Below are 56,018 nucleotides of genomic sequence, written 5' to 3'. Positions count from 1 at the left end.
GGGAAGGCGAGGTGCCCCCGGAAGGAGACGGCGTGCCGGCACATCTCCCGTAACCGGCGGTCCAGCGCCTCCTCGTCGTCGGCGCCGCCCCGGGCCAGCGCGGCCACGTGACCGGCCGTACCGCGGAACAGGTCGCACTGCAGCGCGACGCGCGTCCGGCAGGCGCGCAGCAGTCCCGGCAGGCTCGCGCGGAGCCTGTCGTCCTCGCGGTGGGCGAGGAACTCGTCGATGACCAGGGCGATGCCCGCGCTGCCGACGTCGAGGTAGGGCATCGTGCGCACCCCCGCCTCCTGGGCCACGAGCCAGCCGTCGGCGGTCGTCACGCACCGGTCGAGGTCGAGCCCCACGGCCAGCGCGGCGTGGTCGAGGTGGCCGGGGTCGCCGGTCCGCTCGAACAGCCGGACGAGGAACAGGGCCACCCCGCACCAGCCCCGCATCAGGCCGGGTTCCACGGGGCGGGTGGGGGCCGGCAGCCCCGGGCCGCGGGCCGTACCGGGATCGCCGCGCCGTACGGCGTCCGCCAGCCGGTCGGCGACGGCCAGCGCGGCGGTCAGGTGGCCGCTCTCGCCCGCCGTGCCGTCCCGCTCCCGCGACAGGTGGGTCAGCATCGCCCCGATGCCCGCGAACCCGGAGAACATCGAGATGTTCGCGCGATCCGGGACCGGATGCCGGTCGAGCAGCTCGGCCGCCTCGTCCGGGTGTCCCAGGTGGTCGAGGGCGTGGACGAGGCCGGCCGTGCCGTCGTAGAAACCCGGGCGGCGCGGGGGGGTGCGTCGTATCGCGTCGATCAGCCAGCGCTCGTGCTCCGGGTGGCGGCCGTGGCCGGTCACCTCCAGGGCCCACAGCACCCCGGCCGCGCCGTAGGCGAAACCGAGACCGCCGGACAGGAACTGGTGCACGTCGCCGGGGAACAGGCGGTCCTCCCGCTCGGGGGTCGCGGAGGCGAGGATCCCCTTCGCCAGGTCCTCGCGCACCGCCGACCAGTCCATGACCGGCTCGTCCAGACCGGCGAGCCCCCCGTCCGGCCGCCACGTCCCGGGGGAGGCCGGAGCGACCGGGGAAGCCGGGCCGCCCGAAGAGGCCGGGGCGTCGGGGGAGAGCGGGGGTAGGGCCCCGGCGGGGGGAGACAGGTGGGACAGGATCGTCCCCGCCCAGTCCTCGGGCACCGGGAACTCGTCGCACATCAACCGCACGAACTCGCGGACCTTGTCCGGCTGAAGCGCGGTGATCTTGCTGTACGGCACGAACATGGCCAGGCGCACCGCCGCCAGGGCGTGCAGGTCGCGGTCGGTCCCGCTCTTGTGGCGGCTGCCGAACCCCGTCGCGGTGAGTCCCGGCCGCCACTCGGCGTCCGTCGCGTCGAACGCCAGTTCGAAATCGACCAGGGCCACCGACTCGTCCGGCCTGACGATGACGTTCCCCAGGTGCAGGTCGCCGAACACCACGCCGCGCGCGTGCACGGCGGCGATCAGCTCCTCGATCCGCTCGGCGATGCGCACCGCCCTGCGGGTGTAGGACGCGATCTCCTCCTCGGTCGGCTCCGCCCTGACGACCCCGGGATGGTGGATCCCGCACCACACGTTCAGCGGCTGGCCGTCCATGTACTCCTCGACGAGGAAGCGGTGCCCGGCCACGTCGAGCTCGTCGTAGAGCTCGGGGATGCCCGGGATGCCCTGCAGGGCGGTGAGCGCCCAGCTCTCGCGCGCCATCCTGGTGACCGCGTCATGGTGGTTGGCGTCCACCGCCGTGTGCGGGCGCGCCTCCTTGAGCACGACCTCCCTGCCGTCGGTGCGCCGGGTGGCCAGGTAGACGCCCCCGGCGTTGGAGAAGTGCAGGGCCCGCCGTACCAGGTAGGGGTGCTCGGCGCCCGCGCCGTCACGGCGGGAGTCCAGGTGCGGCCGGAGGAACTCGGGCAGGTCCACCCACTTGGGCGGGTCGAAGACCGGCCTGCGCCGGTCGGGCAGGAGCGTGCCGTCCGGATGCCGGATCGCCAGCGTGGTCTCGCCGTGCTCGTCGACGCACAGCATCTCGGTGAAGCCGCCGTAGCGGACGAACAGCGGGCCCGCGCCCCAGCGCAGGTCGCTGAGGATGTACGGGCCCGGCTCGCCCTCCAGCTCGGCCGAGAGCGCGGTCAGCACCTCCCGCAGCTCGTCCTCGTCGCGCGGGTAGACGGTGACCAGCTTCCCGCTGGAGCCGCGGGGGGAGTACTTGGCGTTGAAGACGAGCAGCATGTTGCGGTCGCGCAGGTGCTTGAACGGGATGCCGCGCTCGACGCAGTGGTCCCAGACGGCCGAGCAGAGCCGGTCGGCGTTGTCCAGCGTCGCCGACAGGTGGACCTTCCACCCCTGTTCGGCGCCGACCTGGCCGGCCGGCCGCAGCGAGACCCAGATGCCGCGTTCCCCGCGCACCCAGCCCTCGGGGACGGCCGCGCCCGACACGGTGAACCCGGCGTCGCCGATGAAGCCCACCCCGCCGGCCCAGCGCGTGGGCTCCTCGAAGAAGAGCGGGTCGGCCAGGGTGTAGATCTGCATCATGTCGTGCATGTGTGGTGCTCCCTATCATGTGCCCGCTGCCGTGCCGCCCCGGCGTGCCCGCCGGTCCCGGCCGCGTCGCCGGAGCCGGTGAATCCCGCGCGGCCCCGGCGGGGCCGCGCGGCTCAGACCGCCTCGGCCGCCGGTGACCCCTCGCCGGACAGGGAGACGCGCAGTTCCTCCAGCATTGCGATCAGTGTCGAGAGCGGGGGCGCCCCCGCGGCGTCGCGCCGCCCGGTGGTCAGGCTCGGCACCGCCTGCACGGGGGAGACCACGACGTTGCGCCGCTCGGCCAGGGTCGCCAGGTGCCGTTGCAGGATCGGGTTGTCCAGCGCGCCCGGCGGCAGCGAGGGGGCGACCGCGATGGGCGCCGAGGTGCACTGCAGGGTCAGCAGCGCGGGGGTGTCGGCCAGCCCGAGGGCCAGCCGGGAGATGAAGTTCACGCACGCCGGGTAGACGACGACGCTGTCGCTCCACTCGGTCAGCCGCACGTGCAGCGCGTCCGGTCTCGCCTCCTCGGGCCACCGGTCGGGGACGACCTCGCGGCGGACGAGCACGCTCAGCGCCTCGCCGCTGACGAAGCGCTCCGCGCTCGTGGTGAGGACGACCTGCACCTCGAGGTCCCGGTACGCCGTGGTCAGCCAGTTGAGCCAGAACGGCAGGTACATCACGGCGATGGCGCCGGTGCCGACCACGAGGAGCCGCTCGCCGCCGAACTCGGGGGGCCTGCGGCCGGCCGGGGTGTCGCTCACCGCGCGTACTCCTTGGGCCTCGTGACGAGCTTCCTGAGGTGACGGACGAACGCGCGCAGGCCCTTCGGGCGGACGGCGCCGGGCCCCGCGACCAGCCGGTTGAGGACGTCGGCCCCCTGTTTCTCCCACATCCGCCGGTAGATGGCGTAGAAGTGCACGTCCCACAGGCATCCCTGGAAGAACATGTGCTGCGGGAGGGTCGCCTCCTTGGGAATGAGGCCGCCCACCCAGCCGAGCCGGTCGATGCTGGCGTCCGTGGTGACGAAATATACTTTCCTGACGTTCTCCCAGGTGGCGAACGCGTAATTGACGAGAAGCATCATCGCCTCGCCGCCGAGACCGTACCGCGCCTTGTCCGTGTCGGTGAATATGCCGACCTGGATGTGCCCGGCGGGGTCCATCTCGTGCAGGGTCCCGAATCCCACCGTCTCCCCGGTGTGCCGCAGCCTGATGGCGAAGAGCGCGGAGATGTTCTGCTTCTTTATCTGCTCCAGGAACACCTTGAGCGGGGGCATGCTGTGCAGTCCCAGGCCGAGGAGGAGCTCGTACAGGGCGACGCCGTCCGACAGGTCCGCGATCGCGAGCGTCGTCCGCTGAGTCTCGACATGGGGAATGAGCACGATTCTGTCACCTTGAATTCTCTCGGCGGCGATGGGCCCGGGACGCAATGATCCCGTCCGGTCGAACCGTCGGATCTCGCTGACGGTTGGACATTAGGTTTGGGGTTCCTGGATAGTCAACGTCGTTATCCATGCTCGGGGAAAAGCGATACACGGCCGGAAACAGGTCCTCTTTCGGGTCCGCTGCCGGGCGCTGTCTCGCCGGCGGGACGGTGCAGCCAGCCGAGCTCCTGGGCGCGCAGCGCGAGCTGGAACCTGCTGGTCGCGCCCGCGGCCTGCATCAGCCCGTTCACCTCGCGCCGGACGGTGCGTTCGGCGATGCCGAGCCGGGCCGCCACGGCGTTGTCGGTCAGCCCCTCCGCGAGGAGGTCGAGCACGGCCCGGCAGCGCCCCTGGGGCCTGCCGCCCGGGGAGGTGCCCTCGGTGGGCGGCGAGGTGTACGCGCTGCTCCACAGGTGGTCGAACACGGACAGCAGGGTGGAGACATGGCCGGGCCGCGTCACCAGTACGATCGGGCCGGCCTCCTCGCCCGGCGGGGTCCGCAGGCTCAGCAACGCCGTCCGCCGGTCGGTGACGAGCATCGAGAGCGGCAGCGAGGGCAGCGTCCGGACACGGGGGCGATCCGCGGGGGAGTCGGGCTCCGCGCCGGCGGTCCCGGCGCGGACGACGGAGAGCGAGCGGCTCTCGTCGGCGCCGAGCTCACCCACCCGCTCGGACAGGAACCGGCCCAGCGTGTCCCCGGAGAGAACCGCGAGGACCTCCCGGCACCGGCTCTCCGCCATCCGGTGAAAAATGTCGTGCAGTTCCTGGAGCGTGATTACCCGATCCCCGCTGGCATTCGGCTCGGCGTGGTGCATGAAAATATAATGTCACGGCTAAAGCCTGGGGCCCCGGACGTTTTCACCTTATGGAAACACGGACCGGATGGCCGTTTTAGGACAGGCCGTTGCGCATTCCGGGGTTCCATAACTATGTTTCGTCGCGGAGCGGCCGGGATTGACGCCTCGATGGCTCTTTCGTTCGTCATCGCTTTTCGGTGGAGGTGTCACGGTGCGGTTTCCGTGAAAGCCGTGGAATACCAGCGGTGCACCTTCCGGAGCCGGCGAGGACGACGGCGTGCCGAAGGGGAAGACCCGGCCGGTCCGGGGCCGCCACATGGCCGGTCTGACTTTCGAGCCCTCGAAGGAGGTGTCTTATGGATCTGTCCAACATTCTCGAGCTGCAGGAGATCGACGTAGCGCCCGAGTACTCCGAGCTGCCCCACAGCACGCTCAGCAACAGCACCTGCTGATTCCTCCGCGTTCGCGGGGGGCGGCCTCGCGCCTCCCCCCGCGTTCGCGGTCCCCCGCGTGCGCCGGGCGACCGGGCCGTCCCGTCCGGACCCGTGCCGGGAGCCTTTTCCACGCAGGCGGGCGTGCCGTGCGGCGGCGAACGCCGCAGAATATTCGCGGCCGTGCCGCAAAGCCTTCCGTGGTCCTTCTCCGTATCTTGTGCGGTGAGAACGGGACGTGTTGAATCAGGCCGTATGAGCGACAGCATTCTGGTGTGCGAAGGACTCCGTAAACGTTATGGCCAGATAGTCGCGGTCGACGGCATCGGTTTTTTCCATCGCCGAGGGCGAGGTTTACGGCCTCATCGGGCCGAATGGCGCCGGAAAGAGCACGACGATTTCCATGATTGTCGGCGTCGTCGAGCGCGACGAGGGCACCGTCGTCATCGACGGCCGGCCGCACGACGCGCGGAACACGAAGACCAAGGCGCTGATCGGCTACGTACCCCAGGAACTCGCGCTCTACCAGGACCTCACGGCACGTCAGAACCTGTGGTTCTTCGCGCAGCTGCACGGCCTGCGGGGCCGCCAGGGCAAGAGCAAGGTGAGCGAGGTGCTGGAGACGATCGGGCTGGCCGACCGCGCCGACGAGGCGGTCTCCGGCTACTCCGGGGGCATGGCCCGCCGCCTGAACATCGGCATCGGGCTGCTGAACCGTCCACGCCTGCTGATCCTGGACGAACCCACCGCGGGAGTCGACCCGCAGAGCCGCAACTCCATCCTGGAGAGCGTGCAGCGCCTGGCCGCCGAGGGGGTGGCCGTGCTCTACACCACGCACTACATGGAGGAGGCCGAACGCCTCTGCGACAGGGTCGGCATCGTCGACCTGGGTCAGATGAAGGCCGAGGGCACCCGCCGCGAACTGGTGGACATGGTCGGCGAGAACGACCAGGTGCTGCTGCAGGTGGACGGTGACCTGGACCGCGTGCGGCGGGCGCTCGCCGACGCGCCGCAGGTGCGCCAGGTGTCCGGCGAGGGCTCCCGGGTCGACCTGCTCGTGGAGGGGGCCAGGGCGGTGCTGCCGCGACTGTTCGAGGTCGTGGCGGGCGCGGGCGCGGCGGTCCGCTCGGCGGAGGTGCGCGAACCCGACCTGGAGGCCGTCTTCCTGCACCTCACCGGCAAGGCGCTCCGGGACTGACAGGGACTGACAGCGACTGACAGGGACCGGCGGGAACTGAGGGAACGGAGGCCCACGGTGCGCGGAATGATCACCATACTCGTGAAGGACCTGCGACAGCGGGCCAAGGACAGCACGCTGATCGTCTTCGCGATCGTGCTGCCGCTCGGCATGGCCTTCATCCTCAACGCCGTCCTGGGCGGCGCGGGCGAGGACTTCAAGGCCCGGTACGCCGTGGTCGACGCCGACCGCGGGGCCGGGAACGCGGGCTTCGTCGGCCAGGTCCTGGAGCCCATGCGCCGGTCGGGCGTCGTGACCCTGCGGCCGGCGTCCACCGTCGAGGAGGCCCGCGCGCTGACCCAGCGGGGCGAGGTGGAGGCGACCTTCGTCGTCCCCGCGAACTTCTCCGCCGACGCGCGCTCCGGGCGGCCCACCACCCTGGAGATCATCGGCAACGTCGGCGCCCCGGTCGCGGTCCAGGTCGCCCGGGAGGTCGCGCAGTCCTACGCCGCCGGGCTGCGCTCGGTCCAGCTGGCCGTCGCCGTGGCGGCCCCCCCGGGGACGGCGCCCGGTGACGAACGGGCCGCCGCGCTGGCCGGACGGGCCGGCGCGTCCCCCATGCCGGTCTCGCTGCGCGAGGACGCCTCCGCGCTGCGGCGCCAGCTGGACGTCACCACCTACTACTCGGCCGGCATGGCCATGTTCTTTCTGTTCTTCGCCGTGGTCTTCAGCATCACCAGCATCTTCGACGAGCGCAGGGCCGGCACGCTGACCCGCATGCTGGCCGCGCCGATCTCCCGGCCCGCGATCGTGATGGGCAAGCTGCTCAGCGGCGTCCTGGTGGGCATCGTGAGCATGGCGATCCTCGTCGTGGTCACCACGCTGGTCATCGGCGCCCGCTGGGGCGACCCGCTCGGCGTGGCCGCGCTGGTGGTCTCGGGCGTGCTCGCCGCCACCGGGCTGATGACCGCGCTGGCCACCTTCGCCCGTACCGCCGAGCAGGCGTCGAACTGGCAGTCGGTGGTGGCGATGCTGCTGGGCATCTTCGGCGGGGTGTTCTTCCCCAGCGCGCAGCTGGGCGGGTTCACCGTGCTCGGCTACCTCACCCCGCACAAGTGGTTCATGCAGGGCCTGGGCGACCTGGCCGGCGGGGGATCGCTGCAGGCCGTGGCGGTCCCGGTCGCCGCCCTGCTCGGCTTCGCCGCCCTGGGAGGCGCCCTGGCCCTGTTCCGCGTCGGAAGGATGGTGCACGCGTGAAGGCCCTCGCGATAGCAATGGTCAACCTCCGCCGGGTCTTCAGCGACCGCACCAACATCTTCTTCGTGATCGTCGCGCCGTTCCTGATGGTCTTCGTGCTCGGGCAGCTGTTCGGCGGCAGCCAGCAGCTGACGCTGGGCGTGGTGAGCGGTTCCGGGCCGCTGTCGGAGCAGCTGGTCCAGGCCCTGGGCTCGGGCAAGCGCATCGCGGTCGAGCGGGTCGCCGACGAGTCCGCGCTGCGGACCGCGGTGGAGCGCGGCAGGCTGCGGACCGGCGTGATCGTCCCGGCCGACTACGACGCCAGGGTGCGCGGCGGAGGGCAGGTCGAGCTGCGTTACCTGACCCGCCAGGAGGACCCGGGCGCGGCCGAGATCGGCACCTGGATCCGCTCCGTCGTCCCCCAGCAGGCCGCGCTGCTGCGCGCCGCCCGCTTCGGGCAGCAGGAGGGGAGCGGGACCTTCGAGGAGAACCTCGCGAAAGCCGCCCGGGTGGACGTCGGGACCGTCCAGGTGCGCGTCACCACCACGGGCCGCAGCCTGTTCCCCGAGGGGTTCAACCCGTTCGGCGCCTCGGCCCCGCCCCTGCTGCTGCTGTTCACCTTCCTGACCTCGATGACCGCGGCGATCGGGCTCGTCGAGACCCGGCTGCTCGGGGTGGCGCGCCGGATGTACGCGGCCCCGGTCACGGCACGCGCCATCGTCGCGGGCGAGGCCCTCGGCCGGCTGGTCATCGCGCTCGTCCAGGCGCTGCTGATCATGATCGGCTCGGCCCTGATCTTCGGGGTCGACTGGGGGAACCTGTTCGCGGCCGGTGCCCTGATCCTGGTGTTCTCCCTGGTCGGGAGCGGCGCCGCGATGCTGCTGGGGTCGGCGTTCAAGACCCCCGGGGCGGCGATCTCCGTCGCGATGGTCCTCGGCCTGGGGCTCGGCGCCCTCGGCGGCTCCATGGTCGCCCTGGAGTCCTTCAGCCCCACCATGCAGACCATCGCGCACGTGACGCCGCACGCCTGGGCCTACGAGGCCTTCGCCGAACTGGTCAGGAACGGCGGCACCATCGTCGACGTCCTGCCCCAGTTCGGCATCCTGAGCTGCTACGCCGCCGTCCTGTTCGCCCTCGGCGTCTGGCGCCTGCGTCGTGTCCTCACCCGGTAAAGCCAGACCTTTGGAGATGACATGCGTTTCCTGCCAGAGCGGGAGAACATCACGGCCGCGGTTCTCGGCCTGGGATACGTCGGGTCGTGCGTGGCCGCGGTCCTGGCCGACCGGGGCGTGAACGTGATCGGGGTCGACACCGACCCCGTGCTCGTCGAGGAGCTGAACGCCGGCCACTGCCGGTTCAGCGAGGCCGGCCTGCCCGAGCTGGTGGCCCGCCACGCGGGCGACCGGCTGCGCGTCACCACGAGCTACGAGAGCGTCTCCGAGGCGGACGTGGTCATCGTCGCGGTCGGCACGCCCACCGGCGAGCGCGGCGTCATGAAGGAGAGCCAGCTCCGCGGCGCCTGCGAGGAGCTCGGCAGGCACATCCGTCCCGGCCAGCTGCTGGTCTTCAAGAGCACCGTCCCGCCGGGGGTGACCCGCTCCCTGGCGCTGCCGCTGCTGGAGCGCGGCGGCCTGGTCTGCGGCGAGGACTTCGGGCTCGCCTTCTGCCCCGAACGCCTCTCCGAGGGCACCGCCCTGCGCGAGCTGCGCAGCTTCCCCATCATCGTCGGCGGCTGGTGCGCCGACTCCTCGGCCGCGGCGGTGGAGTTCTGGCGCCGGGCGATCGGCGTCGAGGTGATCCCGGTGGCCTCCCTGGAGGCGGCCGAGATGGTCAAGCTCGCCGACAACTGGTGGATCGACCACAACATCGCCCTGGCCAACGAGCTGGCCCGGGTCTGCGCGGCGCTGGACGTCGACGTCCTCGACATCATCTCCGCGGCCAACTCCATCCCCAAGGGCAACGGCAACGTCAACATCCTGCTGCCGAGCGTGGGCGTGGGCGGCTCCTGCCTGACCAAGGACCCCTGGATGGTCTGGCGCTCCGCCCGCGAGCACGGCATCGACCTGCTGACGATCCCCGCGGCCCGCGAGGTCAACGACTCCATGCCGCACTACACCCGCGACCTCATCGTGGAGGAGCTGGCCAGGACGGGCCGCTCCCCGGTGGGCGCGAAGGTGACGGTCCTCGGGCTGGCCTTCAAGAACAACACCGGCGACCTGCGCGAGACACCGGTCAGGCCGGTCGTGGAGGAGCTGCTCAAGGCCGGCGTGGAGGTCACCCTGTACGACCCGCTGGTCGACGCCGACGAGGCCGAGAAGCTCTTCGGGCTGCCGCAGGCCGCCTCGCTGGAGGAGGCGGTGCGCGGCGCCGACTGCCTGGCCGTCCTCGCCTGGCACCGGGAGTTCCACGACATCGACTTCGCCGCGCTCCGCGAGCACGTCGCCCCGAGGTGCGCGGTCGTCGACGGCCGCGCCTACTACCCGCGCGAGACCATAGACCTGTTGCGCGAGTCCGGGTACGCCTACCGCGGGATCGGGAGGTAGGGGACATGGGAAGCAACGCCGCGAAGGTCGTCGTCACCGGCGGCCTCGGCTTCCTCGGCAGCCACCTCGTCGAGGCCCTGGTCCGGCGCGGGGACGAGGTCACGGTCTTCGACGGCGGGCCGCCCCCGCCCGGCCTGGACGGCGGGGCGGGGCCGCGGTACGTCGGCGGCGACATCAGGGACCCCGAGGCGCTCGCCGATGTGATCACCGGCGACGTCGACACCGTCTACCACCTGGCGGCCGTCGTCGGCGTCGACCGCTACATCGACCGTCCCCTCGACGTCATCGACATCAACCTCATGGGCACGAGGAACGTGCTGGAGCTCACCGAGCGGGCCGGCGCCCGGCTGGTGCTGGCCAGCACCAGCGAGGTGTTCGGCAAGAACCCGGCCGTGCCGTGGGCCGAGGACGACGACCGCGTCCTCGGCAGCACCGCCACCGACCGGTGGAGCTACTCCTCCAGCAAGGCGCTGGCCGAGCACCTGACGTTCGCCTACATGCGCCAGCGCGGGCTCGACGCCACCATCGTGCGCTACTTCAACGTCTACGGGCCCCGCCAGCGGCCGGGCTTCGTGGTCAGCCGCAGCATCCACCGCGCCCTGCGCGGCCTGCCGCCGGTCCTGTACGACGACGGCGGGCAGACGCGCTGCTTCACCTTCGTCGACGACGCGATCGCCGCCACCGTCGAGGCCGGCACCGCCGACGTGGCGCTGGGGGAGTGCTTCAACATCGGCAGCTCGGTCGAGACGACCGTCCGCGAGCTCATCGAGCTCGTGGTGGAGCTGACCGACGGGGACAAGGCGGTCGCGGTGGACCCGCGCGACGGCTTCGGCTCCGCCTACCAGGACCTGTCGCGCCGCGTCCCCGACACCTCCAAGGCGCTCGCCGTGCTCGGCTGGCGCACCACCACCGACCTGCGGGACGGCCTGTCCAGGACGATCGAGTGGGCACGGGCCAACCCCTGGTGGCTGGAACAGCCCGACAGCGGCTCGGCCGCCTGACGGCCCGGCGGGACCGGACGGCCGTCCGGTCCCGTCAGGCGAAGGCCTCGCGCGTCGCGGCCACGACCGCGTCCACCGCGTCGTCGTCCAGGTGGGGGCCCATCGGCAGGCTCAGCACCTCGTCGGCGAGCCGTTCGGCCAGCGGCAGCGATCCTGGCGCGTACCCGTGGCCGGCGTAGGCCGGGGAGCGGTGCACCGCGACCGGGTAGTGGACCAGCGTGCCGATCCCCGCGGCGGCCAGCCGTTCCTGCAGCTCCCGCCGGCGCGCGGTGCGCACCACGAACAGGTGCCAGACCGGCTCGGCCCACGGCGCGGGCACGGGCAGGACCAGGTCGCCCACGCCCTTGAGCCCGTCCAGGTAGCGCGCGGCCACGGCCCTGCGGCGCTCGTTCCACTCGTCCAGCCGCGTGAGCTTGACCCGCAGCACGGCGGCCTGCAGCTCGTCCAGCCGGGAGTTGGCCGCCACGACCTCGTGCACGTACTTCTCGCGGGAGCCGACGTTGCGCAGCAGCCGCAGCCGCTCGGCCAGCTCGGCGTCGTCCGTCACCACGGCGCCGCCGTCGCCGAGGGCGCCGAGGTTCTTGCCGGGGTAGAAGCTGAACGCGGACGTGGAGCGCGACCCGATCCGGCGGCCGTGCTCGGCGGCGCCGTGGGCCTGGGCGGCGTCCTGCAGGATCCGCAGGCCGTGCCGGGCGGCGACGTCCTCGACGGCCCGCAGGTCGGCGGGGTGGCCGTACAGGTGCACCGGCATGATCACCTTGGTGCGGGGCGTGACGGCCGCCTCGATCCGCGCGGGGTCGAGGGTGCAGGTCCGCTCGTCCGGCTCCACCGGCACCGGCCGCGCGCCGCTCCTGGAGACCGCCACCCAGCTCGCGAAGAACGTGTGCGAGGGGACGATCACCTCGTCCCCTTCTCCGACGCCCATCGCGCGCAGGGACAGCTCCAGCGCGTCGCAGCCGCTGCCCACCGCCACGCAGTGCGCGTTGCCGCACCAGGCCGCGAACTCCGCCTCGAACGCCTCCAGCTCGGGCCCCATCAGGTACCAGCCCGAGCTCAGCACCCGCTGCAGGGCCGCGTCGATCTCGCCGCGCAGCTCCCCGTACGGGGCTCGCAGGTCCAGGAAGGGGACGCTCACGCCCCGCTCCGCGCGTCCCGCAGGAACTCGTCGTAGTCGCGGTAGTAGTCGGACTCGTCGTAGGTCTCGGAGACCAGCCACAGGCCGACCGTCCCGGGCGCGAAGTCGACCATGTCCCGCCAGACCATCGGGGTCATGTACAGCCCCCGCCGGGGGTGGTCGAGCACGAAGGTGCGCCTGCTGAAACCGTCGTCCACGTCGACCTTGAAGCTTCCGTGCACCGCTATGATCAGCTGCCGCAGGCGGCGGTGGCCGTGCCCGCCGCGGCGGGTCTCCGGCGGCATGCCGAACATGTAGTAGGCCCGCTTCACGTCGAAGTCGATCTCCTTGCCGGACTCGACCACGCACAGGCTGCCCCGGGGGTCGACGATCTCCGGGAGCTCGACGATGCGGCACGGTTCGACCCTGCCGACCATGACGTCCCCGCCGCCGTTCGCAGAAGAACTCATCGGGCTGCCACCCTCCCTCGGACGAGGGGTCGCTCCGCCCCGTTCCGTCTCGCCAGCGGGACAAACGCTATTTTCAGAAAACCCGGCGGTCAAGCGATTCCCGGCGCCCCGGATCCGTACCGGAAGAACGAATGCAATGGACTAACGGGATTTATATAATTACTCTCCGGCGAAGGCCGTGCGATCCAAAGACCGGAGGGTCGGAACATGACCAGCCTCCCCCAGATATCACATTCTCTGCGCCGGGAGAATAATGAGTTCAGAACCCGCCTGACGAAATCGGCCATGGCCAGGGACAGTGCCGTCCTTCCGCTCGCCGAGTTCAGGGAGTGGTTCGCCGAGCGCCACCGCACCGAGCGCGCCGAGGTCACCCGGATCCCCTTCGCGGACCTGGACGGCTGGAGCTTCGCGCCGGGCAGCGGCAACCTGGTCCACCGCAGCGGGCGGTTCTTCTCCGTGGAGGGGCTGCGGGTCAGCACCCGTTCCGACCCGGCGGCGAGCTGGTCGCAGCCGATCATCAACCAGTCCGAGATCGGCATCCTCGGCATCCTCGCCAAGGAGATCGACGGCGTCGTCCACTTCCTCATGCAGGCCAAGATGGAGCCGGGCAACGTCAACTCCGTGCAGCTGTCGCCCACCGTGCAGGCCACGCACAGCAACTACGTCGGCGTGCACCGCGGCGCGGGCGTGCCCTACCTGGAGTACTTCACCCGGCCCCGGCCCGGCGGCGTGCTCGTCGACGTGCTGCAGTCCGAGCACGGGTCGTGGTTCTGGTGCAAGCGCAACCGCAACATGGTCGTCGAGGTGACCGAGGACGTCGAGGTCCGCGACGGCTTCTGCTGGCTCACCATCGGCCAGCTCCAGGAGCTGCTGCGCGTCGACAACCTCGTCAACATGGACTCCCGCACCGTGCTGGCGTGCGTCCCGTTCGACGGCACGGTCCTGGGCGGCGACGAGCGCGACGACTTCTGCGGGGCGCTGCGCCGCTCGGTGGTAGGCGGCGGGGCCGCCCTGCACACCACCTCCGGCCTGCTGAGCTGGTTCACCGCGGCCAGGAGCACCAAGCTGGTCGACCGCTGGTGCATCAACCTGGAGCAGGTCACCCACTGGAAGCGCTCCCGCGACGAGATCGCCCACGAGGAGGGCAAGTACTTCACGGTCGCCGCGGTCGCGGTGAGCGGGGCCGGCCGGGAGGTCGGCTCGTGGAGCCAGCCCCTGTTCGTGCCGGTCGGCCAGGGCGTGGTCGCCTTCGTGGTCAAACGGATCCACGGCGTGCTGCACGTGCTGGTCCACGCCCGGATGGAGGGCGGCCTGCCGGACATGGTCGAGCTGGCCGCCACCCTGCAGTGCGCGCCCGAGAGCTACGAGGGCGTGCCCGCAGAGCGGCGCCCGCGTTTCATGGAGTACGTGCTGAACGCCGACCCGTCCCGGATCCGCTTCGAGGCGATGCTGTCGGAGGAGGGAGGACGCTTCATGGGAGCGGTCATCAGGTACCTGGTGATCGAGGCCGAGGACGACTTCCCCGTCGACGTGCCCGAGGACTACGCCTGGGTCACCGTCGGCCAGCTGTCCGGGCTGCTGCGGCACAGCTACTACATCAACGTCCAGGCCCGCACCCTGGTCGCCTGCCTGCAGGGCCTGTGGGGAGGAGAGCGTTGACGGTCGCACCGGTGCGCATGGGAGTGCTCTCGTGCGCGGACATCGCCTGGCGGCGGATGCTGCCCGCGATGACCGCCAGCCCGGCCGTGCTGCCGGTGGCGGTCGCCAGCCGCGAGACGGCCAAGGCCGAGACCTTCGCGGGGCGCTTCGGCTGCGACGCCGTCACCGGGTACGCGGCCCTTCTGGAACGCCCCGACGTGGAGGCGGTGTACATCCCGCTGCCCACCGGGCTGCGCGCCGAGTGGGTCGGCCGCGCGCTGCGGGCCGGAAAGCACGTGCTGGCCGAGAAACCCCTGGCCACCAGCCGCGAGGAGGCCGAGGGGCTGCTCTCCCTGGCCGAGCGCAGCGGGCTGCTGCTGGTGGAGAACCTCGTCTTCCCCCACCACTCCCAGCACGAGGAGGTACGGCGGCTGCTCGGTGAGGGGGCCATCGGCGAGCTGCGCTCCTTCGCCGGGGACTTCGGCATCCCGCCGCGCGACCCCGGCGACTTCCGCTACCGGCCGCAGCTCGGTGGCGGGGCCCTGTTCGAGGTCGGCGTCTACCCGATCCGCGCCGCACAGCTCTTCCTGGGCGGTGACCTGGAGGTCTGCGGCGCGTTCCTGCGCTACGACGCCGCCACCGGGGTGGACGTCGACGGCGGCGCGCTGCTGTGCTCGCCCCGGGGCGTCTCCGCGCAGATCAGGTTCGGGTTCGAGCACTCCTACCGCAGCTCGTACTCGCTGTGGGGGTCACTGGGGTCGATCTTCCTGGACCGCGCCTACACCTCGCCCGACTCGATGCGCCCGGTCGTGCGCCTGGAGCGGCAGGACCACGTCGAGGAGCGGACGCTTCCCGCCGACCGGCAGTTCGTCAACATCCTGGAGTCGTTCGCGCGCTCGGTCAGGCAGGGCGAGAGCCAGGCCGTCCACACCGTCCAGGCCCTCGCCCAGGCCGGGCTCGTCGACGAGATACGCCGGACGGCACGGCGGATAACGATATGACAATGAAATGCCGGAAAAGTGGCGGCCGGGGGCGTCCGGGCATCCTGAACAAACGCTCCCGGCTTCCTTTCTTCGGCATGCCCGAAGCGAATCTCCCCATGATTTCCCGTTGATTCACCCCGCCCGTGCACATCGAATCGAGGAGCCGAGTATGTCTTCCCAGTCGCGCTGTCGTGTCTGCGCCGGTCCCCTTGCCGAATTCTTCGACTTCGGGCGCCAGCCGCTCTCCGACGCGTTCGTCCGTCCCGAGGATTTCGCGGACGAATTCTTCGTGCGGCTCGCCGTCGGGATATGCGAGTCCTGCACGATGGTGCAGCTCATGGAGGAGATCCCCCGCGACCGCATGTTCCACGAGGACTACCCGTACGTGTCGTCGGGCTCGGCGGTCATGCGCGAGCACTTCGAGAAGCTCGCGCGGCGCCTGCTCGCCACCGAGCTGACCGGCGACGACCCGTTCGTCGTCGAGCTGGGCTGCAACGACGGGGTGATGCTCAAGGCGATCGCCGAGGCCGGGGTCCGGCACCTGGGCGTGGAGCCGTCCGGCGGGGTGGCCGCGATGGCCCACGCCAAGGGCATCCGGGTGCGCACGTCCTTCTTCGAGGAGGAGACCGCCCGCGACATCCTCGCCACCGACGGGCGGGCGGACGTCATCTACGCCGCCAACACCCTCTGCCACATCCCGTACATGGAGTCCATCCTGCGCGGGGTGACCGCGCTGCTGGCCCCCACCGGCGTCTTCGTCTTCGAGGACCCCTACTTCTCCGAGATCGTCGAGCGCACCTCCTTCGACCAGATCTACGACGAGCACTTCTACTTCTTCACCGTCCGCTCCGTCCAGGCCATGGCCGCCCGCTTCGACCTGGAGCTCGTCGACGTCGAGCGGCTCCCGGTGCACGGCGGCGAGGTCCGCTACACGCTGGCCCACGCCGGCGCGAGGACCCCGTCCGAGGCCGTGGCCGAGCTGCTGGAGGACGAGAACAAGCGCAACCTCGCGGCCATGCCCACGCTCAAGGGCTTCGCCCGCAACGTCGAGCGGATCCGCGACGACCTCACCGCCCTGCTGCGCGACCTGCGCAACGACGGCAAGCGGGTCGTGGGCTACGGGGCGACCGCGAAGAGCGCCACCGTGACCAACTACTGCGGCATCGGCCCTGACCTGGTCCCGTTCATCTGCGACACCACCGTCGCCAAGCAGGGCAGGCTCACCCCGGGCTCGCACATCCCGGTGCGGGAGCCGGCCGCGTTCGCCGACCCCTACCCCGACTACGCGCTGCTGTTCGCCTGGAACCACGCCGAGGAGATCATGGCCAAGGAGCGCGCCTTCCGCGAGGCGGGCGGCAGGTGGATCCTGTACGTGCCCGAGGTGCACGTCGTCTGATCCCCGGGCCGCCCCCGGTCCCGCTTCCGGCCCACCGCACCGCCCGGCTCACCGCACTCCGCGGTGCTGGGCGGTGAGTCGTTCCAGTTCGGGGACGAGTTGGTTGGGGCCGGGGGTGGTGAGGGTTTCCTGGCGGAGTTTCTGGGCGGCTTGGGTGAAGGAGGGTTCGTTCAGCAGGCGCAGGAGGTGTTCGCGGACGCGGGGTCCGGTGGCCTGGCTGCTGTGCAGGGTGAGGCCGGCGCCTTGGTGGGCGAGGAGGCGGCCTTTGAGGGGGGCGTCGAACATGTCGGCGAGGATGAGCTGGGGGACGGCGTTGACGACGCTGGTGGAGAAGGATCCTCCGCCGCCGTGGTGGATCATGGCCGAGCAGGTGGGGGCCAGGACGTGCAGGGGGACGAAGGAGACCAGGCGGACGTTGCCGGGGACGTGGCTGAGTTCGGCCTGTTGTTTTTCCGGGAGGGTGGCGACCACTTCGATGTCGAGGTCGCCGAGGTGGGTGATGATGTCCTGGACGTCGAGGGAGTAGCCGTCGAGGCGTTCGGTGGCGGAGGTGCCCAGGGTGAGGCAGACGCGGGGTTTGGTGGGCGGGGTGTGCAGCCAGGGCGGGACGACGGCGGTGCCGTTGTAGGGGATGTAGCGCAGTGGCACGTAGGTGTGCGGCAGGTCCAGCCTCAGTGAGGTGGGCGTGTAGTCGATGGTGAAGTGCCCGGTCGTCATCTCCTCGCAGAAGACCGTGCCGGTCTTGGCGGCCCACCCCCCGAGCCACTGGGCGAGCACGTCCTTGCGGTCACCGGGCGGCTGCTCCTCCATGACGCGCAGGTAGTGGCCGCGCATCCGGGCGGTCAGGTCGAGCCCCCACATGAAGCGGGCGTGCGCGGCACCGCTGGCGGTGGCCGCGATCGAGCCCGCGTAGGTCAAAGGCTCCCAGATCACCAGATCCGGCTTCCACCGGCGGCAGTACTCGGTCAGCTCCCCGATCATCGGGTCGTTCACCACCCGCCACCACCACGGCACCACCCCGCCGTACCCCCAGGTCAGGTACTCCCAGGTGAGCACCTCGGGCCGGTCCTCCGCCATGTCGAAGACCGGGGCACCGGGCTCCACCTTCTTCATGACCTTGGACAGGCGCCGCAACTCGTGATCCCTGCCGACGGGGACGGCGGTGAGGCCGGCGCCGGTGATGACGTCGGTCAGCTCGGGCTGGCTGGCCACCCGGACCTCGTGACCGGCGTTGCGCAGTGCCCACGCCAGCGGCACCATCCCCAGGAAATGGCTCTTCTCGGCGTGCGACGTGAACAGGACCCGCATGGTCCTTCCTTCCTGTGGCCGCGTCGTTCAGTGTGCGGTGCCGGCGCGGTGCTGGGCGGTGAGTCGTTCCAGTTCGGGGACGAGCTGGTTGGGGCCGGGGGTGGCGAGGGTTTCCTGGCGGAGTTTCTGGGCGGCTTGGGTGAAGGAGGGTTCGTTCAGCAGGCGCAGGAGGTGTTCGCGGACGCGGGGTCCGGTGGCCTGGCTGCTGTGCAGGGTGAGGCCGGCGCCTTGGTGGGCGAGGAGGCGGCCTTTGAGGGGGGCGTCGAACATGTCGGCGAGGATGAGCTGGGGGACGGCGTTGACGACGCTGGTGGAGAAGGATCCTCCGCCGCCGTGGTGGATCATGGCCGAGCAGGTGGGGGCCAGGACGTGCAGGGGGACGAAGGAGACCAGGCGGACGTTGCCGGGGACGTGGCTGAGTTCGGCCTGTTGTTTTTCCGGGAGGGTGGCGACCACTTCGATGTCGAGGTCGCCGAGGTGGGTGATGATGTCCTGGACGTCGAGGGAGTAGCCATCCAGGCGTTCGGTGGCGGAGGTGCCCAGGGTGAGGCAGACGCGGGGTTTGGTGGGCGGGGTGTGCAGCCAGGGCGGGACGACGGCGGTGCCGTTGTAGGGGATGTAGCGCAGCGGCACGTAGGTGTGCGGCAGGTCCAGCCTCAGTGAGGTGGGCGTGTAGTCGATGGTGAAGTGCCCGGTCGTCATCTCCTCGGAGAACGGGACGTTCCAGCGCTTGGCGCGCAGCCCCAGCCACTGGGCGAGCGCGTCGGTGCTGACGCCCTGCTCCTGGCGGGCCCGCAGGTAGTGGCCGCGCATCTGCGCGGTCAGGTCGAGCCCCCACATGAAGCGGGCGTGCGCGGCACCGCTGGCGGTGGCCGCGATCGAGCCCGCGTAGGTCAAAGGCTCCCAGATCACCAGATCCGGCTTCCACTGACGGCAGTACTCGGTCAGCTCCCCGATCATCGGGTCGTTCACCACCCGGCACCACCACATGACGTGCCCCTGGTAGCCGGCCTTGATCTGCTGCCAGGTGAGCATCTCGGGCCGGTCCTCGGCCATGTCGAAATCCTTCTCCTGGCCGGTGTCCTTGGCGAGCTGCAGGAGCCTGCCCAGACCGTGGTTCGTGCCGACGGGGACGGCGGTGAGGCCGGCGCCGGTGATGACGTCGGTCAGCTCGGGCTGGCTGGCCACCCGGACCTCGTGACCGGCGTTGCGCAGTGCCCACGCCAGCGGCACCATCCCCAGGAAATGGCTCTTCTCGGCGTACGACGTGAACAGGACCCGCATGGTCTTTCCTTCCTGTGGCCGCGCCGCTCAGCTCACGACGGTGCCGCGGTGTTCGGCGGTGAGCCTCTCCAGCTCTCCGACGAGCTCGTTGGGGGTGGGCATGGCCTCCATCTCCGCCTGCAACCGTCCTGCGGCCTCGGCGAAGGAGGGCTCGCCCAGCAGGCGCAGCAGGTGCTCGCGCACCCGCGGGCCGTCGGCGTCGCCCGCGTGCAGGACCAGCCCGGCGCCTCGCGCGGCCAGGTTCTCGGCCAGCACCGGCTCGTCGAACAGCTTCGGGATCATGAGCTGCGGCACGCCGTGGGAGGCCACCGTGAACACCGTGCCCGGTCCGCCGTGGTCGATCACGGCCGAGCAGGTGGGGGCCAGGGCGTGCAGCGGGACGAAGGAGACCAGGCGGACGTTGCCGGGGACGTGGCTGAGTTCGGCCTGCTGTTTCTCCGGGAGGGTGGCGACCACCTCGATGTCGAGGTCGCCGAGGTGGGTGACGATGTCCTGGACGTCGACGGAGTAGCCGTCCAGGCGTTCGGTGGCGGAGGTGCCCAGGGTGAGGCAGACGCGGGGCCTCGACGGCGCCGACGGCGGGGTGTGCAACCAGGAGGGGACGACCGCGGTGCCGTTGTAGGGGACGTAGCGCAGCGGCACGTAGGTGTGCGGCAGGTCCAGCCTCAGCGAGGTGGGCGTGTGGTCGATCGTGAACTGCCCGGTCGTCATGTCCTCGGAGAAGGCCACGCCGGCCTTGGCGCCGCGGGCCCCGAGCCACTCGGCCAGCGCGTCGCGCTCGTGCGGGGCCTGCTCCTGACGAACCCGCAGGTAGTGGCCGCGCATCCGGGCGAACAGGTCCAGGCTCCACAGCATCCGGGCGTGCGCGGCCCCGCACGCCTTGGCCGCGAGAGCACCCGCGTAGGTGGCCGGTTCCCAGATCACCAGGTCCGGCCTCCAGTGCCGGCAGAACGCGGTCAGCTCCCCGATCATCGGGTCGTTCACCACCCGCCACCACCACGGCACCAGCTCGTCGTGGTACCCCCGGCGCAGGTACTCCCAGGTCAGCCTCTCCGGCCGGTTCTCCGCCATGTCGAACGGCGGCGGCCCGTCCGGATCGAGACCGTTGGCGTGCGTGATCAGCTGCTGCAGCATGTGGTCGCCGCCCACCGGCACGGCGGTCAGGCCCGCGCCGGTGATGACGCCGGTCAGCTCCGGCTGGCTGGCCACCCGGACCTCGTGACCCGCGGTGCGCAGCGCCCACGCCAGCGGCACCATCCCCAGGAAATGCGTCTTCTCCGCGTGGCTGACGAACAGCACCCGCATGGGACGGCTCCTCCCGCGCTCCGTCACAGGGCCGCCAGCACCTTGAGCAGCGACTCGACCACCATCGTCTGGTCGCTCTCGGTCAGCGACGGGTACATCGGCAGCGAGAAGATCTCCTTGGCCGCCGCCTCGGTGACGGGCAGGCTCCCGGTGCGGTACCCGAGCTTCGCGAACCCCGACATCGTGTGCACCGGCCACGGATAGCTGATGTTGAGCGACACGCCGTGGGCCTTGAGCGCCTCGATGATGTCGTCCCGCCGCGGGTGGCGGACCACGTAGACGTAGTACGAGTGCTCGTTGCCCGGGGCGACCGCGGGCACGACGACGTCGGTGCCGGCCAGCGCCTCGGCGTAGCGCGCGGCCACGGCCCTGCGGGCCGCGACGTAGCCGTCCAGCCGGGTCAGCTTGCGGCGCAGGATCTCGGCGTGCACCTCGTCCAGCCGGCTGTTGTGCCCCGGCGTCCGTTCGACGTAGTAGCGCTCCTTCATGCCGTAGTAGCGCAGCTGCCGCAGCGCCGCGTCCACCTGCGGGTCAGAGGTGATCGTCGCCCCGCCGTCGCCGTAGGTCCCCAGCACCTTGGTCGGGTAGAAGGAGAACGCGGCGGCCTCGCCCATCGAGCCCGCGATCCGGCCGTGGTGGCGGGCCGCGTGCGCCTGCGCGCAGTCCTCCAGGATCACCAGGTCGTGCCGGTCGGCGATCTCCCGCAGCGGCTCCATGTCGACGCACTGGCCGTACAGGTGCACCGGCAGCAGGCAGCGGGTCCGCTCGGTGACCGCCGCCTCCACCTGCCCGACGTCCATGAGGTAGGTGTCCTCGTGCACGTCGACGAAGACCGGGGTGGCGCCGGTGGCGTCGATGGCCACGACCGTGGGCGCCGCCGTGTTCGACACGGTGATCACCTCGTCGCCCGGCCCGACGCCCAGCGCCTGCAGGGCCAGCACGATCGCGTTCGTCCCGTTGTCCACGCCCACGCAGTGGGAGACGCCGTGGTAGGAGGCGAAGTCCGCCTCGAAGTCCCGCACGGCGCGGCCGAGCACGAGCTGGCCCGAGCGGAACACGGTGTCGACCGCGTCGAGGATGTCCTCCCGCTCGTTCTCGTACTCCTGCAGATAGTCCCAGACGTAAAGGGGCCTGGCCATACATCACCTCCGGATGGGAAGCCACTTCGGCTCAGTGGGCGAGTTCCCCGCGGAGGTACTGCTCGCGGCAGGCACCACGGCGGATCTTCCCACTGGTCGTCCGCGGCAGGGTGCCGCGCCGTACGAGGACGAGGTCGTGCGCGGCCAGGCCGTGATGACGGGTGATCTCCTGGCGCAGGTCGCGCAGGATCACCTCCACCTCCGGCCCTGCGGCCGACAGGAGCGCGGGATCGGCCTCGACGAGGACGACGAGCCGTTCCTCGCCGTCGATCGCGGCGGAGAACGCGGCCGCCGACCCCTCGGAGGCGGTTCCGGCGACGGCCCTGGAGGCGCTGTCCCGCGCGGCCTGCACGGTCGCCTCGATGTCGTCGGGGTAGTGGTTCCGGCCACGGACGATGATCATGTCCTTGGCCCTGCCGACCACGTGCACGCGACCCTGGAGCAGGAAGCCGAGGTCGCCCGTGCGCAGCCAGGGGCCGGGGAGCAGGTCGCCGTCCGCCTCGACGAGGTGCTTGGCGAAGACGGCGGCCGAGCGGTCGGGCCGGTTCCAGTAGCCGTCGGCCACGTTGGGCCCGCTCACCCAGATCTCACCCACCCGGCCGTCCGGCAGCGCTCCGGTGTCCTCCGGGTGCCGGATCCGCACCGACACCCCGAGGCTCGGCGTCCCGCAGGAGACGATGCGCACGGTGTTCGGGCTGCCGGGCGGGAGCTCGCGGGCCACGCCCGCGGCCAGGGCGTCGCGGTCGAAGCACCGGTCGGTCATGCCCTCGCCCACCGGCGGCGCGCTGACCGGCAGGGTCGCCTCGGCCAGGCCGTAGCAGGGGGTCGGGGCGGTGGGCGACAGGCCACCGGCCGCGAACGCCGAGGTGAACGCCTCGGTGGACTCGGCGTAGACCGGCTCCGCGGCGATCGTCAGCAGCCTCAGCGAGCTCAGGTCGAGCTCGCTCCTGCGCTCCCCGGTCACCCTCCGCACGCACTGCACCAGGCTGGAGCTCGGCGTGACGCTCCAGTCGGCCCGGTAGTCGGAGATCATCCTCAGCCAGCGGTAGGGGTCCTGCACGAAGGCCATCGGGCTGAGGTTGACCGAGTGCGCGCCCGCGCCCAGCGGGTTGGTGATCCCGCAGACGAGGCCGAAGTCGTGGAAGAACGGCACCCAGGAGGCGATCACCGACGACGGCCAGTGCGCCCTGATCTGGTGGTTGGTGACGGCCAGGTTCAGGTGCGTGACGCGGACGCCCGCCGGGGCGCCGGTCGAGCCCGACGTGTACTGCAGGTACGCCACGTCGTCCGGCGCCATGCGCGGCCTGCGCCAGTTCCCGGCCTCGTCCGCGGCGACCTCGTCGACGCAGACCAGGTCCGGGACGCCGTCCGCGTCGCCGGTGTCGTCGGTGCCGCCGGTGCCTCGCATCTCGTCCAGCAGCCGCTGGACGGAGGAGCGCACCGCGGAGGTGGTGAGCACGCACCGCGGCGCGCAGTCCCCCATCACCGAGCGCAACCGCTCGTTGCTGCGCAGCGCCTCGGGCGCGTACAGCGGCACCGCGACGAGACCCGCGTACAGGCAGGCGAGGAAGGCCACGACGTAACCGGGCTCGTGCGGGCAGAGCACCGCCACCCGGTCGCCCGGCTCGTAGCGCCGTTGCAGGACCGCCGCGACCGAACGGACCCGCTCGTCCAGCTCGGCGTAGCCCATCGTCCGGTCGCTCTTCTCCCGGCGGCCGGTGTCACGGCGCATCCCGTACTCCACGAAGGTGATCGCGGGGGAGGAGCCGGCCGTCCGGGCGAAGAGGCGGACGCTGTCGGGAAGGTAGCGGAGGCGGAGGGGTTCCGATCCCCGGACGGTGCCGACGGCGGTCTCGATGACGTCCTCGGAAGGCTCGCCGGGATCGGGGCTCAAGCTGACTTCTCCGTCCGGTGGGCAGGCCCTCGTGGGGCCCGGGGGGATCAGGCGGACTGGGGGAGCGCGTCCGACCGGGCGGCGGCCTCCCTGGCCTCCAGGGCCGCCAGCGCCGCACGGTCCAGGTTGGAGACCATCCACACGAGCAGGTCCTGCTCGGTGCTCTCGGCGGCCTCCTGCCAGCGCTTCTTCTGCTCGGCGATGACGTTCATCTGGATGTGGGTGACCTCGTCGGCGACCCCGCCGTTGCGCTCGGCCTTGATGCGCCGCCGCAGCTCGTTCCGGGACCAGGCACCCTTCTCCGCGCGGTTGAGCCAGATGTCCTGCTCCGGCTCGGGCAGGCTGGCCACCTCCGCGTGGTGCTGGAAGCTCAGCTTCTCCCGGCGCCGGGACAGGCTGAACTGCCGGGCCACCCACGCGTAGTTCCGCAGGGTCTGGTAGTCCAGCGAGGTCTCGGCGATCGCCCGCTTGTAGCGGTCGGGATACTGCGCCTGGCCGTAGATCAGCCAGTCGCCCAGCCACCAGGCGGACGAGTCGGAGATGATGAAGATCTGCCGGCCCAGGCGGCTCCAGGCGGTCAGAGACATGTTCGGTGGGAGAGAGAGGGCGGTTCTCCTGGTCATCCCCGGTGCGTCCAGTGCCATTCGCGCGTTGTGGGCGGGTCTGGTCTGTCCGTGATGTGTGGTCGCAAGACTCGGGTAGCCGTTCACGTCTGTCGTCACGTCTGTCACACCCTTTCGCCTCGACGGATCCGTCGATGGCTGAGAGTTTGCCCTAGAGGCCACGGGAGAGTTCTAGACGAGATCTAGACGGCGTGTGGGGAGGGTGACGGGCGCCAGGTCAACGCCGTTTTTCCCGCTCACCGGCACCGTGCCCCGCCCCGTCGCTATCCCTGGCCGTCGGCGCGCCCGGGGAGCCGCTCGACGACGAAGTCCGCCAGGTCGTCGAAGTTCTTGCCGCCGAAGCCGGCCATGTCGTCCAGGAGCGGGACACCGTAGGCGTCCTCCAGGGCGAGGATCAGGAGGATGATGGAGAAGGAGTCGAGGTTGCCCAGGTCGCTGGGCTCGGTGATCTCCCCCAGGTCGGTCAGCTCGGGGATGGCGAGTTCGTCGGAGCCGAACAACACGATCTTCAGCGCCTCGCGCTCGATGCGCTCGCGCACGTCCTTCTTCTGCTCGGAAACGAACATCTCGGTCAACTCTTCTCTCCTGACGGCATCTCGGCGGAATCGGCGGGCGCCGCGTTCCGGCGTTCGAGCGGGGTCTTCACGAGCTTATTGAGGAGATCGGCGCCGTGCTCCTCCCAATACTCGCGGTAGACGGCGTAGATATGCACGTCCCGCAGCTCGCCCCGGTCGTAAAGATGCTCGGGAAGAGTCGCCTCTTTGTGATCAGTGTCGAAGGTCGTGTGCAGAATCTGGAAATCCGGCTCGGCGGTCCAGAAATATATCTTCCTGACGTTCCACATCGCGAAGGCGTAGTTGATCGTCAGCAGCATGACCTCGGCGCCGACGCCGGTGCCCGCGGTGGCGGGGTCGGTGAAGAAGCTCGCCCGCACGTGCCGGCCCGACAGGTCCAGGTGGTGGAAGGAGACGTACCCCACGACCTGCTCGGTGTCCTGTCGCTCCACGGTGAACTGCGCCGACACCTCCTTGGTGTACAGCGCGCCGAACACCTCGGCCGAGGGCAGGTCGTTCAGCCCGGCCTTGAGCAGAAGGTCGTGCGCCGTGACGCCCTCCGGAGGGTTGACGTGGCGCAGCAGCGTCCTTCTGGTCTTGGTATGGGGAAAGAGCACGTTCTTCCACCTTCGACTCGGCGTCGCGGCTGAATGGGATTACCCGGAGGCTTATTCGAAGCGGCCGGGCGGTCGTCCCCTACTGCTAAAGCGACGGGCCCGTCTCGCCAGCGGGACAGATGCTAGTTCCGGGTGATCGGTGGGTCAAGTTATTCGCGGCGGTTACGACGGTCATCCGAATGGCCTTTTTCGAGGGCGCGGATAATTTACCTGTTGCTTTCTTCGGTCGCGCGCGGAAAAGTCGTTAACGGTGCATGCGAAGGCAGTGGGCCGACGTGCGAACGAGGGGAAGCGGGATGGGCCGATGACAGTGCACACCGAGGACGCCGCGATGCATGGAGAACTCCTCGAGCCGATCACGCCCGAGGGCCGCGAGCTGCTCCGCCTCATCGAGACGCACCGGCCGGCGATCGCGGAGGCCGCCCCGGGCAACGACAGGAACGGGACGTTCCCCCATGACGTCTTCGACGGCCTGCGCAAGGACGGCGTCCTCGGCGCCACCGTGCCCTCCGCGCTCGGCGGGCTGGGCGTCGAGCGCCTGCACGACGTCGCCCTGGCGCTGCTGAAGGTCGCCGAGGCCGACGCCTCCACGGCGCTCGCCCTGCACATGCAGCTCAGCCGGGCGCTGACGCTGACCTACGAGTGGCGGACCGGCCCGGCCCACGCGCGGGCGCTCGCCGAACGGCTGCTGCGCGGCATGGGCTCCGGCGATTCCGTGGTCCCCACCGGCGTCAAGGACATCCCGCGCGACCGGCGCCTCACCACGCTGACGCCGGACGACGACGGCGGCTGGCTGCTGACGGGCGGCAAGACGCTGGTGAGCCTGGCGCCCATCGCCACCGACTTCGCGGTGTACGCGCAGACGCGCGTCCCCGGGGAACGCTCCCGGTACGCGATGGCGGTCCTCACCCGGGACACCCCGGGCCTGACCGTGATGGACAACTGGGACGGGCTCGGCATGCGGGCCTCGGGCACCGTGGACATCCTGTTCGAGAACTGCCGCATCGCCCCCGAGGACGTGGTGCTGCGCGGCCTCGCCGGGGAGCAGGACCTCGCCATGCTCGCGGGCCAGACGGTGAGCTCCATCACGATGCTCGGCATCTACACGGGCATCGCCCGGTCGGCGCGCGAGATCGCCGTCTCGACGATCCTGAGCAGGGGGACGGCCGGCGCGGCCGCGGCCCGCACGCTGGTGGCCGAGATGGACGCCCGGCTGTTCACGATGAGGTCGGCGGTCGCGGCGGCCCTGGCCACGTCCGACCGGCTCGCCTACGACGACACCGGCGACCCGCAGGAGCGCGGGCCGGCCATGATGACGCCGTTCCAGTGCGCGAAGATGATGGTGAACCAGATGGCACCCTCCATCGTCTTCGACGCCCAGACCCTGATCGGCGGCTCCTCCTTCGTCGCCTCCCACCCGCTGGCGCGGCTCTACCGCGACGTGCGCGCGGGCGGCTTCATGCAGCCGTACACCTTCGTCGACGCGGTCGACTACCTGAGCGCGCAGGCGCTGGGGCCCGTCAGTAACGGTTAGGGGAGTCATGCGCGTTCTCTTCACGTCGTACGCGGAGAAGACCCATTTTCTGGGGATGGTGCCGCTGGCGTGGGCGCTGCGCACCGCGGGTCACGAGGTCCGGGTGGCCAGCCAGCCGGAGCTGACCGGCGTCATCACCGGCGCGGGCCTGACCGCCGTGCCGGTCGGCACGGACCACATCCTGCACCGGCTGGTGGAGCGGACGAAGGACGGGCCGTCGGCGGGGCCGCCCTCCTACGACCCGGCCGAGAACCGGCCCGAGGTGCTCACCTGGGAGTACCTGAAGAACGGGTACGGGGCACAGTTCGTGCCGTGGTGGGCCCGGGTGGTGAACGACTCCATGATCGGGGAGCTGACCGCGTTCTGCCGGCACTGGAAGCCGGACCTGGTGATCTGGGAGCCGGTCACCTACGCGGGGGGCGATCGCGGCCAAGGCGTGCGGGGCCGCGCACGCCCGGATGCTGTGGAGCCTGGACCTGTTCGCCCGGATGCGCGGCCACTACCTGCGCGCCCTCCGGGAGCACGCCCCCGGCGAGCGCGACGCCATGGCCGCCTGGATGGGCGCCCGCGCCGCCAAGGTCGGCACGGACTTCTCCGAGGAGATGACCAGCGGGCACTTCACCATCGACCCGACCCCGGGCTCGCTGAGGCTGGACCTGCCGCACACCTACGTGCCGCTGCGCTACATCCCCTACAACGGCACCGCGATCGTCCCGCCCTGGCTGCACGTCCCGCCCACCAAGCCCCGCGTCTGCCTCACCCTGGGCACCTCCGCCACCGAACGCCTGGACGGCTACTCGGTGAGCGTGCAGGACGTCCTGACCAGTCTCGCCGACCTCGACATCGAGCTCGTGGCCACGCTGCCGGAGAAGCAGCAGGCCGAGCTGACCCACGTCCCCGACAACGTCCGCCTGGTCTCCTTCGTCCCGCTCCAGGCCCTGGCCCCCACCTGCTCGGCCGTGATCAGCCACGGCGGCAGCGGCACGTTCCTCACCATGGCGGGACAGGGGGTCCCGCAGCTCATCGAGCCGTTCATGTTCGACGACGAGCTGCGGGCCGAGCGGCTGGCCGAGCAGGGGGCGGGGCTCGTCCTGCACGGCCGTGACACCAGCGGCCCGCGGGTGCGCGAGCACCTGCTGCGCCTGCTGGGCGAGCCCTCCTTCGCCGAGGCCGCGGGAAAGCTGCGGGCGGAGATGGAGGCCATGCCCACCCCCAACGAGCTCGTCGGAGAGCTGGAGCGGCTCACCGCCGAACACCGCGGCACCGTCGCGAGCTGAGAACACCGTCCTCCGGGGGACGGGACGACGCGGTGTCCCGTCCGTTCCCGGTCGTTCCCGGCCCCCGGAGGACGGCCGGGGACCGGGAACGCGGGGTCAGGCCGGGGCCGTGTGCGGAAGGAGCGCCGAGGTCAGGCCGCGGACGCTCTTGAAGGCCCGCGGGTCGATCGTCTCGAACGCCACGTCGATCCCCATCTCGTCGCGGATGTGGGCCACCAGCAGCGCGGTGTTGAGCGAGTTGAGGATCCCCCACTCCAGCAGCGGCGAGTCCTCGTCGAGCTCCCCGGCGGGGTCACCCGACAGGAACCGCTCCCGGATGAAGGCGATCAGCCGATCCGATATCTCCCGCTCGGACAGGACGGTGCTCATAGGGTCGTCTCCTTCACAGCTGGCCGTACGGCGTGGTCCCGGAGCTCAGGGCGGCCCGGTCGATCTTTCCGTTGCGGGTCCTGGGCAGCTCGCTCACGAGCCGGATCTCGTCGGCGATCATGTAGGGCGGCAGCCGTTCCGCGCTGTGCCGCTTGAGGGTCAGCACGCCCGGCGCGGCACCCGGCGCGGGCAGCACGAACGCGCGCAGCCGCGCGTCGGCGCCCTCGCCGCTGACTACCACGGCGACGCCGGCCACCTGGGGGTGGCTGCCGAGGACGGCCTCGACCTCGCCGAGCTCCACCCGGTAGCCGCGCACCTTCACCATCTGGTCGCGGCGGCCGAGGTAGTCCAGCGACCCGCCGGGCAGGACCCGCACGATGTCCCCGGTGCGGTACGGCCCCGTCTGCGGCTCGTGTCCCCAGTAGCCGAGCATCACCGTGGGCCCCTCCACGACCAGCTCGCCCTCCTCGCCGACCCCGGCCACCCGCCCGTCGGGCCGCATCACCCGTACGACGTCGCCGCAGGACGCGCGGCCGATCGGCACGGAGCGGTCGCGCGCCAGGTCGTCCGGGACGACCTCGTGGAAGGTGCAGACGTTGGTCTCGGTCGGGCCGTAGAGGTTGAGCAGCCGGGCACCGGTCCAGGCCGCCAGGTCGCGCACCCCCGCGATCGGGAAGGGCTCGCCCGCGAAGAGCACCGCCCGCAGCGCGTCCGGCGCGGGCCGCTCCAGCAGGCCCCCGTCGCGCATCATCAGGGTCAGCGCGGACGGGACCGAGTACCAGACGCTGATGCGCTCGCGGTGCAGGAACTCCACCATCCGGGCGGGCGCGTAGGCCAGCTCGGCCGGGACCGGGCAGACCGCCGCCCCGGCGGAGAAGGCCGCGTACAGGTCGAGCACCGACAGGTCGAAGGTGAACGGCGCGTGGTTGGCGAACCGGTCGCCCGGCCGGGCGTCCAGCTCGGCCGCGGCCCAGTCCACGAAGGCGCGGGCACCGCCGTGGCTGACGCTGACGCCCTTGGGGACACCGGTCGAGCCGGAGGTGTAGAGCACGTACGCGAGATCGCCGTCGGCGACCTGACGGTCGACCGGGACGGGCCGCGGGCCGGCCGGGAGCTCACGGTGCCCGTCGAGGTCCACCGTGCCGCCGATGCCACCGATGCCGGTGCCACCGTCGCCGTCGCCGTCGCCGTCGCCGTCGCCGTCGCCGCTCGCCCGGATCGCCTCGAGCGCCGTCAGGCGGTCGCCGTCGGCGCAGACGACGCGGGGGCGGCAGTCGCGGATCAGGGCGGCCACCCGGGCCGCGGGCGCGCTCTCCCCGGCCGGCACGTAGGCGGCTCCCAGGCGGAGCACGGCCTGCATCGCCACGACGGCGAGCGGTGTCTTCCCCTCCCAGATCACCACGCGGTCCCCGGGGCGTACGCCCTCGCCGGACAGCACGTGCGCCAGCGCGTCGGCGCGCAGGTCGAGCTCCCGGTAGGTCATCTCACCGGCCGGGCCCGCCAGGGCGAGGTTGTCCGGGAAACGGGCGGCGGCGTCGATGAGGAGCCGGTGCAGGCTCACAGTCCCAGCCCCCTGGCGACGAGCTCCCGCTGGATCTCCGTGGTCCCGGAGAAGATCGTGCCGGGCACGGCGTCGCGCAGCTGCCGCTCGACGCCCGCGGAGCCGAGGTAGCCGGTCGCGCCGAAGACCTGGATCGCGTCCAGGCTGTTGGCCACGGCCGCCTCCGACACCGCGATCTTCGACAGGGCGGCGTGGGTGGCGGCGTCGGCGTCCTGCTCGTCCAGCGACCAGCACGCCCGGTAGAGCAGCAGCCGCGCGCTCTCCAGCCGCTGCTTCATCGCGACCAGCTTGTGCGAGACGGCCTGGAAGTCGCCCAGGGCACGGCCGAACTGGCGGCGCCCGCGCGCGTGCTCCACGGCGCGGCCGAGCTGCTCCTCCATCATCCCGAGGTAGACGGCGGGCAGGCAGGCCCGCTCCCAGGCCATCGAGCCCTGGAAGACGGCACTGCCGCGTCCCTCGGCGCCGAGCCTGAACCGGGCGGGGACCCGGCAGCCGGAGAACTCCACCCGGCCGGCCGGGCAGCCGTCCAGGCCCATCTTCGCCATCGGCTCGCTCACCGTGACGCCCGGCAGGCCGCGGGGGACCGCGAAGGCGGTCACGCCGAGGAAGCCGAGGGCGGGGTCGACGGTGGCGTAGGTGACGATCAGGTCGGCCGCGGGCGCGTTGCTGGCGAACGACTTCACGCCGTCGAGCACGTAGTGGTCGCCGTCGGCCCGGGCGACGGTGGCGAGCCTGCTCACGTCGGAGCCCGCCCCGTCCTCGGTCATGGCGTTGGCCGCGACCAGCGCCCCGGAGGCCAGGCCCGGGAGCAGTTCCGCGCGCGTGTCCTCGTCCGCGTTGTCACGGATCGCGACGCAGCACGCCAGCAGGTGCGCCGAGACCGCGAACGCCAGGGCGGTGTCGCCGCCGCCCCGGGAGAACGCCTCCAGCGACAGTGCGGTGTCCAGGGCGCCCAGGCCGCCGCCGCCGTACTCGGGGGGCAGGCACAGGCCGGTGGCGCCCAGCTCCGCGGCGGCCCGCCAGCGGTCCCGCGTGAACGGCTCCCGCGGCGGGCCGGACTCCTCGTACAGGCTCTTGCGCGCGCCGTCGAACATCGCGTCGCGCCGCTCGCCGCGCGCGCCGCCGAGACCGAACTCCATGGGACGTGCCCCTTCCGACGAGGTGTCCTAGACCCACGAGGGGGTGTCGAGGATCTTCAGGACGGCGCACGAGATGGTGACGCCGGGGCCGATGCCGCCCAGCAGCACGTGGTCGCCGGGACCGAGCTCACCGGTCGACAGCAGGTGGTCCAGGGAGACCAGGTGGTCGCTGGCGCCGAGATGGCCGACGGTCCTGGCGAAGTCCCAGCTCGACTTCGACATCGGCATGCGCAGCACCGCCATCCACCGGTGCTCGACGGCCTCGGGGGAGAGGCTGGTGAAGATGGTGCGGGTGACGTCCGCCACCTTGATCTCCGCCTCGGCCAGGGTCCGGCTGAGGACCTGCATCATCCGCTGCTGCACGATGACCCAGGCGAGCGCGAGGTCGGTGTCGGCCGAGCACATCCGGCCGAACTCCTCGGCCCGCGCGCTGAAGTCGACGGCCTCGCCGGTGGTGGCGCTCGGCGGGAAGAGCGGGGTGCCCGCGCGGTGCAGCTCCTCGGCCTCGGGCACGGAGATCGAGCTCACCGAGAGCAGCCGGGCGAAGCCGGGCTCGCGGGAGAGCACCAGCGCGCTCCCGGCGTCGCCGAGCACGAAGTCCGGCCCCGAGCACCAGCGGTCCATCCGGGCGGTGCCGAAGTTGTCCGCCGTGACGATCAGCGCGTCACGGCCCCGCGGGTCGCCCGCCATGAACCCGCCGGCCAGCTCCAGGGCGCTCAGCACGCCGTTGCAGCCCTGGCGCAGCTCGACGGCCAGCAGGTCGCCGCCGACGAGGTGGTGCTGCAGGTAGTACTGCGGCGACCACCCGTCGGGGCCCTGGTGCCAGACGTCGGCGTACAGCATCAGTCCCAGGGCACCGGTGCCGCCCCCGCCGCGCGTGATCGCCTCCCGCGCGGCCCGCAGCGCCATCTCGGGGGCCGGGATGTCGCCCGCCACCGCCGCGCCGAGCATGTCGTGGACCTTGGCGTGCTCGGGCGTGCACAGTCCCTGCGCGACGGCCGACTCCACGCTGACCGTCGGCGGGACGAACGTGCCGATTCCCCGGACGAAGACCTCTGGTGTGCGCACTGCCCTGCCTCTCTGCTCGCCTGTGGCCCGGCCGTCAGGCTCGGCCGGACGCGGGACCGGCGTGCTGTGATCCCGCCGATCCCGCCGACCCCGCCGGACCTGCCGGTTCCGGTGACCCCGGTGATCCCGACGGCTCCGGCGTCGCGTTCCCCAGCTGGGAGGTCGCCTCCAGGTAGCGGTCGATCACGACCCGGTGGTAGCCGGGGCCGAAGCCCATGTCGGCGACCGCGGGCACCAGCCGCCGGAGCTTCTCCACGCAGATGTGGTGGGACGTCCCCTCGTCGATGATCTGCCTGCGGGCCGTGATGCCCAGCCGCATCTCCAGGTGGTCGACGATCAGCGCGATCGGCACGGACTCGCCGGTGGCCACGTTCACCACCTCCTGGGTGGTGCCGGTGGCCAGCAGCAGGTCGATGACCTTTATCCAGTCGGTGATGTCGATGATGTCCCTGCGCGCGCTGCGGTACATCGTGAGGTTGTCGGAGCGGATCTGCTCGATGAGGGAGGGGATCAACCGGTTCGCCGGCACGTGCGGGCCCACGACGTAGCCGAGCCGCAGGATCAGGTGCCGCACCCCGGAGTCCTGGACGCGCCGCTCCAGCGCGAGCTTGTGCCAGCCGTAGGGGGTGACGGGCTCCACGGGCTCGTCCTCACGGCCCCGGCAACCGGCCCCGCCGTACATGCTCATCGACGCGGTCGAGAGGAAAACGAGGGTCCGGTCCTGGCGGAGGCTCTTCTCGATCGTCTCGTCCACCAGCGCGGTTTCCCGCTCGTAGTCGGAATCGGAATTCTTCCACAGCGACACACCGGCGGCGAGAATCGTCACCTCCGGATGCGCGTCGTCGATCGACCGCAGGTGCCTCGCGAGAAAGCCATTTCCGATGATCTCCATTCCCAGCACCGCTTTCCAGCTCTGGAGGTTAACGTATCGGTTCCGCCCGTCACCATATAGCGGCGTTCGGAATAAGAAAGCGCCCGCGGCCCGGGGCCGGAAGGCCGTTTGTCCCGCCAGCGAGACAGGTGTGCGTTCTCCGGCGCTTTCTCCGCCGGACGGCGGTAATTACGGCGGGTCACACGCCGGCCGGCGTCCCGGCGCCGGCCCCCGGGATCGCGGAGCCCGCGGGGCTTCCGGAGCCCGAGGGGCCTTCAGGGCCTTCGGCGCCTTCGAGGGCGGCCTGCCCCTTCTTCAGCGGCTCCCACCAGCTGCGGTTCTCGGCGTACCAGCGGGCCGTGGCCGCCAGGCCGTCGGCGAAGGGGACCCGGGGCCGGTAGCCCAGCTCGGCGGAGATCTTGGAGCTGTCGACGGAGTAGCGGCGGTCGTGACCGGGCCGGTCCTCCACCGGCAGCACCATGGACCAGTCCGCCCCGGCGATGTCGAGCAGCGCCGTGGTCAGCTCACGGTTCGTCAGCTCGGCGTTGCCCCCGATGTTGTAGACCTCGCCGGGCCTGCCCCGCCAGGCGACCAGGGCGATGCCGCGGCAGTGGTCGTCGACGTGTGCCCACTCGCGCACGTGCAGGCCGTCGCCGTACAGCGGCACCCGTTCCCCGTCCAGCAGGTTGGTGACGAACAAAGGGATGACCTTCTCGGGGAACTGGTAGGGCCCGTAGTTGTTGGGGCACCGGGTGATCGAGACGGGGAAGCGGTAGGTGCGCGAGAACGCCCGCGCCAGCAGGTCGGCCGCGGCCTTGGAGGCCGAGTACGGGGAGTTGGGTTCCAGCGGGTGGCCCTCCACCCACGAGCCCGTCTCGATGGACCCGTACACCTCGTCCGTGGAGACCAGGACGAACTTCCCGACGCCGCCGCCCAGCGAGGCCTCCAGCAGCGTCTGGGTGCCGACCACGTTGGTGGTGACGAAGTCGGCCCCGCTGTCGATCGACCGGTCCACGTGGGTCTCGGCCGCGAAGTGCACGACCAGGGAGGCGCCCCTGGTCAGCCTGGACATCAGCGAGGCGTCACAGATGTCGCCCTGGACGAACTCCAGCCGCGGGTCGTCGATGACCGACGCCAGGCTCTCCATGGTCCCGGCGTACGTCAGCTTGTCCACGACGACGACCCGGGCGTCCTCGAACCCCTCGTAGGCGCCGGAGAGCGTGCGCCGCACGAAGTTCGAGCCGATGAACCCGGCACCGCCGGTGACCAGGATCCGCATTTGGCTGCACCTTTGCTGTCAGTCACGCGAGTGATCGAGCGATGTCCATGACGTATCGGCCGTACACCGACTGGCTCATCTCGGTGCCCCGCCGGTAGCAGGCGTCGGCGTCGATGAACCCCATGCGCAGGGCGATCTCCTCCAGGCAGGCGACCCGTACCCCCTGGCGGCGTTCGAGGATCTGCACGTACTGGCTCGCCTCCAGCAGGGACTGGTGCGTCCCGGCGTCCAGCCAGGTGAAGCCGCGGCCCAGCGGGACCAGGTTCGCCTTGCCCTGCTCCAGGTAGACCCGGTTCACGTCGGTGATCTCCAGCTCGCCGCGGGCCGAGGGCCGCTGCTCCCTGGCGATGTCCACGACCTGCTTGTCGTAGAAGTACAGGCCCGTGATGGCCTGGTCGGAGCGGGGCAGGGCCGGCTTCTCCTCGATCGAGATCAGCCGGCCCTCGGCGTCCAGCTCCCCGATGCCGTAGCGCTCCGGGTCGCTCACCGGGTAGCCGAACATCACGCAGCCGTCCAGCTCCTCGCGGGCCCTGCGCAGCAGGTCGGGGAAGCCCGCGCCGTGGAAGAGGTTGTCGCCCAGCACCAGCGCGCACGGGTCCCCGTCGATGTGCGCGTCCCCCAGCAGGAACGCCTCGGCGATCCCGCGCGGCTCCGGCTGCGGCACGTAGCTGAAGTTCACGCCCAGATGGGATCCGTCACCCAGAAGCGCCTGCAGCGACGGAAGGGTGTCCGGCGTGGAAATAATGAGGATGTCACGGATGTGTGCCAGCATCAGCACCGAGATCGGGTAGTAAATCATCGGCTTGTCGTAGATGGGAAGCAACTGCTTGGAGGTCGCGAGGGTCAGCGGATGTAAACGCGTCCCGTTTCCTCCGGCAAGGACTATGCCTTTCATCGGAGCTCCTGCGTTTTCGTCTGCGGCGGTGCCTGAGACTACTGTTCGGGCTCATCGGGAAATCAACCCCCAGCGCCCCGCGAAACGGTATTGCCTTTCGGCGGAGCCAATGTGATAGGGCTTGGGACGTGTCCCGGTCGCGACCGGCCTCGTCGGGGCCGACAGGGGTGCGGCCGCGCCGTGCCCCGCACCCCGCGTCAGCACGCCCGGAAGGACGGCAAGGACGACCATGCGTATTCTGTTCGCCACCTATGCGGAGAAGTCCCATTTCCTGGTCATGGTCCCGCTGGCGTGGGCGCTGCAGGCCGAGGGGCACGAGGTCCGCGTCGCCAGCCAGCCCGACCTGACCGACGTGATCACGCGCTCGGGGCTGACCGCGGTGCCGGTGGGCAGGGACCACAGCCTCTGGCGGGCCAACAGGGCGTTCGGCTTCTTCGACCCCCGCAAGAAGCACAAGAGGGCGGTGCCCTTCTTCGACATGGCGGACGACCACCCCGAGCTGCTCGACTGGGAGACCTACAAGCGGGGATATGCCCAGTTCGTCCCCTGGTGGTGCCGTCTGGTGAACGAGCCCATGATCGACGGGCTGACCGAGTTCTGCCGGAAGTGGGAACCCGACCTGGTCATCTGGGAGCCGGTCACCTACGCCGGGCCGATCGCCGCCAAGGCGTGCGGCGCGGTGCACGCGCGGTTCATGTGGAGCCTGGACCTCTTCGGCCGGATGCGCGGCCACTACCTGCGGATGAAGGAGCTGCAGCCTCCGCAGGACCGCGAGGACATGCTGCAGGCGTGGATCACCGCGCACGGCCGCAGGCACGGCGTGGAGTTCTCCGAGGAGATGACCACCGGGCACTTCACCGTCGACTACACGCCGCCCTCCCTGCAGCTGCCGCCCGACCCGGTCGCGGGCCCGGAACCGCACCGCGTCCCGCTGCGGTTCGTCCCGTACAACGACCGCGCGGTGATCCCGCCCTGGCTGCGCGTCCCGCCCGAGCGGCCCCGCGTCTGCCTGACGCTGGGGACCACCTCGGCGGAGAACCTGGACGGCTACCTGGTGCCGGTCCAGGACATCCTCGACGGGCTGGCCGACCTGGACGTGGAGATCGTCGCCACCCTGCCCGAACAGCACCAGGCGCAGCTGGAGCGCGTGCCGGACAACGTCAGGCTGGTCAGCTTCGTGCCGCTGCACGCGCTGCTGCCGACCTGCACGGCGGTGATCGACCACGGCGGGAGCGGCACGTTCTTCACGGCCCTGGCCGGCGGCGCGCCCCAGCTCGTCCTGCCCAACCTGTTCGACGAGCCGCTGCGGGCGCGCTACCTCGCCGAGCAGGGCGCGGGCCTGACGATGCACAGCAGCGAGGCCACCGGGGCCCTGGTCAGGCAGGCCCTGCTGCGGCTGCTGGCGGAGCCGTCCTTCACCCGGGAGGCACGCAGGATCCGTGACGAGATGAACGCCATGCCCGCCCCCGCAGAGGTGGCCGCGAGCATCGCCGGCCTCGTCGACACCTACCGCGCCCGCGCCGCCGTCCCGGCCGCGGCCCGCTGAGAGGCAGGACCATGTACGAGGCCGAGCTGGCGGACGTCTACGACGCGATCTACGCCGGGCGCGGCAAGGACTACGAGGCCGAGGCGGCGACCGTCGCCGAGCTGGTCCGCGCGCGGCTGCCCGGGGCGTCGTCCCTGCTGGACGTGGCCTGCGGGACCGGGTCCCACCTGAGGCACTTCGCCGGGCTCTTCGGCCACGTCGAGGGGCTGGAGCTGTCGGCGGACATGCTGGCCGTGGCCAGGACGCGGATGCCCGGGGTGCCCGCCCACGAGGGCGACATGCGCGACTTCGCCCTCGGGCGCACCTTCGACGCGGTCACCTGCATGTTCAGCTCCATCGCCTACATGCGCGACGAGCGGGAGCTGGCGGCGGCCGTCGGGACGATGGCCGCCCACCTGGTCCCCGGGGGCGTCCTGGTCATCGAGCCGTGGTGGTTCCCCGAGTCGTTCCTGCCCGGCTACGTGGCCGGGGACGTGGTCACCGTGGACGGCCGCACCCTGGCCCGGGTCTCGCGCACGGTCCGGGAGGGCGGCGCGAGCGTCATGGAGGTCCACTACGTGGTGGCCGACGCCGCCTCGCCCGCCCGTCACTTCACCGTCACCCACGTGAACACCCTGTTCACCCGGGAGCAGTACGAGACCGCGTTCACCGGGGCCGGACTGAAGGTGGACTACATCGAGGGCGGCCCCTCGGGGCGGGGGCTGTTCGCCGGGACGCTCGGCTGACCCTCCGACCGGCCGCGCAGGAAGCTCTGGATGAGGGACGGCAGGCGCTCCCTGACCGGGCACACGCCGTACGCGCCCGCCTGGCGCACGGCCGCGCTCAGGTTGGGCAACTCCCTCTCGAACCAGGTCCTGGCCTGCTCGGCGCTGCCGAAGCGCAGGGTCGCCACCCCGTCGGGTGCCAGCGGGGGCGGCGGGAGGGGGTAGCGCGCCGGGTACAGCAGGCGGATCGCGGCGTCCGCGGTGCGCAGGTAGTGGGTGACCAGCCGGGAGACGGCCGCCCGCCGCGTCCGGTAGGACATCTCGGCCATGGCGCGGTCCTTGGCGTACGCGCGCAGCATGTCGTCGTGGAACCTGAGCCGGTTGCACGGCGTGATCCGCAGCAGGTGCCCGCTCAGCAGGAAGTCGACCGTCCGCCTGGCGCGGTCGTGGTCCACGTCCGCCATGATCGCGGCCGTCACCAGGTCGAACGTCGAGCCGCCGTGCAGGCCCATCAGGCGGAACATCTCCGCGGCCTCGGCGGGCAGCGCGCGGTAGGAGGAGGAGAACACCGACCGCATCGACGACTGCTCGTCGCACTCGGTGTCGGCGCTCTCCAGCAGCTCCTCCCGCTCCGGGATCGTCCGGGTGGCGACGGCGATCCCGCCGTGGAACCGGCTGGTCATCCGCTCCGCCGCGATCCGCAGCGCGATCGGGAGGTAGTCGCCCACCTGGCAGAGCCGGTCGACCAGGGGACGCTCGGCCTCCCCGCTGGCCTGCCTGATGACGTTCTTCACCAGCGTGACCGCGTCGTCCTGGGGCATCAGGTCCAGGGTCACGCGCAATGCCCCGTCGCGGGTGGTCAGCCCCGACAGCCTGTTCCTGCTCGTGACCAGCACCAGGCACGACGGGTCGCCGGGCAGCAGGGGCCGCACCTGCTCGGCCGACCTGGCGTTGTCCAGCACGATCAGGATCCGCCGGCCCGTCACCAGGCTCCGGTAGCGGGACGAGAGGGCCTGCAGGTCCTCGGACGGGTCGGGGACGCTGCCGAGCCCGGCGAGCAGGTGGCGCAGCGCCTCGGCCGGTTCCATCGGCTCGGCCTCGTTGGAGAAGCCCCGCAGGTCCAGGTGGAGCTGGCCGCCCTGGAACCGGTCGGTGAGCCCGCGGGCGAAGCGCACGGCCAGTGCCGACTTGCCCACGCCGGGGGCGCCGCTGACCAGGATGACCCCGGCCTCGCCGAGGACCTCGGCCGCCGAGACGAACTCCTCCAGCCGTCGCAGCTCCTCGCGCCGCCCGGTGAACCCCGGGACGTCACGGGGGAGCTGGGCGGGCACCACGAACACCGGGAAGCCGCCGCTGCCGTGGGGGGTCAGCGTCGGGAAGCCGCCGCTGCCCTGGGAGGTCAGCGTCGCCGGGGAGTCGGCGGGCACGGGCGAGCTCAGGGTGCCGTTCAGGATCTGGTCGTGACACCTGCGCAGGTCCTCGCCCGGTTCGATGCCCAGCTCCCTGATGAGCAGGCGCCGCACGCTGTGGAACTGCTTCAGCGCGTCGGCCCGCCGCCCGCAGCGGTAGTGGGCCACCATGAGCAGGTAGTGCAGCCGTTCCCGCAGCGGGTGGGTGCGGACCAGGCCGGACAGGTCACCGATGATCTCGCCCGCGCGGTCGGCCTCCAGCAGGAGCTGGGCGCGGTCCTCGATGGCCGTGAAGCGCAGCTCCTCCAGCCGGGTCCGCTCGGCGTCCGCCAGCGGGCCGACCACGCCGCCCAGCGCCGGTCCGCGCCACAGCGACAGCGCGGTGTCCAGCCTCTCGACCACCTGGGGCCAGGGACCGAAGCGCTGCAGGTGCCGGACGCTGTCCAGGTGCTGTTCGAAGATCTGGGCGTCGATGCTGCGCGGGTCGAGCGCGAGCATGTAGCCCGTGCCGTCGCCCACCAGCATCTCGGAGGGCGCCCTCGGCGGCCTCAATGGTTCAAAAATGCGCCTTAGACGTGCTATGTATGTATAAATGCTGCTTTCAACAGTTGTGGGGGCATTTCCTCCCCAGACGGCGTTGATCAGTTCCTGCCGGCTCACCGAGGTTCCCGGACGTGTCGCCAGCGCCACGAAGAGGCTACGCTGCGTAGGCGATCCCAGGTCGAGCTCATGATCGCCTCTCATCGCGCGCACGGGCCCGAGGAGACGTACCTGCACCTGGTCGTTCAACGACGCTCTCCCAATCTCAGCCCGAGCAGAGATGCGGTGGAAGGACACCTGAGCGCGCGCTCAGGATCAAATGCTCGGACCTACGCATATAGCCATACCCATGGCAACGAACCAGGAGCAAGTCAGGTTCCTTGGGTGACGTTATTGTTATCTCCGTCACGGGAACCCCACCCGTCCCCCCGGTTCACCGGTGAGGGGGTGTCTCGCTGGCGGGACACCCCGTGCCCGGCGACGGGACACCGGGCCGCCGCGCCCCGGGTGGGTGCCGGACGGCCGGACGCGGGTGCCCCGCGGGCCGCTCCGGAGCACCCCTGAAGATCACCCCGGCCGGTACGCGGACGGCGCCGGGGGCCGTCCCGGGGTCCGCGCCGGGACCGCCCCGGCCGGTCGCGCGCACCCCGTCCCGGACCTGCCCGGGACCCGTCCCGGACGGTGGCGCGGACCCGCTCGGGCGGGCCGCCACGGCCACCGCCCGAAAGCGCGGGAAAAACACGGGAAATCAACGGGAAGGCCACCGGGCAGGAGCACGGTGACGAAGGCCGGAGCACCGGGAAAACCGGCGCGACCCTTGTGAACCGGTGCCCGCATGTAATAGAAGATCTGTTCCCGGCTCGTACGGAAAAGCGTATCCGAGCCGGTGACGAACCCCCTGGCCCTCGGTTACCGTCGAGCCCGGCATGGGATTCCCGAACTTCCCGGTGAGGCGCTGGTGGCCATCGACGACATTGATTCTCCGCGAGGTGCTCCGCCCAGGAGGGTGGTCGTCACCGGCTATGGGGTCGTCTCGCCCTTCGGGGTGGGCTGGGAAACCACGTGGTCCAATCTGATTCAGGGCACCAGCGCCATTCGCGAGATTTCCGGAATGGACGTCTCCGGTCTTCCCGTCAGAATCGGCGGCCAGATCGTGGATTTCGACCCCGAGGAGTGGCTGCCGGCCTCCCTGGTGCGGCGCACCACCAGACCGGCGCACCTGGCCCTGGTGGCCGCGGTGCTCGCGCTCAAGGACGCCGGCCTGGAGGTCGACGCCGCCCTCGCGCCCGCGGTGGGGGTGACGGTGGGCAGCGCCTGCGGCGCGAGCAGCGTGCTCGTCGACGCGGGGGCCGCGTTCGCCGCACGCGGCTTCATGGCGCTGAGCCCCTACACCTTCACCTCGACGGGTGTGGTCACGGTCGCCTCCGAGGTCGCCCTGCACGTCGGCGCCCAGGGCCCCTCCGCCTGCATCACGACCGCCTGCGCCACCGGGGCGACCTGCGTCGGCGAGGCCATGAGACTGATCCGGAGGGGCGAGGCGGACGTCGTCCTGGCCGGCGGGGCCGACGACGCCCTGACCCCCTTCGACCTGGCCGCCGCGGCCAGGGCCAGGGCGCTCTCCCGGCGCAACGACGACCCGGGCGCCGCCAGCAGGCCCTTCGACACCGGCCGCGACGGGTTCGTGATGAGCGCGGGCTCCGGGGTCCTGGTGCTGGAGAGCGAGGAGCACGCCGCGGCGCGCGGGGCCCGGGTGTACGGGGAGGTGGCCGGGTACGGCGCCAGCACCGACGCCTACAACCTGACCAGCCCGCATCCGGAGGGGACCGCCGTGGAGCGGGCCGTGCGCCTGGCCCTGAAGGACGCCGGCGTCACCCCGGACGAGGTCGGATACGTCAACGCGCACGGCACCGGCACCCGGATGAACGACACCGCCGAGATCAAGGTGATCCGCCGGGTGTTCGGCGAGCGGGCCACGTCGATGCCGGTGAGCTCGACCAAGAGCATGACGGGCCACATGCTCGGGGCGGCCGGCGCCGTCGAGGCGATGGTCGCCCTGGAGGCCGTCCGCACCGGGATCGCGCCGCCCACGGTCAACTGCGACGACCCCGAGGACCCGGAGATGAACTTCGTGGCGCACCGAGCCCAGGAACACACGGCGGACGTGGCCGTCAGCAATTCCTTCGGATTCGGCGGCCACAACGCGGTCCTGGTGCTGCGCCGCCCGCGGGATGTGTCACCCTGACCGGCACGGAAAGTCGGGAAAGCCGTCCAATGTGATCGTGAAGGGATATCGGAAAATGTCCGCAGAGCAACAGGAAATGCTTTCCAGCCTGGCCGAGATCGTGGAGAGGGTGGCGGGCGTGCCCGCAGAGAGGGTATTGCCGGAGAAATCATTCACCGACGACCTGGCCCTCGATTCCCTGGCCGTCGTGGAGGTCGCCTTCTCCATGCAGGAGCACACCGGCATTGACATTCCGGAAGAGGACCTGGCACGTATAAGAACGGTCCAGGACTTCCTCGACCTCGTCGAGCACTCCGCGGAGCGGAATTGACCTCCCAGTGCGTTCCCGAACACGGCGGCGTGGCCTCCTCCCACGCCGCCGACGTCTACACCGAGGTGTCGCCGCAGGAGCTGCTCGGCTCCGGGTTCGCGGCACCGCGGATCAACGACGACCCCTGGCTGGTCCGCTGGGACCTGCTCGGCCCCGGCACCGACGTCGACGCGTTCGTCCTGGACCGCCTGGCCGCGACCGTGGACCTGGAGACCTCGGGCAGCACCGGCCCGAGCCGGTGCTGGCGGCGGACGCGCGAGCAGATGTGGGCCGAGGCGGGCCTGCTGGCCGCGCTGGTCGAGCGGGACCGCCCGCAGGCGCTGCTGTCCTTCGCGCCGCCCAAGCACGTGTACGGCGCGCTCGCGAGCGTGCTCGTGCCCGCCCGCCTGCGCCTGCCCGCCTGGTACCGCCCCCGCTACTTCGGCGCCATGCCGGCCCCGCAGGACCTGCGCTGGGCGATCGTGGCGGTGCCCTGGACCTTCTCCATCCTGCGCAGGCACGCCTCCTGGGTCGGCGGGACCGAGCACCTGAGCGTGCTGCACAGCACCGCGACCCTCCCGCTGGCGGCCGAGTCCCTTGTCGAGGAGACCGGGCGCGAGCGGATACGCGTCGTGGAGGTCTTCGGCTCGACCGAGGCCGGTGGCATCGCCTCCCGCACCTGGGGCCCGGACCGGCCGCCGTGGGAGCTGTTCGCGGACGTCGAGTTCGCCCCCCGCGCCGAGACCCCCGCCGAGACCCCCGCCGAGACCCCCGCCGCTTCCGGAGACGCGTCCGCCGCCACGCCGGGCGACGTGACCACGGGCGCCCACGACGGCGACATCGACGGCCCCGACGGCGACGTCGACGGCGCTCCCGGCGAGGAGACGCCGCTGGTGGTGCGCAGCCCCCGGCTGGCGTTCCGGCCGGGCGAGGCCCCCGCCGACGTCTGGCGGACCGACGACTACGTACGGCGGCTCGACGCGCGCCGGTTCCGTTTCGACGGGCGGCGCGACCGGCTCGTGAAGATCAACGGCCGCCGGGTCGACCTCGACCGGCTGGAGGAGTCGGTCAGATCGGTGCTGCGCTGCGCGGACCTGGCCTTCCTCCCGGTCACCGACGCCTTCAGCGGCGAGAACTTCGACCTGCTCGTGGTCCCGGAGGGCGAGGGAGCCCTGTCCGTCACGGAGGTGCGCGCGGCCGTGGGACGGTTCGACGCCCGCCCCCGGCAGGTGCGCCTGGTCGATCGGATCGACCGTTCCGACACCGGCAAGCTCCGGCGACTACAGCGACCTTCCCTTTCCGACGCGGGAGCAGACACGTGACAGCCTTGATCGACGGACGTTCCACCGACAACCTGGCCTCGATCGTCAGGAGCACGCGCTGGGACGCGCGGATGGAGCCCTGCGACCACGAGGAGGTCCGCCGCATGCGGGCCAGCGTGGACCTGCTGGCCGAGCGGCTCTCCGGCGACGAGTCGGTGTACGGGGTCACCCACGGCTTCGGCCCCCTGGTGGCGTTCTCCGCGTCCGACTCCCCGATGGAGCAGGGCGCCGGGCTGATCGCCCACCTGGGCTCCGCCCAGGGCAGGCCGCTGGATCCCGAGGTGTGCCGCCTGATCGTCTGGCTCCGTCTCAGCAGCATGCGCAAGGGGCACTCGGCCGTGTCGCCGGACTTCTGGCAGACCCTGGCCGACCTGTGGAACGACGGCTTCACGCCGTCGATCCCGCGCGACGGCACGGTGAGTGCCAGCGGGGACCTGCAGCCGCTCGCCCACGCGGCGCTGGCCCACGCGGGCAATGGGGAGGCATGGGTGCGCGGTGACGACGGCTGGTCGGTGGTGCCCGCCTCGCGGGCCCTGGCCGACATGGACGCCAAACCCGTCGAGTGGTCGGCCCGGGAGGCGCTGGCCTTCGTCAACGGGACCAGCGTCAGCCTGGCGGTGTGCATCCTGAACCACCAGGCGGTGCTCAGGCTGGTACGGGCCGTCGGCATCCTCACGGCGAGGATCGCCGACATCCTGGGCTCCAACCCGGAGGCCTACCACGCCGGGATAGGCCGGGTCCGGGGCCAGACGGGGCAGCTCACCGTGGCCCGGTGGATCCGCGAGGACCTTCCGGCCGACATGGAGCGCAACCCCCTGCGGCCGCTGCAGGAGCCCTACAGCCTCCGGTGCGCCCCGCAGGTCCTCGGCGCGGTGCTCGACCAGCTCTACGGGGCCGAGGAGATCCTCGTCCGCGAGGCCATGGGCTGCACGGACAACCCCGTCTTCTACGAGGGCGAGCTGCTGCACGGCGGCAACTTCCACGCCATGCCGGTCGGCCTGTGCTCCGACCAGATCGGCCTGTGCCTGCAGCAGGTGGCCTTCCTCGCCGAACGGCAGCTCGCCCTGCTGTGCGATCCGTCCTACAACGGCGGCGCGCCGCCGATGCTCACCCCCCGTCCCGGGGCGGGGAGCGGCCTGGCCGGGGTGCAGCTCAGCGCCACCTCGTTCGTCTCCAGGATCAGGCAGCTCGCCTACCCGGCCTCCCTGACCGCGCTGCCGACGAACGGCGGCAACCAGGACCACGTGCCGATGGCGCTCAACGGGGCCAACTCCGTGGCCGAGGCCGTGGAGCTGGCGTGGCTGGTCGTCGGCTCCCTCGCGCTTGGCGTGGCCCAGCGGGGAGCGCTCGCGGGGCGGAACGAGACGGCCACCGGCCTGTGGGCCGACCTGGCCCGCGTGTCGCCTCCGCTGCAGGCCGACCGGCCGCTCGCGGCCGAGGTGCGCGCCGCCAGCCGCCTGCTGCAGGAGGCCGCGGAGAACCTGCTCGCCCGCGAGGAATGACATCCTCGCGAGGACCGGTCCTTTCGGGAGCCGGAATTCCCGGGAAATCCCGGCTCCCGCGCGGGACGCGATTCCCCGGGACCTGGCTCCCGCGGGAAAAGAAGGACGCCGGGGCTCGCCCCGGCGGCGGAAAGGCGTTCCTCCCCCCGGGGGAACGCTCATGAGAACGTGAAATTCGAAAGGTCTGGTAAATACGGTGGCCAAAGCAACACGCCGTGGATTCCTGGAAGTGATGGCCGTCGCGGGAGGGGCGGCCGTCGGGCTGGCCGCCGGTGACTCGGAGGCGAGCGCCACCGCGGGGAGGACCTCCGCCGGCTGCCCGCCGACGCCGGGCGCGGCGACGATCGGCCCGGACGACCCGCGCTACGCCGAGCTCGTCACGAGGGGCTACAACGCGCGCTTCATGGCGCAGCCGGAGTCGGTCCGCGTCGTCCACTCCGCCCAGCAGATCGTGCAGGTGGTCAACGAGGCCGTACGCGCGAACAAGAAGATCGTCGTGCGCAGCGGCGGCCACTGCTTCGAGAACTTCGTGGACGACCCCTCGGTGTCGATCATCATCGACATCTCGGAGATGAACGACGTCTACTTCGACCCCCACCACAAGGCGTTCGCGATCGAGGCCGGTGCCACGCTCGGCAAGGCGTACCGCTCGCTCTACCTCGGCTGGGGCGTCACGGTCCCGGCCGGCGGCTGCCCGAGCGTCGGCGCGGGAGGCCACATCGCCGGCGGCGGGTACGGCCCCCAGTCGCGCAGGCACGGGCTGGTGATCGACCACCTCTACGGCGTGGAGGTCGTCGTGGTCGACCGCTCGGGCCGGGCCCGGATCGTCGTCGCCACCCGCGAGGCCCGCGACCCCAACCGGGACCTGTGGTGGGCGCACGCCGGAGGCGGCGGCGGGAACTTCGGCATCGTCACCCGCTACCTGATGCGCTCCCCGAATGTCAGGGGCAACGACCCCTCGACCCTGCTGCCCAAGCCCCCCGCGCGGCAGTACGTGGTCTCGGCCAGCTGGAGCTGGGAGAACATGACCGAGGAGTCGCTCTCCCGGCTGGCCGACAACTACGCCCGCTGGCAGCAGCAGAACCACGCCGAGCCCACCTTCGAGAGCATGGACAGCTCGCTGACCATGTACCACCGCTCCAGCGGGAAGATCGAGCTGTTCGCGGCCATGGACGGCGACGTCCCCGGCGCGGACGGCATCCTGTGGACGCTGGTGCAGACCGTCGGCGAGGGCGTCGGCATCGAGCCGACCTTCGACTACTTCAGCGTGGCGCCGTGGATGAAGGTGACCCTGTCCTACGACTCCGGGGCCGGCGCGTACGCGCTCATGTTCAAGTCGAAGGCCGCCTACCTGAAGAAGCCCTGGACCCCGGCGCAGCTGAAGGTCATCTACAGGTTCCTGACCGAGGGCGAGGGCGACGTCGGCGCGTCGGTCTACCTGATGTCGCTCGGCGGGAAGATCAACGCCGTGGATCCCGCGGCCACGGCCAACCCGCACCGGGTCGCACCGCTCATCGGCTTCTTCGACATCGGCTGGTGGGACCCGGCCGAGGAGGAGAAGTGGCTGACGTCGATCCGCGAGGTCTACCGGGAGGTGCACGCGGACACCGGAGGCGTCCCCGTGCCCGGCGACGCCTATGACGGCGCGTACATCAACTACCCCGACAACGACCTCGCCGACCCGGCGCTGAACACCTCCGGGGTGCCCTGGCACACGCTGTACTACAAGGACAACTACCCGAAGCTGCAGCAGGTCAAGGCCAAGTGGGACCCCAAGAACGTGTTCAACCACGCGTTGTCGGTCCGGCTCCCGGGAGCCTCGCACTCCCTGCCCCCGCAGCCCCGCCCGGACGCCTCCCGCAGGTCGGCGAGGACCGAGCCCAAGAAGTACCCGGCCAGGGTGTCGCCGAGGCACGCGAACAACCTGCGCTCGCTCGGCGAGCCGGGCTGATCGAAGGGGCCGCCCGCCGTGCCCTCCGGCCCGGCGGGCGGCCCCGTGCGCGGGTCCCTAGCGCGGCGTCAGGTAGATGACCCCGAGGTTGCGCCGCCGGATCGCCTCGGCCAGCTCCTCGCGGGTCGGCATGCGGTCGACGTGGACGACGATGCCGAGCCGCTGGTTCGCCTCCTTGAGCCCGATCTTCCTGACCAGGCCCTCCATCTCGGTGGCCATGGCGTCGGGGTCGTCCATCAGCTCGGCGCGCATGGGGGTGCGCCTGCCCATGTCCGTCACCTCGACGTCGGCGCCGCCGCGCAGGTTCACCTTCCACCGGGCCTCGGTGTAGACGCACAGCCTGCCGTCCTCGTCCTGCTTCATGACGGGAACCTCGTACCGCTTTCCGGTCTTTCTCCCGGTGAAATGAAGAAGGATCACGCCGCCGACGGAGCGTGCTTTCCCCTTGCGCACCTGCACGCGCATCAGGGGATTGAAGAGGCGCATCATGAATTTCATCATGATGGGCGTTTCCTTGATGGTCACCGCATGAGCCGTGTTTTCCGCCATGACCCATTGTTTCATCTTCGCGATGATTTAAAAAAGGGCGGCGCCCGATCCGGCCGGGGGACGGTTCACCGGCGGCGAAACATGGGATGATCGGATGTATGTTCGGACAGAGGAGGGCGGACGGCGCCGGCCGGTGGGCGGCGCGGAGCACGGAGCGGGTTCAGAGCGGGTTCAGGCGAGGCGTCTGCTCCTCGCGTCGGCGTCCCCGGCGTCCCCGGCGTCACGGGCGCCCCCGCCCCCGCGGGTGCCTCCGGTACTTCCGGTGCTTCCGGTCGCCCCGGAATGACCGGTGTCGCGGGCGGTCTCGCCGGGGCGCCGGCTCGCCCTGCCGCCCACGAACGTGGCCACGCACCGGCCCGGCCCCTCGTGCAGCAGGACCGTGTACGGGTCCCGCTCGCCGGCCTCCACCGCGAAGACCGCGAAGTCGGCGCGCCCGCCCCGGTCCAGGCAGCCCAGGCGGCCGGGGCCCTCGTCCATGCCCAGCGCCCGCGCGCCGCCCCGCGTCACGGCCTCGACCAGGAGCCGGTCGTGCTCGGGCGCGCGGGAGAGGGCACGGGCGACGGCCAGCGGGTCGCCGCCGGTACGGGTGCCGATCGCGATCGCGCTCTCGCCGTCGAGCAGCCCGTCGGCGGCGAACGGCGACGAGATGGCGACGACCGTGCCGCGGGCCCGCAGGAGCTTGCGGTCGGCCTCGTCCAGCGGGCGGGAGATCGCGATGTGACAGCCGGCGTCGAGCGCGCCGACCTCGTCGAGGAAGGCGACGGTGTGGCGTCCGGGCTCGACGTGCAGCCGCAGGCCGAACGTCCTGGACAGGACGGTCAGGTCCTCCATCACGACCGGATCGGAGGAGTGGGCGGCGATGCCGATGACGCCCGGATGGTCGACCTCGCGGATCGCGGTGATCAGCCGGTCGCGTGCCTCGTCCTCCCAGCGGTCCTCGTCCTCGCAGCGGGTCTCCAGGTAGGTGACGCCGCCCAGCCCGGCCTCGCCGAGGGTGGAGGCCGCGTCGAGGTCGGCGGCGATGCCCCCGGCGGCGGTGACGCCGTACGCCGAGACCGGGGCCGCGGCGCGGTCGAGCCGCAGATGCGCGTCGATCAGGCCCGGCACGATCATTCCCGGCCAGTGGACCGGGGTGAGCAGGGGATGGGCGGCCACGATCTCGGCGCGCGGGCCGACCCGGGCGATCCGGTCGTTCCGCACGACGATCGCGCCGTCCCTGACCGGCGGGCCGCAGACGGGGAGCACGATGGGGGCGCAGTGGACGGAGACGGTGGCCCTGGCGCGCGTGCCGATGGTCCGACCGGCACGGGTGGGCATAGGCGCTCCTGTGTGTTCGTCCCCTTCGGAGAGGTTAAGGGGAGTGGCCCCCGATCTCAAATGGGTCTCCGGCGGGTCTCGCCTCCATGCTTCCTGACAGCGGGTTGTTGATCCCGCTGTAAGCGATCTATAGCGTCATTTATCGTGACTCGTCCCCCTAGGCTGATGAAAGCATCGATCGCCACGGTCATGCTGATTCTCGCCGGTCTCGCCACCTCCCTCCCCGCCGCCGCCGACCCCGCACCGGACCCCGAGCACCCCTGGCGCCTGGAGCAGTGGCCCAGGACCCAGCCCTGGCAGCAGGACGCCCCCGCCACCCCCGACGCCGACACCGCGCGCCGCGCCGAACCGGGCGCCCCCGCCCCGATCGACCCGCAGAACTGGAAGAACCCGGACCACATGACGTGGGCCGACTACCGCAAGCCCCCCGGCACGAACTGGGCCGACCCCGCGGTCAAGGGCTCCAAGCGGACCTTCCGCGGCGCGCTCGTCCTGGCCGACTACCCCGGCCGGCCGTTCGTGGTCACCCAGCCCAAGGGGTCCACGGTCTTCGGAAACCCCAGCGCCGAGGCCCACGACATCCCCCGCGACCAGGTCGCCGGCTTCTACCGGGACTTCCTCAACACCCCCGGCGCCCTCAACCGGGGCCACACCATCCACGAGTACTGGATGGAGGACTCCGGGGGCCGCTACGGCGTGGAGCTGACCGCGTTCGGGCCGTACGAGATGCCCGGCAAGTCGCACGAGTACGCCATGGAGTTCCAGGGCGGCACGGCCTGCCCGGCCGGTGACACCTGCAACCGCAACCTGCGCACCGACGCGCGGGCCGCCTGGACCGGCGCGGCGGGCCCCGAGGTGCCCGCGGGCTTCGACTTCGTCTTCTACCTGAGCGCGGGCCAGGACGAGTCGGCCACCTGGCAGGAGTTCGGCCCGATCAAGTTCCCGACCAAGGAGGCGGTGACCGACGCCTTCGGCCCGCCCGACGAGAGCCTGCCCAACTGGGCCAGGACCCGCTACGTGGAGTGGACCTCCTGGGCCTCGGCCTCCTCGATCTGGCCCAACGCCGGGGGCGGCTCCTCCACCCAGGCCGAGAGCTCCGGGCAGGGCGTCTACGCCCACGAGCTCAGCCACATCCTCGGCATCGGCGACAACTACAACAACCCGTTCGGGGTGCCGCCGCGCCGGGCCTACACCGGCATCTGGGAGATGCTCAGCCGGGGCAGCTTCAACGGCCCCGGCGGCCCGCACAGCCGCTGGCTGATCCCGCCCACCGCGGGCGCCTCGATGGGCGCCCAGCACATGCTCCGCAACAAGATCAAGCTGGAGATGGTGGACGAGGCCAACGTGCTGCGCCTGTCCAGGGACGCGCTGGCCGAGTCCGGTCTCGTCGTGGCCAAGGTGACCGCCCGGGTCGTCAAGCCGGGGGCCGAGGACCTGTCCGGCGTCAACATCGCCTTCACCGGCGGCGACCGCGCCCCGGCCTGCGACGTGAGCACCGACCCGTTCTGCGACGGCGGCGGCTACGACAACTACACGATCGAGGTCGTGGACCGGATGGGCGCCGACTCCTTCACGCCCGACTCCGGCGTGCTGCTGGCCAAGACCAAGAACGTCGACCAGGCCCCCTTCGAGTGGGTGGTCGACGCCAACCCGCAGGACATCGGCATGACCGACTACGTCCTGCCGGACGGCACCGCCGTGCCCATCACGATCGGCGACTACCGCCAGCTCTCGGACGCGCTGTTCCACGCCGGCACCGGCTCGGGATCGGAGTTCGAGTACGTGGACCGGGCCAACCGGCTGCACTTCTACGTGCTGGACCTCAAGCGCGACCGCAAGGGCGTGCTCTCCTACACCGTGGCGGTCCGCTCCCTGGACGGCGCCGGGCCGAGCAGGCGCGGGGTGAAGGTGCTGCCCACCCTGGGCCTGCCGTCCCGGGACGGCCGCTCGACGTGCCGCTTCCCGCTGTTCAACACCGGTAGGACCGCCCCGGCCCAGGGGACGCACCCCGAGGACGTGAGCGCCCACCTCTCCGGTGACGTCTACCGGCTCTCGGCGACGGTCACGGGACGGGGCTGGACGGTCTCGCTGCCCAACGAGCTCGCCACCGCCGACGCCGGCCGGAGCACCCGGGTCACGGTCGACGCCCGCAGGGCCTCCACGGGCGCCCGCCTCGGCACGGTGACCCTGACCGCGGTCTCCGAGAGCGACCCGTCCAGGACGGCCACGGCGACCTGCCACGTGCTGGGCCGCTGAGGGCCCGCGTCACCCGGGCCGGATGCCCGGGTGACGCGGCGCCGCGGGTGGACGTCTGATTCAATCTCCAGGAATCGAAGGACATGCCGGTCGGCGGGGGCCGCGGGCGTGCCGTGGTCCTCGTGCGAGGGGTGTGGATGACCGGGGCGCCGAACGTGCCTGATCAGCCCGACCTGCGGTCGCCCGCCCGGCGGCCGGGACGCCGGATCCGGCTCGCCGCGCCCGCGGCGGCCGGGCTGGCCGCCGCCATGGCCAGCGTCCTGGCCACCTCGCTGGACGTGTGGGAGCTTCCCCTGCAGGCCAAGGTCGGCGTCACCGCGCTCGCCGGCCTGCTGGTCGGCCTGCTCACCTGGGCGACGGCCGGCAGCCGCGGTCCCGAGGAGCGGGGCGCCTCGGCCGGGACGGTGTGGCGCCCGCCCGACCAGTGGCCGCCGGTCACCGCGCACTTCACCGGCCGCACCGGGTCGCTGGCCGAGCTGCGCGAGGTCTTCGCCGCGCGCCGCCGCTCCCGCGACCACGCCGACGCCGCCCCCCTGGTCGTCTCGGTGTACGGCAGGGGCGGGGTCGGCAAGTCCGCGCTCATCGCCCGGTTCGGCAACGAGATCGCCGACGACTTCCCCGACGGCCGCCTGTACGCCGACCTGCGCGGCCAGGTGGAGGCCCCGGTCGACCCCGCCGAGGTGCTGATCGGGTTCCTGCGCGCGCTCGGCGTGCGGCTCACCACCGACCCCGGCGGGCTGGCCGAGCTGCGCACCCTCTGGCTGACCTGGACCAAGGGCAGGCGCATCCTGATCTTCCTGGACAACGCCCGCGACGGCGACCAGGTCAAGTCCCTGATCCCGGCCGAGCCCGGCTGCGCGGTCATGGTTACCTCCCGGCAGCCGCTCTTCCTGCTCAACACCTACGACAAGCAGCTGTCGGTGTTCGACGAGGCGCAGGGCGTGGAACTGCTGGCCAGGCTGGCCGGGAACGACCGGGTCTCCGCCGACCCGGAGGCGGCCCGGGAGATCGTACGGATGTGCGACCACCTGCCGCTGGCCATCGGCATCTGCGGCGGACGCCTGGCCACCAGGGAGAACTGGACCCTGCGCCGGCTCGCCGACCGGCTGCTGGACGAGCGCAGGCGGCTGGACCAGCTGGAGATCGCCCGCAGCCTCGACAAGAGCGTGCGCGCCTCCCTGCAGCTCAGCTACGACGACTGCACCGGCCTGCAACGCCGCCTGCTGCGCCTGCTCAGCCTGGTCGCCGCCCCGGACGTGCCCGGCTGGGTGGCCGGTGAGCTGCTGGCCACCTCCGAGGTGGAGGGGGCCGACCAGCTGGAGGCGCTCATCGACGCCCAGCTCGCCGAGTGCTCGGGGACCGACCTGTCGGGGGTGATGCGCTACCGGCTGCACGACCTGGTGAAGATCTTCGCCCGCGAGCCGGCGCTCACCGACGACGAGGCCCGCCGCCGGGCCGCCATCGAGCGGGTCCTGTCCGGCTACCGCCGCCGGGCCGAGGCCGCGGCCGTGGCGCGCTGGCCCCAGGACTGGGGACGCGTCAGGCCCGCCGGGCAGGACCCGGGGCCGGAGCCGGTGACGCGGGCCGAGGTCTCGGCGGCCGACTGGCTCAACGCCGAGCGCCTGACCCTGGTCGCGGTCATCGGCCAGGCCAGGAGCATGGAGATGTGGGAGCTGGCCCTGGGGCCTGGGCAGGGCCTTCTGCTCGCTGTGCCACTCGCTGCGGGCCTACTGGTCGGACTGGCGGGCGGTCGCCGAGATCCTGTGCGAGGCCGCGGAGCGGACGGGCGACCCGCGGGCCCTGGCCATCGCGCTGCTGGACCGGGCGGCGGTGGCGGGCGGGCAGGGCGATCACCGCGCCGCCCTGCGGGACGCCGAGCGGGCGCTGGAGGTCTTCGACGGGCTCGGCGAGTCCTGGTGGGCGGCGCGGGCGATGCGCGCGGTCGGCATGACGCTGTTCAACGACGGCAACCTCGACCGGGGGCAGGGCCACCTGATCGACGCGATCACCGTCTTCACCGACGAGGACGACCGGTGGTGGGCGGCCAGGACCCGGCGCAACCTCGCCGAGCTCCGGCTGGCCCAGCGCAGGCCCGCCGAGGCGCGGGAGCTGCTGGAGGACGCGCTGCGGGTGTTCGAGCGCGACCGCAAACCGCTACTCCGAGGCGCAGACGCTGCGCGCCTACGGCGAGGTGCTCGGCGCGACGGCCAGGGCGCTGCGCGCCGCGGGTGACGACCGCGCCGCCGGGGACGACTTCGCCAGGGCCGGTTTCAGTCTCGACCGGGCCGCGGAGATGTTCCGGCTCCGCGGCGAGCTGTGGGAGGAGGCCCGGTGCCTGCGCGCGGCCGGCGAGGTCGGCGACCCGGCCAACGCGCTGCGCGAGCTCACCTACGTGCGCCGGGCCGACGAGATCCTGGTCGCGCTCGGCGACACGTGGGGGGTCGCCAGGACCGAGCTGTCGGCCGGACGCGCCCTGGGCAGGCTGGGCCGTACGCGCGAGGCGCGCGCCAGTCTGGGACGGGCCCGTGCGCGCCTTCGAGGAGCTGGGCGACCGCTGGTGGATGGCCAGGAGCCTGCGCTACCTGGGGGAGGCGCACCTGGAGGCGGGGGACGACCGGGCCGCGGTGGACGTCCTGCGGCGAGCGCAGGACATCTACCGCAGCCTGGGCAACCGGTCCGGCATGAACCGCACCCTGGAACTGCTGCGCCGCGCGGGAGGCTGAGCCCCGCCCGCCGTACCGGGCCGGGGCGTGCCGGTCCGGAGGCCGCGCCGGGGTGCCTGGCCGGGGTCCGGGTGGGGGTGCCGCGCCGGGGCCGCGCGGGGTCGCGCGGAGTCGGGGACCGGTGGCCGGGGTCAGGGGCCGGCGGCCGGCAGCAGGTGGCGGGCGGTCAGGCGGGCCTCGTCGATGCTCTCCTGGAAGAGCCGCTCCACCTGCCGGGCCTGCTCGGTCAGCTGGCCGAGCCCGGGGGCGGCGAGCGCGTCCTCGGTGGTCTCGGCGACCAGCGCCTCGTAGCGCGGGGCCTGCTCGGCGAGCTCCTGGAGCCGCCGGTGGGCGCGGTAGACGTCGTCGGCCCTGCGGACCTGCCCGGCGTACTCCTCCAGCGTGCGGATCCGCGCGTCCAGCGAGCGCTCGGCGGTCTCCAGGGCCGCGGTGTAGGGGGCGAAGGCGTCGGCGATCCGGGCGGGAGCGGGTCGCGGCATCAGCCGCCGGTGGTCGGCCCTCAGCTCCGAGAGCCGCTTCAGCTTCGAGGCGATCTGCCAGGTCTGGTCGGGCAGCGTCACCGCGTTGTCGATCGTGTCGAGCAGGTCGCTTGTTGACCTCGGAGTCGAGCACCGTCTCGGTGGCCTCCTGCGTGCGGCGGAGCAGGTCGCCGCAGTCGGGGTCGAGATCCTCGGGCAGGATGTACCGGTCGCGGTGGCGCATGGCCGTGCGGAAGCGGCGCCATGCCCGGTGGCCCTTGACGTCGCCGCTCAACCGGACATCGAGGACAGGAAGATCGCGATGCTGATGACGATGAGGCCCGCGGTGAGACTCAGCCCCATCAGGAACAGCAGGAACAGCAGGGTCGCGCACACCCTGGGGGTGCTGGCAGCTTGGGCGGGGGAGCATGCCCCCCTCCGGGCCGCGCGCAGCGCCGTCGCGTCGGCGCGCAGCGCCGACGCCACGGTGGGGCGGCAGGGAGGGATCGATCAGAAGGTGAGGGGGACGTCTCCTCGGACTCACGCGACCTCCTCGCGGCGAAGCACGGCCGGCCCCTTCCACGGGCCTCATATGAGTTAAGACGAATTTGTCCGGCAACGTTCAAATATGACGGTAATTACGGAAGCAACCGCCTCCCGTTAACGGCCTGTACGTAAGCGGCGTATAACTCGGGAGCGATGAGAGACTTCACGCGTTGGATCGAACTCGAAGGTGCCGTCAACGTCCGTGACCTGGGCGGGCTCGCCACCGTGGACGGTGGCACCACACGCTTCGGCGGATCTACCGGGCCGACAACCTCCAGGGACTGACCGAGCGGGACGTGCGCGTGCTCGTCTGGCGAGCGCGAAACATCCGCCACGTCGTCGACCTGCGCTCCGGGCGGAGGTGCGCCTGGAGGGCCCGGGGCCGCTCACCGCGTGCCGAGGTGAGCATCCACCACCTCACGCTCTTCGCCGAGGGCGCCGGTACACGACGTCGAGGCCGACACCATCGAGGCCGACAGTGCTGCCCTGGACCGGGCGGGACGACGAGCGCACGGCCGAGCTGCGGGTGACCGGCTACTACTACGGCTACGTCCGCGACCGTCCCGACTCGGTGCTGGCGGCGCTGCGGGCCATGGCCCGCGACGACGGCGCGTGATCGTGCACTGCGCCGCGGGCAAGGACCGCACCGGCGTGCTCAGCGCCCTGGCGCTGGAGGTCGCCGGGGCCACCCGGGAGGCGATCGTCGACGACTACGTCGCCCACGGGCGACCGCCTGGAGCCATCCTCGTCCGGCTGCGCGCCAGCGAGACCTAACCGCGCGCCGACCTCGACACCCGGCCGGCCGACGACCACCGGCCCAGGGCCGAGTACATGGAGCAGTTCCTGCGCGTCATGGACGAGCGCTTCGGGGGGCCGTTGAGCTGCTCACCTCGCAGGGCTGGACCGAGTCCGACTCCCGGCTGCTGCGCGCCCGCCTGCGCGACTGACCAGCCTGACCCGGCCGATCCGCCGATCCGGGTTTCTCCGGAGGGCGGGCGCCGTCAGGGAGCGGCCGGCTCCGGGAGGGCCGCAGACCCCGGAGGCCCGGGTCTCCGGCCGCCGCGGGAGGCGGCCGGTCTCACAGGGTGACGAACCCGGCGTTCGGCGCCGAGAGCCGGCGGCCTCCAGGACGACCAGCGCCCGGACGACCTCCTCCGGCTCGACCGGCGGCGGGGCGCCGTCGCGCAGGCAGGCCAGCACGCCGGGTAGAAACCGG

General features: G+C 71.7%; 53 protein-coding genes and 2 pseudogenes (1 of these 55 running past the window's edge). 25 read left to right on the top strand and 30 right to left on the bottom strand.

Annotation, left to right across the window (positions count from 1 at the left end; all coding sequences use genetic code 11):
* The 4 genes from lanKC to ABD832_RS20795 all read right to left on the bottom strand — a co-directional run.
* Positions 1-2,543, bottom strand: the 5' portion of a protein-coding gene (gene lanKC, locus ABD832_RS20810) for a class III lanthionine synthetase LanKC (protein WP_344897964.1). Its footprint begins 130 nt before the window's first position; the window shows 2,543 of its 2,673 coding nt (coding positions 1-2,543); the start codon lies at positions 2,541-2,543; its stop codon lies beyond the left edge, outside the window.
* A gap of 113 nt (positions 2,544-2,656) precedes the next feature.
* The gene (locus tag ABD832_RS20805) at positions 2,657-3,283 is read right to left on the bottom strand and encodes a flavoprotein (RefSeq protein WP_344897961.1); all 627 of its coding nucleotides are present in this window, start codon (positions 3,281-3,283) and stop codon (positions 2,657-2,659) included.
* Positions 3,280-3,903, bottom strand: a complete 624-nt coding sequence (locus ABD832_RS20800; RefSeq protein WP_344897958.1) for a GNAT family N-acetyltransferase — start codon at positions 3,901-3,903, stop codon at positions 3,280-3,282. The genes ABD832_RS20805 and ABD832_RS20800 overlap by 4 nt, the downstream gene beginning before the upstream one ends.
* Positions 3,904-4,028: 125 nt before the next feature.
* Positions 4,029-4,685, bottom strand: a complete 657-nt coding sequence (locus tag ABD832_RS20795) for a helix-turn-helix transcriptional regulator (RefSeq protein WP_344897955.1) — start codon at positions 4,683-4,685, stop codon at positions 4,029-4,031.
* Positions 4,686-5,510: 825 nt separating this feature from the next.
* Between ABD832_RS20795 and ABD832_RS20790 the strand changes: the two genes are divergently transcribed.
* From ABD832_RS20790 to ABD832_RS20770, 5 genes are all read left to right on the top strand, one after another.
* Positions 5,511-6,371, top strand: a complete 861-nt coding sequence (locus tag ABD832_RS20790) for an ABC transporter ATP-binding protein (protein WP_344898143.1) — start codon at positions 5,511-5,513, stop codon at positions 6,369-6,371.
* Between the two features lie 66 nt (positions 6,372-6,437).
* On the top strand, positions 6,438-7,607 hold the full coding sequence (locus tag ABD832_RS20785; protein ID WP_344897952.1) for an ABC transporter permease: 1,170 nt from the start codon (positions 6,438-6,440) through the stop codon (positions 7,605-7,607).
* Positions 7,604-8,758, top strand: coding sequence for an ABC transporter permease (locus tag ABD832_RS20780; RefSeq protein WP_344897949.1), 1,155 nt, complete (start codon positions 7,604-7,606; stop codon positions 8,756-8,758). The genes ABD832_RS20785 and ABD832_RS20780 overlap by 4 nt, the downstream gene beginning before the upstream one ends.
* A gap of 21 nt (positions 8,759-8,779) precedes the next feature.
* Positions 8,780-10,129 carry a nucleotide sugar dehydrogenase gene (locus ABD832_RS20775; RefSeq protein WP_344897946.1) on the top strand — a complete coding sequence of 450 codons (1,350 nt, stop codon included), beginning with the start codon at positions 8,780-8,782 and terminating at the stop codon, positions 10,127-10,129.
* A gap of 5 nt (positions 10,130-10,134) precedes the next feature.
* Positions 10,135-11,130 (top strand): NAD-dependent epimerase/dehydratase family protein, encoded by a 996-nt coding sequence (locus ABD832_RS20770; protein ID WP_344897943.1) that lies wholly within the window; start codon positions 10,135-10,137, stop codon positions 11,128-11,130.
* Positions 11,131-11,164: 34 nt separating this feature from the next.
* On the opposite strand, the gene ABD832_RS20765 is transcribed toward ABD832_RS20770, so the two are convergent.
* Both ABD832_RS20765 and ABD832_RS20760 read right to left on the bottom strand, forming a co-directional pair.
* The gene (locus tag ABD832_RS20765; protein ID WP_344897940.1) at positions 11,165-12,265 is read right to left on the bottom strand and encodes a DegT/DnrJ/EryC1/StrS family aminotransferase; all 1,101 of its coding nucleotides are present in this window, start codon (positions 12,263-12,265) and stop codon (positions 11,165-11,167) included.
* A complete protein-coding gene (locus ABD832_RS20760) occupies positions 12,262-12,714 on the bottom strand; it encodes a sugar 3,4-ketoisomerase (RefSeq protein ID WP_344897936.1) in 453 nt (150 codons plus the stop codon). The genes ABD832_RS20765 and ABD832_RS20760 overlap by 4 nt, the downstream gene beginning before the upstream one ends.
* Positions 12,715-12,999: 285 nt before the next feature.
* On the opposite strand from ABD832_RS20760, the gene ABD832_RS20755 reads away from it, so the two are divergent.
* From ABD832_RS20755 to ABD832_RS20745, 3 genes are all read left to right on the top strand, one after another.
* Complete coding sequence (locus tag ABD832_RS20755) at positions 13,000-14,373, top strand: NDP-hexose 2,3-dehydratase family protein (RefSeq protein ID WP_344897933.1); 1,374 nt, start codon at positions 13,000-13,002, stop codon at positions 14,371-14,373.
* Positions 14,370-15,353 (top strand): Gfo/Idh/MocA family protein, encoded by a 984-nt coding sequence (locus ABD832_RS20750; RefSeq protein WP_344897930.1) that lies wholly within the window; start codon positions 14,370-14,372, stop codon positions 15,351-15,353. Before ABD832_RS20755 ends, ABD832_RS20750 begins: the two co-directional genes overlap by 4 nt.
* 151 nt (positions 15,354-15,504) lie before the next feature.
* Positions 15,505-16,731, top strand: a complete 1,227-nt coding sequence (locus ABD832_RS20745; protein ID WP_344897927.1) for a methyltransferase domain-containing protein — start codon at positions 15,505-15,507, stop codon at positions 16,729-16,731.
* Between the two features lie 48 nt (positions 16,732-16,779).
* Here the strand turns inward: ABD832_RS20745 and ABD832_RS20740 are convergent, their stop codons facing one another.
* From ABD832_RS20740 to ABD832_RS20705, 8 genes are all read right to left on the bottom strand, one after another.
* On the bottom strand, positions 16,780-18,039 hold the full coding sequence (locus ABD832_RS20740) for an activator-dependent family glycosyltransferase (RefSeq protein WP_344897924.1): 1,260 nt from the start codon (positions 18,037-18,039) through the stop codon (positions 16,780-16,782).
* Positions 18,040-18,066: 27 nt separating this feature from the next.
* Positions 18,067-19,323 carry an activator-dependent family glycosyltransferase gene (locus ABD832_RS20735; protein ID WP_344897922.1) on the bottom strand — a complete coding sequence of 419 codons (1,257 nt, stop codon included), beginning with the start codon at positions 19,321-19,323 and terminating at the stop codon, positions 18,067-18,069.
* Between the two features lie 27 nt (positions 19,324-19,350).
* Positions 19,351-20,628, bottom strand: a complete 1,278-nt coding sequence (locus tag ABD832_RS20730; protein ID WP_344897920.1) for an activator-dependent family glycosyltransferase — start codon at positions 20,626-20,628, stop codon at positions 19,351-19,353.
* Between the two features lie 23 nt (positions 20,629-20,651).
* Positions 20,652-21,767 (bottom strand): DegT/DnrJ/EryC1/StrS family aminotransferase, encoded by a 1,116-nt coding sequence (locus ABD832_RS20725; protein WP_344897917.1) that lies wholly within the window; start codon positions 21,765-21,767, stop codon positions 20,652-20,654.
* Positions 21,768-21,798: 31 nt separating this feature from the next.
* Positions 21,799-23,661, bottom strand: coding sequence for a fatty acyl-AMP ligase (locus ABD832_RS20720; protein WP_344897914.1), 1,863 nt, complete (start codon positions 23,659-23,661; stop codon positions 21,799-21,801).
* 47 nt (positions 23,662-23,708) lie between these two features.
* Complete coding sequence (locus tag ABD832_RS20715; RefSeq protein ID WP_344898141.1) at positions 23,709-24,284, bottom strand: LmbU family transcriptional regulator; 576 nt, start codon at positions 24,282-24,284, stop codon at positions 23,709-23,711.
* 263 nt (positions 24,285-24,547) lie between these two features.
* Positions 24,548-24,859 carry a hypothetical protein gene (locus ABD832_RS20710; RefSeq protein WP_344897911.1) on the bottom strand — a complete coding sequence of 104 codons (312 nt, stop codon included), beginning with the start codon at positions 24,857-24,859 and terminating at the stop codon, positions 24,548-24,550.
* Complete coding sequence (locus ABD832_RS20705) at positions 24,856-25,455, bottom strand: GNAT family N-acetyltransferase (protein ID WP_344897908.1); 600 nt, start codon at positions 25,453-25,455, stop codon at positions 24,856-24,858. Before ABD832_RS20705 ends, ABD832_RS20710 begins: the two co-directional genes overlap by 4 nt.
* Before the next feature lie 304 nt (positions 25,456-25,759).
* Between ABD832_RS20705 and ABD832_RS20700 the strand changes: the two genes are divergently transcribed.
* The 3 genes and pseudogenes from ABD832_RS20700 (at position 25,760) to ABD832_RS20690 (ending at position 28,266) form a co-directional block, all read left to right on the top strand.
* Positions 25,760-26,989: an acyl-CoA dehydrogenase family protein gene (locus ABD832_RS20700; protein WP_344897905.1), complete on the top strand. Its 1,230-nt coding sequence runs from the start codon at positions 25,760-25,762 to the stop codon at positions 26,987-26,989.
* Positions 26,990-26,996: 7 nt separating this feature from the next.
* Positions 26,997-27,347, top strand: a pseudogene (locus tag ABD832_RS20695) (activator-dependent family glycosyltransferase); the annotation flags it as partial.
* A gap of 100 nt (positions 27,348-27,447) precedes the next feature.
* A complete protein-coding gene (locus tag ABD832_RS20690; protein ID WP_344897902.1) occupies positions 27,448-28,266 on the top strand; it encodes a nucleotide disphospho-sugar-binding domain-containing protein in 819 nt (272 codons plus the stop codon).
* A gap of 96 nt (positions 28,267-28,362) precedes the next feature.
* On the opposite strand, the gene ABD832_RS20685 is transcribed toward ABD832_RS20690, so the two are convergent.
* The 7 genes from ABD832_RS20685 to rfbA form a co-directional block, all read right to left on the bottom strand.
* Positions 28,363-28,635, bottom strand: coding sequence for a phosphopantetheine-binding protein (locus ABD832_RS20685; RefSeq protein WP_344897900.1), 273 nt, complete (start codon positions 28,633-28,635; stop codon positions 28,363-28,365).
* A 13-nt stretch (positions 28,636-28,648) separates the two neighbouring features.
* A complete protein-coding gene (locus ABD832_RS20680; protein WP_344897897.1) occupies positions 28,649-30,196 on the bottom strand; it encodes an amino acid adenylation domain-containing protein in 1,548 nt (515 codons plus the stop codon).
* Positions 30,193-31,335: an acyl-CoA dehydrogenase family protein gene (locus ABD832_RS20675; protein ID WP_344897894.1), complete on the bottom strand. Its 1,143-nt coding sequence runs from the start codon at positions 31,333-31,335 to the stop codon at positions 30,193-30,195. The genes ABD832_RS20680 and ABD832_RS20675 overlap by 4 nt, the downstream gene beginning before the upstream one ends.
* 27 nt (positions 31,336-31,362) lie before the next feature.
* Positions 31,363-32,403, bottom strand: a complete 1,041-nt coding sequence (locus ABD832_RS20670) for a ketoacyl-ACP synthase III family protein (protein WP_344897891.1) — start codon at positions 32,401-32,403, stop codon at positions 31,363-31,365.
* 34 nt (positions 32,404-32,437) lie between these two features.
* Entirely contained in the window at positions 32,438-33,295 is an 858-nt protein-coding gene (locus tag ABD832_RS20665) for an NAD-dependent epimerase/dehydratase family protein (RefSeq protein ID WP_344897888.1), read from the bottom strand.
* A 178-nt stretch (positions 33,296-33,473) separates the two neighbouring features.
* Complete coding sequence (rfbB, locus tag ABD832_RS20660) at positions 33,474-34,553, bottom strand: dTDP-glucose 4,6-dehydratase (protein WP_344897885.1); 1,080 nt, start codon at positions 34,551-34,553, stop codon at positions 33,474-33,476.
* Between the two features lie 22 nt (positions 34,554-34,575).
* A complete protein-coding gene (gene rfbA, locus ABD832_RS20655) occupies positions 34,576-35,448 on the bottom strand; it encodes a glucose-1-phosphate thymidylyltransferase RfbA (RefSeq protein WP_344897881.1) in 873 nt (290 codons plus the stop codon).
* Between the two features lie 229 nt (positions 35,449-35,677).
* Between rfbA and ABD832_RS20650 the strand changes: the two genes are divergently transcribed.
* The gene (locus ABD832_RS20650; RefSeq protein WP_344897878.1) at positions 35,678-36,994 is read left to right on the top strand and encodes an activator-dependent family glycosyltransferase; all 1,317 of its coding nucleotides are present in this window, start codon (positions 35,678-35,680) and stop codon (positions 36,992-36,994) included.
* A gap of 11 nt (positions 36,995-37,005) precedes the next feature.
* Positions 37,006-37,719 (top strand): class I SAM-dependent DNA methyltransferase, encoded by a 714-nt coding sequence (locus tag ABD832_RS20645; RefSeq protein WP_344897875.1) that lies wholly within the window; start codon positions 37,006-37,008, stop codon positions 37,717-37,719.
* Here ABD832_RS20645 and ABD832_RS20640 read toward each other — a convergent pair.
* The gene (locus ABD832_RS20640) at positions 37,665-39,851 is read right to left on the bottom strand and encodes an AfsR/SARP family transcriptional regulator (RefSeq protein WP_344898139.1); all 2,187 of its coding nucleotides are present in this window, start codon (positions 39,849-39,851) and stop codon (positions 37,665-37,667) included. The two genes, ABD832_RS20645 and ABD832_RS20640, sit on opposite strands and share 55 nt — an antisense overlap.
* A gap of 682 nt (positions 39,852-40,533) precedes the next feature.
* Here ABD832_RS20640 and ABD832_RS20635 point away from each other — a divergent pair.
* The 5 genes from ABD832_RS20635 (at position 40,534) to ABD832_RS20615 (ending at position 46,953) form a co-directional block, all read left to right on the top strand.
* Positions 40,534-41,889 (top strand): beta-ketoacyl-[acyl-carrier-protein] synthase family protein, encoded by a 1,356-nt coding sequence (locus tag ABD832_RS20635; RefSeq protein ID WP_344897872.1) that lies wholly within the window; start codon positions 40,534-40,536, stop codon positions 41,887-41,889.
* Between the two features lie 37 nt (positions 41,890-41,926).
* Entirely contained in the window at positions 41,927-42,199 is a 273-nt protein-coding gene (locus ABD832_RS20630; RefSeq protein ID WP_344897869.1) for an acyl carrier protein, read from the top strand.
* A complete protein-coding gene (locus ABD832_RS20625) occupies positions 42,196-43,500 on the top strand; it encodes a class I adenylate-forming enzyme family protein (protein ID WP_344897866.1) in 1,305 nt (434 codons plus the stop codon). Before ABD832_RS20630 ends, ABD832_RS20625 begins: the two co-directional genes overlap by 4 nt.
* The gene (locus ABD832_RS20620) at positions 43,497-45,002 is read left to right on the top strand and encodes an aromatic amino acid lyase (RefSeq protein WP_344897863.1); all 1,506 of its coding nucleotides are present in this window, start codon (positions 43,497-43,499) and stop codon (positions 45,000-45,002) included. The genes ABD832_RS20625 and ABD832_RS20620 overlap by 4 nt, the downstream gene beginning before the upstream one ends.
* Before the next feature lie 196 nt (positions 45,003-45,198).
* Positions 45,199-46,953: an FAD-binding oxidoreductase gene (locus ABD832_RS20615; RefSeq protein ID WP_344897860.1), complete on the top strand. Its 1,755-nt coding sequence runs from the start codon at positions 45,199-45,201 to the stop codon at positions 46,951-46,953.
* 57 nt (positions 46,954-47,010) lie between these two features.
* On the opposite strand, the gene ABD832_RS20610 is transcribed toward ABD832_RS20615, so the two are convergent.
* A complete protein-coding gene (locus ABD832_RS20610; RefSeq protein ID WP_344898137.1) occupies positions 47,011-47,418 on the bottom strand; it encodes a nitroreductase/quinone reductase family protein in 408 nt (135 codons plus the stop codon).
* On the opposite strand from ABD832_RS20610, the gene ABD832_RS20605 reads away from it, so the two are divergent.
* Positions 47,359-47,592: a hypothetical protein gene (locus tag ABD832_RS20605; RefSeq protein ID WP_344898157.1), complete on the top strand. Its 234-nt coding sequence runs from the start codon at positions 47,359-47,361 to the stop codon at positions 47,590-47,592. The two genes, ABD832_RS20610 and ABD832_RS20605, sit on opposite strands and share 60 nt — an antisense overlap.
* 81 nt (positions 47,593-47,673) lie before the next feature.
* On the opposite strand, the gene ABD832_RS20600 is transcribed toward ABD832_RS20605, so the two are convergent.
* On the bottom strand, positions 47,674-48,819 hold the full coding sequence (locus tag ABD832_RS20600) for an amidohydrolase family protein (protein WP_344897857.1): 1,146 nt from the start codon (positions 48,817-48,819) through the stop codon (positions 47,674-47,676).
* A gap of 165 nt (positions 48,820-48,984) precedes the next feature.
* Between ABD832_RS20600 and ABD832_RS20595 the strand changes: the two genes are divergently transcribed.
* Positions 48,985-51,075 carry a M6 family metalloprotease domain-containing protein gene (locus ABD832_RS20595; RefSeq protein ID WP_344897854.1) on the top strand — a complete coding sequence of 697 codons (2,091 nt, stop codon included), beginning with the start codon at positions 48,985-48,987 and terminating at the stop codon, positions 51,073-51,075.
* Positions 51,076-51,238: 163 nt separating this feature from the next.
* Here ABD832_RS20595 and ABD832_RS42535 read toward each other — a convergent pair whose 3' ends face one another.
* From ABD832_RS42535 to ABD832_RS42520, 4 genes are all read right to left on the bottom strand, one after another.
* Positions 51,239-51,940 carry a hypothetical protein gene (locus tag ABD832_RS42535; protein WP_486389080.1) on the bottom strand — a complete coding sequence of 234 codons (702 nt, stop codon included), beginning with the start codon at positions 51,938-51,940 and terminating at the stop codon, positions 51,239-51,241.
* Positions 51,941-51,976: 36 nt separating this feature from the next.
* Positions 51,977-52,237, bottom strand: a complete 261-nt coding sequence (locus ABD832_RS42530) for a hypothetical protein (protein WP_486389079.1) — start codon at positions 52,235-52,237, stop codon at positions 51,977-51,979.
* Positions 52,238-52,264: 27 nt separating this feature from the next.
* A complete protein-coding gene (locus ABD832_RS42525; RefSeq protein WP_486389078.1) occupies positions 52,265-52,405 on the bottom strand; it encodes a hypothetical protein in 141 nt (46 codons plus the stop codon).
* Positions 52,406-52,555: 150 nt separating this feature from the next.
* Positions 52,556-52,717: a hypothetical protein gene (locus ABD832_RS42520; protein WP_486389077.1), complete on the bottom strand. Its 162-nt coding sequence runs from the start codon at positions 52,715-52,717 to the stop codon at positions 52,556-52,558.
* A gap of 290 nt (positions 52,718-53,007) precedes the next feature.
* Here ABD832_RS42520 and ABD832_RS42220 point away from each other — a divergent pair, with 290 nt between their 5' ends.
* Together ABD832_RS42220 and ABD832_RS42515 are read left to right on the top strand one after the other, a co-directional pair.
* A complete protein-coding gene (locus tag ABD832_RS42220) occupies positions 53,008-53,307 on the top strand; it encodes a tetratricopeptide repeat protein (protein WP_425582623.1) in 300 nt (99 codons plus the stop codon).
* A 293-nt stretch (positions 53,308-53,600) separates the two neighbouring features.
* Complete coding sequence (locus tag ABD832_RS42515; protein WP_486389076.1) at positions 53,601-53,798, top strand: hypothetical protein; 198 nt, start codon at positions 53,601-53,603, stop codon at positions 53,796-53,798.
* Between the two features lie 131 nt (positions 53,799-53,929).
* Here the strand turns inward: ABD832_RS42515 and ABD832_RS20585 are convergent, their stop codons facing one another.
* Both ABD832_RS20585 and ABD832_RS20580 read right to left on the bottom strand, forming a co-directional pair.
* Entirely contained in the window at positions 53,930-54,358 is a 429-nt protein-coding gene (locus tag ABD832_RS20585; protein ID WP_344897847.1) for a hypothetical protein, read from the bottom strand.
* Positions 54,359-54,547: 189 nt separating this feature from the next.
* Positions 54,548-54,742 carry a hypothetical protein gene (locus ABD832_RS20580; protein WP_344897844.1) on the bottom strand — a complete coding sequence of 65 codons (195 nt, stop codon included), beginning with the start codon at positions 54,740-54,742 and terminating at the stop codon, positions 54,548-54,550.
* A 213-nt stretch (positions 54,743-54,955) separates the two neighbouring features.
* Here ABD832_RS20580 and ABD832_RS42215 point away from each other — a divergent pair.
* The 3 genes and pseudogenes from ABD832_RS42215 to ABD832_RS20565 all read left to right on the top strand — a co-directional run bounded on the left by ABD832_RS42215 (position 54,956) and on the right by ABD832_RS20565 (position 55,576).
* Positions 54,956-55,332 (top strand): annotated as a pseudogene (locus ABD832_RS42215) (tyrosine-protein phosphatase).
* On the top strand, positions 55,281-55,418 hold the full coding sequence (locus ABD832_RS20570) for a hypothetical protein (protein WP_344897838.1): 138 nt from the start codon (positions 55,281-55,283) through the stop codon (positions 55,416-55,418). The pseudogene ABD832_RS42215 and the gene ABD832_RS20570 overlap by 52 nt, the downstream one beginning before the upstream one ends.
* A complete protein-coding gene (locus ABD832_RS20565) occupies positions 55,415-55,576 on the top strand; it encodes a tyrosine-protein phosphatase (protein WP_344897835.1) in 162 nt (53 codons plus the stop codon). Before ABD832_RS20570 ends, ABD832_RS20565 begins: the two co-directional genes overlap by 4 nt.
* The last annotated feature ends 442 nt before the right edge of the window (positions 55,577-56,018 follow it).

Source organism: Streptosporangium longisporum, assembly GCF_039534895.1.
GTDB lineage: Bacteria > Actinomycetota > Actinomycetes > Streptosporangiales > Streptosporangiaceae > Streptosporangium > Streptosporangium longisporum.
The sequence above is the reverse complement of the archived record's forward strand: the minus strand, read 5'-3'. Positions and strand labels throughout refer to the sequence as shown.

Coding starts and splice junctions, on each gene's coding strand:
- ABD832_RS42520 (WP_486389077.1), bottom strand. CDS start 52,717: ATGACCGCGACCAGGGTCAGGCGCTCGGCGTTGAGCCAGTCGGCCGCC.
- ABD832_RS42525 (WP_486389078.1), bottom strand. CDS start 52,405: ATGAGCGCCTCCAGCTGGTCGGCCCCCTCCACCTCGGAGGTGGCCAGC.
- ABD832_RS20735 (WP_344897922.1), bottom strand. CDS start 19,323: ATGCGGGTCCTGTTCACGTCGTACGCCGAGAAGAGCCATTTCCTGGGG.
- ABD832_RS20770 (WP_344897943.1), top strand. CDS start 10,135: ATGGGAAGCAACGCCGCGAAGGTCGTCGTCACCGGCGGCCTCGGCTTC.
- ABD832_RS42535 (WP_486389080.1), bottom strand. CDS start 51,940: ATGACCGCGCAGCCGGGCTCGGCCGGGATCAGGGACTTGACCTGGTCG.
- ABD832_RS20600 (WP_344897857.1), bottom strand. CDS start 48,819: ATGCCCACCCGTGCCGGTCGGACCATCGGCACGCGCGCCAGGGCCACC.
- rfbA (WP_344897881.1), bottom strand. CDS start 35,448: ATGAAAGGCATAGTCCTTGCCGGAGGAAACGGGACGCGTTTACATCCG.
- ABD832_RS20755 (WP_344897933.1), top strand. CDS start 13,000: ATGGCCAGGGACAGTGCCGTCCTTCCGCTCGCCGAGTTCAGGGAGTGG.
- ABD832_RS20715 (WP_344898141.1), bottom strand. CDS start 24,284: ATGACCAGGAGAACCGCCCTCTCTCTCCCACCGAACATGTCTCTGACC.
- ABD832_RS20795 (WP_344897955.1), bottom strand. CDS start 4,685: ATGGCGGAGAGCCGGTGCCGGGAGGTCCTCGCGGTTCTCTCCGGGGAC.
- ABD832_RS20675 (WP_344897894.1), bottom strand. CDS start 31,335: ATGGAGTTCGGTCTCGGCGGCGCGCGCGGCGAGCGGCGCGACGCGATG.
- ABD832_RS20760 (WP_344897936.1), bottom strand. CDS start 12,714: ATGAGTTCTTCTGCGAACGGCGGCGGGGACGTCATGGTCGGCAGGGTC.
- ABD832_RS20730 (WP_344897920.1), bottom strand. CDS start 20,628: ATGCGGGTGCTGTTCGTCAGCCACGCGGAGAAGACGCATTTCCTGGGG.
- ABD832_RS20640 (WP_344898139.1), bottom strand. CDS start 39,851: ATGAGAGGCGATCATGAGCTCGACCTGGGATCGCCTACGCAGCGTAGC.
- ABD832_RS20785 (WP_344897952.1), top strand. CDS start 6,438: ATGATCACCATACTCGTGAAGGACCTGCGACAGCGGGCCAAGGACAGC.
- ABD832_RS20650 (WP_344897878.1), top strand. CDS start 35,678: ATGCGTATTCTGTTCGCCACCTATGCGGAGAAGTCCCATTTCCTGGTC.
- rfbB (WP_344897885.1), bottom strand. CDS start 34,553: ATGCGGATCCTGGTCACCGGCGGTGCCGGGTTCATCGGCTCGAACTTC.
- ABD832_RS20665 (WP_344897888.1), bottom strand. CDS start 33,295: ATGGAGATCATCGGAAATGGCTTTCTCGCGAGGCACCTGCGGTCGATC.
- ABD832_RS20605 (WP_344898157.1), top strand. CDS start 47,359: ATGAAGAAGGATCACGCCGCCGACGGAGCGTGCTTTCCCCTTGCGCAC.
- ABD832_RS20645 (WP_344897875.1), top strand. CDS start 37,006: ATGTACGAGGCCGAGCTGGCGGACGTCTACGACGCGATCTACGCCGGG.
- ABD832_RS20745 (WP_344897927.1), top strand. CDS start 15,505: ATGTCTTCCCAGTCGCGCTGTCGTGTCTGCGCCGGTCCCCTTGCCGAA.
- ABD832_RS42220 (WP_425582623.1), top strand. CDS start 53,008: ATGCGCGCGGTCGGCATGACGCTGTTCAACGACGGCAACCTCGACCGG.
- ABD832_RS20740 (WP_344897924.1), bottom strand. CDS start 18,039: ATGCGGGTCCTGTTCACGTCGCACGCCGAGAAGAGCCATTTCCTGGGG.
- ABD832_RS20775 (WP_344897946.1), top strand. CDS start 8,780: ATGCGTTTCCTGCCAGAGCGGGAGAACATCACGGCCGCGGTTCTCGGC.
- ABD832_RS20690 (WP_344897902.1), top strand. CDS start 27,448: ATGCTGTGGAGCCTGGACCTGTTCGCCCGGATGCGCGGCCACTACCTG.
- ABD832_RS20685 (WP_344897900.1), bottom strand. CDS start 28,635: ATGAGCACCGTCCTGTCCGAGCGGGAGATATCGGATCGGCTGATCGCC.
- ABD832_RS20700 (WP_344897905.1), top strand. CDS start 25,760: ATGACAGTGCACACCGAGGACGCCGCGATGCATGGAGAACTCCTCGAG.
- ABD832_RS20610 (WP_344898137.1), bottom strand. CDS start 47,418: ATGCGCGTGCAGGTGCGCAAGGGGAAAGCACGCTCCGTCGGCGGCGTG.
- ABD832_RS20595 (WP_344897854.1), top strand. CDS start 48,985: ATGAAAGCATCGATCGCCACGGTCATGCTGATTCTCGCCGGTCTCGCC.
- ABD832_RS20725 (WP_344897917.1), bottom strand. CDS start 21,767: ATGGCCAGGCCCCTTTACGTCTGGGACTATCTGCAGGAGTACGAGAAC.